The following is a 57,671-nucleotide window of genomic DNA, read 5'->3' as shown; positions in this document are numbered from 1 at the left end:
GATTGGGGTGGGTTGTGCGGCATATGCTCACCGCGACAAGTGCACGAGTGCGTAACCGCACGAGCGCACGACCGCACACATACTTCGGCCCCCGGCCGGGACTGGCATCCCGAACGAGGGCCTGACCAACAAGGAAGACGGAACCTTCCCGATGGCTACCACCTAGGAACAAGGCCTTCCCGATGGCTCTAGAGAACCGTAGCGCGCCCTTACGCCCCACGTCCCGCGTTCCCGCGCCCTCTCCCCCGTCCGGGGTCATTCACGTCAACTCCCGTCACACCAACCGCTACACGGTGGTCGGCAACCACCTCGCCCAGCACCGCGGGCTGACCCTCGTGGCGATCGGGCTCGCCGTGCACATCCAGTCGCTGCCCGCCGGGGCACGCATCGGCATCAAGTGCCTGACCGCCCGCTTCCCGGAGAGCGAGGCCCGGATCGCCTCCGCGCTGCGGGAGTTGGAGGCCGCCGGGTACTTGGAGCGCACGCGGGAGCGGCTGCCCAGCGGCCGGGTGGTGACGCGCACGGTGTCGTACAACCAGCCGGGGGCGGCGCCCCACCGTCCCGTAAGCCGCCCCGCAAGCCGTCCGGCGCCCCGCCCCGCCGACCGCGCCCCGAGGCCGACGCCGCCGCGGAAACCCACACGAGCGCCCCGGCCACTGCCCGCACCGCACCGCCCCGACCCGGTGGCCGCGCGCACGGCCCACCGCATCCTCGCGGAGCTGCGGCGCGACGATCCCCGCCTGCTGCTCTCCGAGGTGGACGTGGCGCGGCTCGCCCCGGCCGTGCACGCCTGGCTCGAACGCGAGGCACCCCCCGACGCCGTGCGCCGCACCCTGACGGCCGACCTGCCGCCCGGCCTCCGCAATCCGGCGGCCCTCCTCGCCCACCGCCTCACGGCGTCACTGCCCCCGCCCCTCCCGGCCGCCGCCCCGGAGCCCGCCGCCCGCGCGGACCCCCTTCAGACCTGCGACGGCTGCGAGCGCGCCTTCCGCGCCCAAGAGCCGGGGCTGTGTCGCGACTGCCGGCCCGATCTCAAGGAGGCCGCCTAGCATGAACGTGACGACCCTTGCCCCTGAGCACAGACGAGGAGCGCGCGCCATGACCATCGCCCCTGACGACGCCCAGCGGGTTTCCCCCCTGTATCAGGCGATGCGCGACATCGTCGAGCAAATGCAGGACCACGTTCCAGGCAAGCTGGAGATCACCATCGAAGGGATCGTTCACGACATGATGTCTCCGAGGCAGCCGCACGAGCTGACCGCGGCCCAGGTCAGCCGCCGCCTGGAGAGGGTGATGCCGGACGGGCTCTTGGCGCACACGGGGACTCCGGACGTGGAAGAAGAGCCCGAAGGCATCATGCGCCATCCCGACGTCATGGTGATTGCCTGGGATGACATGGAGGGGCAGGGGTCTTTCGACCCCCGCACGATCGTCGCCGCCATCGAGGTCGTCTCCCGCTCCAACCCGGACAACGACTGGGTGGGCAAGACCCGCGACTACCCCCTCCTGGGCATCCCCGTCTACGCGATCTTCGACCCCCGCACGGGAACGGGCGCGGTCTTCTCCGACATCCACTCCACCCCGGACGGCCCCCGCTACGCCATCCGCAAGGACTTCGTCTACGGCGAGGACGTCACCGTCGCCGAGTGGACGATCTCGACGGACGGCCTGCCGCGCTACGCGTGACGACGCCCCGCCCGCCCCTCAGTCCACGTACTCCATCGTGATCGGTGCGGAGTTGTTCGTCAGGTCCGGGTCCGGGTGTTCCGGATCGGGTTTCACGGAGATCGTGCCCCGGGCGCCCTCGACCCGCTTGTCGATGCGGACGCGCAGTACGGGGAGGGGGTTGTTGGGTGCCGGGCACACGACCTTCCGGTTCTTCTCTTCGGTGTACGCGCAGAAAAGCATTTCGCTCGCCTCACCCTCGCGGTGCCCGATCAGGCTGACGCCCTCGGGCAGGGTCACGTACGAGTCACCGTTGAAGTAGCCGGCCGCGTCCATCACGCCGATCTCCCTCGTCTGGCCCACCTTGCCCTTGATGGCGAACCCGTTGACCTGCCGGTCGTATCTGCGGGTGGTGCGGAACTGCATGTCGCCGAAGGCCAACTCCCTGCCGAACTGGTCGAAATGGCTGCCGTCGGTCGGGCGGAAACCGAGCGGAGCGCCGCTTCCCCGTGGGGCGGAGTCCGGCAACAGGTCGCGGGTCGGCGTGTTGGGGGCGGGATAGAGGGTGGCGGTGATCTTGCCCTGGCTCCCGGTCTCGTCGATGGCGGCCGTGAACGGCCGGTCGGTCTCGTACGCCGCTCCGACCGGCAGCGGCCCGGGGATCGTGCACAGCGCCTTCTTCGGTGCGTCGGCCTTGTCGTAACGGCAGTTGCTGTACTGCCGGCGCAGCGTCGCCTGGCCCGACACCTCCAACGCGACGCTGAGGTCACCGTCGACGTCGACGTCACCCTCGTTACCGAACGCGGGCCGCACCTTCAGCTCGGAGCCGGGCTCTATCGGATCGGACGCCGGGTGCAGGTCCCGGCGCGCGCTCAGGCCGGGCGAACCGATGACCAGTTGGGAGGTGAAGTGGATGGTGGGGGCGTTGTCGCTGGTCACGGTGACCTTCATGGACCCGGCCTGGCCCTTCTTCGCGTCCTGTCTCACCACCATGTGGAACAGTCGGAGGTTCTCCTGCTCGCCCGACTCGATGTCCTTCGGGGTGCAGGTGACGAGACCGCGGACGCCCTTGCAGCCCTGCTCCCTGTTCATGGTGTTGAACGTCACCGACTTCGTGGCGGTCGTGTCGACGGTCACCTTGATGTTCCTGGCGCTCACGTGCCCCGTGCCCGGGGAAACCGCGCTCGCCGCCAGGTTGACGGAGAACGGGTCGTAGGCCCCGGCCGCCGACCACTCCCGTTCCGACTTCTCGATGTACCGGAGGTAGCTCGTGCCCACCGGGTCCCGGAACGCCAACTCGGCCCGTTGCGGAGCCTGCTCCCCCTCGGACTTTCCCGCACCGCAGGACGTCACCGCCCCGCCGAACACGACCAACAGGGCGGCCGCCCCGGCCGTGGTCGCGCGCCGTCGTCGTGGGCCCGTTCTCGAAACCGTCATGCAGGTCCAGACTCGAACGACGGGTCGAACGGTTGCCGTCGGACGGGCACGGTACGGCCACGGATCGGTCACGGACCGTAGCGCCCGACGCCGTACGGCACACTCCCTAGCCCTGGGGCAGGACCGTCGCTCCGGGGGCCGGCCCGGCCGTGGTGCGGGCCGTGCGGCAGGTGCCCGAGGCGCGCAGGGCCGCGGCGACCCGGTCGGCCTGGTCCGCGTCGGCCACCAGGAACGCCGTGGTCGGGCCGGAGCCGGAGACCAGGGCGGCCAGCGCCCCGGCGTCGGTGCCGGCGGCGAGGGTGGCGGCCAGCGACGGGCGCAGCGAGAGCGCCGCCGCCTGGAGGTCGTTGCTCAGGGCGGCGGCGAGGGCGGCCGGGTCGCCGGTGCGCAGCGCGTCCAGGAGGGCCGGGGTCGGCTCGGGGTCGGGGACGTCGGCGGTGGTCGCGCCGGTGCCGGAGGCGTCGCGCAGGCGGTCGCACTCCTTGTAGACGGCGGGGGTGGACAGGCCGCCGTCGGCGACCGCGAAGACCCAGTGGAAGGTACCGCCGACGGGCAGCGGCTCCAGCAGTTCGCCCCGACCGCGGCCCAGGGCCGCGCCGCCGACCAGGCTGAAGGGGACATCGCTGCCCAACTCCGCGCAGATGTCGAGCAGTTCGCCCCGGGTGGCGCCGGTCCCCCACAGCGCGTCGCAGGCCAGCAGGGCGCCGGCGGCGTCCGCGCTGCCGCCGGCCATGCCGCCGGCGACCGGGATGCCCTTGGCGATGTGCAGGTGCACGCGGGGGTCCAGGCCGTGCCGGGCGGCCAGCGCGCGGGCGGCACGGGCGGCGAGGTTGGACTCGTCCAGCGGCACCTGGTCGGCGTCCGGGCCGGTGCAGGTGAGCGTCAGGGCGTCGGCGGGGGTGGCGGTGACGTCGTCGTGCAGGCCGACGGCGAGGAAGACGTTGGCCAGGTCGTGGAAGCCGTCCGGTCGGCGGCCGCCGACCGCGAGTTGGACGTTGACCTTGGCGGGCACGCGGACGGTGACGCGGTCGGGGGCGTTGCGGGTCATCGGGCGGTCTCCTGGTCCGTGGCCGCAACCTTGTTCTCGGCGATGGCGATGAAGGACTCGATGCTCAACGATTCGCCACGGGCCTGCGGGGAGACGCCGGCCGCGACCAGGGCCGCCTCGGCGGCCTGCGCCGAGCCCGCCCAGCCGGCGAGGGCGGCCCGCAGGGTCTTGCGGCGCTGCGCGAAGGCGGCGTCGACGACCGCGAAGACCTCTTCCCGGGAGGCCCGCGAGGGCAGCGGTTCGGCCCGGCGGACGAGCGAGACCAGACCGGATTCGACGTTGGGCGCGGGCCAGAAGACGTTGCGGCCGATCGCCCCGGCCCGCTTGACCTCGGCGTACCAGTTGGCCTTGACCGACGGCACGCCGTAGACCTTGTTGCCCGGGCCGGCGGCGAGCCGGTCGGCGACCTCGGCCTGGACCATGACCAGGGTCCGTTCGATGGTCGGGAACCGTTCCAGCATGTGCAGCAGGACCGGCACCGCGACGTTGTAGGGGAGGTTGGCGACCAGGGCGGTGGGGGCCGGGCCGGGCAGCTCGGTGACGTGCAGGGCGTCGCGGTGGACGAGCGCAAAGCGGTCGGCGCGCTCGGGCAGCCGGGCCGCGACGGTGCCGGGCAGCGCCGCGGCGAGCACGTCGTCGATCTCGACGGCGGTGACCCGGTCGGCGGCCTCCAACAGCGCCAGGGTCAGCGAGCCCAGGCCCGGGCCGACCTCGACGACCACGTCGTCGGGGCGGACCTGCGCGGTCCGCACGATCCGGCGGACGGTGTTGGCGTCGATGACGAAGTTCTGGCCGCGCTGTTTGGTGGGGCGTACGCCCAGCGCGGTGGCCAGTTCCCGGACGTCGGCGGGGCCCAGCAGCGGGCCGGTTTCGTCAGTGGTCTTGCGGTCGCTCACCCGTGAAGCTTACGGCCGCAGACCGGCCACGGGCTCGCGCCCCGGGTGACGTAGAGCTTCTTGGCCCGGAAGGTCTGCTCGGCGGCGGGGGCGTCCTGGGGTCGGCCGGAGCCGCCGAGCCCGTGCCAGGTCCCGACGTCGAACTGGTAGAGCCCGCCGTAGGTGCCCGAGACGTCGACCGCGTCCGGGCGGCCGCCGGCCTCGCACTGGGCGAGCGCCTCCCAGGCCAGGCCGTCGGCGCCGCTGACGGAGGTGGGCAGCGCCTGGGTGCCGACGTGGATGATCTGCGGGCTGGGGCGGTGGACCGTTTCGACCGCCACCTTGTGGGGCTTGCGGCGCACCCCGTTGACGGTGTCGCGGCGGTAGGTGACGCGCCGCAGGCCGGGGACGCCGGGGCGGACCACCACTTCGGTGCCGCGGGGCAGCGCCGGGTCGGGCCGCTTGACGGTGCGGAACGGCACGGGCTGCTCGTGGACCTCGGTGGTGCCGGTGATGCGCAGCACCGAGACGGTCTGGCCGTCGCGGGGGAAGCTGTCCGGCGGCACCGAGGTGGTGTCCCGGTCGCGCAGGGCCAGGCCGGCCTGGGCGAGGGCCTCGCGGACGGTCGCGGCGTTGGTGCGGACGTGGTACTCGCGGCCGTCGGCGACGAAGACCAGGGCGCGTTCGGTGCGGACGTGCAGTTCCAGGCCGTGCCGGGCGATGCGCTGGGAACGCGCGGCGGAGAGGTAGGCGCCCTCGGCGCGCACCCCGAGCTGGTGCAGGGCCCCCTCGACGGTGTCGGCGGTGGTCCACACCTGGCGGCGCTGCCCGTCGAGGGTGAGCATGACCGGCCGGCCGTGCCGGACCACGATCTCGTCGCCGCTGGTGAGGTCGGTCCCGGGGGTGGGGGCGACGATGTCGTGGCGGCCGATGTCGAGCTTCTGGTCGGCGAGGAGTTCGTCGACGTCGTCGGCGAAGGTGTGCAGGGTGCGCGGGTCGCCGTCGATGCTGAGCTTGACGGCCTTGTCGTGCGCGACGAAGGCGGTGGTGCCGCCGGCGAGGAACGCGACGACCAGGGCGCGGGGCAGCAGCCGGCGCAGTTGTTCCGGGGTGTCGGCGGCGCGCCGGCGGCGGCCCCGGCCGCGCCCGACGCGTTGGCCGCTCTGCGATGGACTCACGCTGCACCTGCCACGGGTGTCGTCCGGTAACCGGTCAAGCGCGGAATGTAGCGGAGTGCGGGCGGCGGGCCCAACTCGCCGCGGTGGCGCGGGGTGGCCGAATCGACCCCGACCGCGTCAGTAGTCGAACGCGCGGGCGGTGTTGGCGGCTACGGCCGAGGCCAGCGCGTCCTCCGTCATGCCCTTCACCTCGGCCATGGCGCGCAGGGTGAACGGGATGAGGTAGGGGGCGTTGGCCCGTCCGCGGTACGGCGCGGGGGTGAGGAAGGGGGCGTCGGTCTCGACGAGCACCAGTTCGGGCGGGGCGACGGCGAGGGCGTCGCGCAGTGGCTGGGCGTTCTTGAAGGTGACGTTGCCGGCGAAGGACATGAAGTAGCCGGCGGCGGCGCAGGTCTCGGCCATCGCGGCGTCGCCGGAGTAGCAGTGGAAGACGACCCGGTCGGGCGCGCCCTCCTCGCGCAGGATGCGCAGCACGTCGTCGTGGGCCTCCCGGTCGTGGATGACCAGGGCCTTGCCGCGCCGCTTGGCGATCTCGATGTGGGCGCGGAAGGACCGCTGTTGGGCGGCGGTGCCCTCGGGGCCGGTGCGGAAGTAGTCCAGGCCGGTCTCGCCGACGCCGCGGACCTCGGGGCGGGCGGCGAGGGCGTCGATCTCGGCGAGCGCGTCGTCGAGGGCGGCGTCCCCGCCGGCGGTCCGGGCCCCCTGCCGGGACCATCCGTCGGGATCGCCGAGCACGATCCGGGGTGCTTCGTTGGGGTGCAGGGCGACGGCGGCGTGGACGGCGTCGTGGGCGGCGGCGGTGTCCGCGGCCCAGCGGGAGCCGGCCAGGTCGCAGCCCACCTGGACGAGGGTGGTCACACCGACGGAGGCGGCCTTGGCGAGCGCCGCCTCGACGGTGGTGTCCTGCATGTCCAGGTGGGTGTGCGAGTCCGCGACCGGCACCCGGAGGGGTTCCGGCAGCGGCGGCGGGGTGTCGTTGTCCTGCTTGGCCATGGCCGCGATCCTACGAGGGCCGCGGCCGGCGCCTCACCTGCGGTGGTGCTGGAAGGGGTGCAGCAGGTCGGAGAGGTGCCAGTGGTGCCGGTCGGGGTCGGCGGTGCTGCCGGTGCGGCCGGAGTCGTCGCGGGGGCCGGTGTCCTCGTGCCCGGCGGTGTCCTCGCGGTGGGCGGCCTTGCGGTGGTGCTGCGGGCGCTGGTGCAGGTGCGCGATCGCGTCGGAGACCATCGAGACCTGACCGGAGCGCATGATGCGGACGACGTGGCCGCCGCAGTTGGCGCACGTGGGGTGGGTCAGGGGGGACGGGACGCGCTCGCCGTCCGCGTAGTAGACGGCGTGCGTGACGCCCTTGGCATCCACCTGGTGCTCGATCTCGTACGCCTGTTCCCAGCCGTGGCCGCAGCCCATGCAGCAGAAGGCGTACGCCTCGTGGGCCGCGGGCTCGGACCGTCGGGGGTGGGGCGGAACGGGGTGTGCGGGCGCCGCACCGGGGGTACCGGCGGTGGTCTTCGTGGTGTCGCTCATGTGCGCTCCTCTTGTCCGCTGGACAAGCTCTCCGGGGACGGGAGGTCCCGGTTCCCAGGGAACGCCTTTCGCGGGCGGAACGCAGCCGAGCTGCTACCTATTGGCCCAGATTTGGCAGGTCGTAGGAAAAACGCACCGCTGGGCGGGTGATCGCTTTACCTTCGATGCCGGCCGTTTACCTTCCCGCAGGTCGGATCATGGCTCTGGTCTGGGCTTTTGTGCTCTCCCGAGCGGTTTGACGCTCAGCCGGGCGGGGTTGTCACACCGTCCCGGCCGCGCCCCGTCCGGCGTCCCGCTCGGCGTTCTTCGCCGCCACCACCGCGTCGAAGACCTCCCGCTTGGGCAGCCCGGCGTCCGCCGCCACCGCCGCGATCGCCTCCTTGCGGCGCTCCCCCGCCTCCTCGCGGACCCGCACCCGGCGCACCAGCTCCGCGGCGTCCAGCTCCCCCGGCCCGCTCTCCGGGGCGCCCTCGACGACGACGGTGATCTCCCCGCGGACGCCCTCGGCGGCCCACGCGGCCAGCTCACCCAGCCCGCCGCGCCGGACCTCCTCGTAGGTCTTGGTCAGCTCGCGGCAGACCGCCGCCCGCCGGTCCGCGCCGAAGACCTCGGCCATCGCGGCGAGGGTGTCGTCCAGGCGGTGCGGCGCCTCGAAGTAGACCAGGGTGCGCCGCTCCTCGGCGACCTCCCGCAGCCGGGACAGCCGCTCCCCCGCCTTGCGCGGCAGGAACCCCTCGAAGCAGAACCGGTCCACCGGCAGCCCGGACACCGCGAGGGCGGTGAGCACCGCGCTCGGCCCGGGCACCGCGGTGACCTTGATGTCGCGCTCGACGGCCGCCGCGACCAGCCGGTAGCCCGGGTCGGAGACCGACGGCATGCCGGCGTCGGTGACCAGCAGCACCCGCGCCCCTCCGGCGAGCGCGTCCGCCAGCTCGGGCGTGCGGGCCGCCTCGTTGCCCTCGAAGTACGACACGATCCGGCCAACCGGCTGGACCTCCAACGCCTGGGTCAGTCGGCGCAGCCGCCGGGTGTCCTCGGCCGCGATCACGTCGGCGGCGGCCAACTCGGCGGCGAGCCGCGGCGGGGCGTCCGCGACGTCACCGATGGGCGTCCCTGCAAGTACCAGCGTTCCAGTCACGCCCCCATCCTCCCAGCCCCGCGCCGGTGCCCGGCCGGGCCCGGGCCGGTGACGCGCGGCACCGCCCCGGCGCCGCGGGCCCCCGCCGCACAGACCGCTTCCCTACGATGGGCCGGGTGACGAGTGACACCAGTGCGACGCACCCGGCCGCCCTGCGCACCCCGGAGCCGACCGACCGGCCCCCGGCGTGGCAGCGGCGGCTGCGCCGGTTCGGGTACGCCGGCCGGCCCGAGGCCGACGTCCACACACGGCTGGTGGCGCCGTTCCCCGAGCCGGACGGGCGGGTGTGGGCGCTCTTCGGCACCGGCCCCGACCTGGCCCGGCGGCTCGCGCGCTGGTCGGGCTGGATCGGGCCGCTGCTGGTGACGCTGTTCGCGGGCGTGCTGACGTTCTGGAACCTCGGCAGCCCGCGCAAGGTGATATTCGACGAGACGTACTACCCCAAGGACGCCTGGTCGCTGCTCCAGTACGGCTACGAGGGCACCTGGGCGAAGAACGCCAACGACGCCCTGCTGGCCCATCCCCCGCAGATCCTGCTCTCGCCGGAGCACTCGTACGTCGTCCATCCGCCGATGGGCAAGTGGCTGATCGCGCTGGGCGAGTGGGCGTTCGGGATGAACCCCTTCGGCTGGCGGTTCATGACCGCGCTGCTCGGCACCCTGTCGGTGCTGCTGGTCTGCCGCATCGGGCGGCGGCTGCTGCGCTCGACGGCACTGGGCTGCCTGGCCGGCGGGCTGCTGGCGGTGGACGGGCTGCACTTCGTGATGAGCCGCACCGCGCTGCTCGACCTGATCGTGATGTTCTGGGTACTGGCCGGCTTCGGCTGCCTGCTGGTGGACCGGGACCGCACCCGGGCCCGGCTGGCGGCGGCGCTGCCCCTCGGCCCGGCCGGGGTGGCCCGACCGGACGACGAGGTCGGCGACCGACTGCGGCTGGGCTGGCGGCCCTGGCGGATCGCGGCCGGCCTGTGCCTGGGCCTGTCGGCGGCGACGAAGTGGAACGGCCTGTACTTCCTGGCCGCGTTCGCGCTGATGTCGGTGCTGTGGGACATGGGCGCGCGGCGCACCGCCGGCGCCCGCCGCCCGTTCCGGTCGGTGCTGCGGCGCGACGCGCTGCCCGCGTTCGGCGCGACGGTCGTGGTGGCGCTCGCCACCTACCTGGCGTCCTGGAGCGGCTGGATCGCCACCAAGAGCGGCTACTACCGCGACTGGGCCACCTCCCCCGAGGGCCGGCAGGGCTCCTTCACCTGGCTGCCGGACTGGCTGCGCAGCCTGTGGCACTACCAGAGCGAGGTCTACGCCTTCCACACCGGCCTGACCACGCCGCACACCTACATGTCCAACCCGTGGAGCTGGTTGGTGCTGGGCCGCCCCGTCTCGTACTTCTACGAGGACCCCAAGGCCGGGCAGGACGGCTGCACCGCCGCCGAGGGCTGCGCCCGCGAGGTGCTGGCGCTGGGCACCCCGCTGCTGTGGTGGGCGGCCTGCTTCGCGCTGCTGTACGTGCTGTGGCGGTGGCTGTTCCGGCGGGACTGGCGGGCCGGGGCGATCGCCTGCGGCGTCGCGGCCGGCTACCTGCCGTGGTTCCTCTACCAGGAGCGGACCATCTTCCTCTTCTACGCCGTGGTCTTCGTGCCGTTCCTGTGCCTGGCGCTGGCGATGATGATCGGCGCGATCATCGGACCGCCGGGGGCCAGTGAACGGCGGCGCACCCTCGGCGCGGTCGGTGCCGGGGTGCTCGTTCTCCTGATCGTGTGGAATTTCATCTACTTCTACCCCCTCTACACGGGTATGCCGATCCCCAAGAGCGCCTGGCACAACCGGATGTGGTTCGACAGCTGGGTCTGAGCCCGCCGATGCGACGAACCCGTCACATCAGTTCGACGGAGCGTCACCGGACCGTGCCCGGATCGAGACTCACCACGCGCCCGTGTCCCTTAGAGTGCGATGGGCGTTCTTGGGTGCGTACTCAAGGATCAAGCTCCTGGGAGGGGATCGGTGGCATGCGCCGCGAGGTGAAGTACGGACTGATCGGCGGGTCGGTGGCCCTGGTGGCGGGCGTCGTCGGCGGGTTCACGCTGTTCGGCGGCTCGGACGACGGGGCTCCGCAGGCGGTCAGGTCGGCGGATGCCAAATCGGGTGACGGCGGCCCCACGGTGCCCTCCGGCCCGCTCACCGCCAAGGAAGTGAACACCACCGCCCAGACCTTCCTGACGGCCTGGCAGTCCGGTGACGTCGCCAAGGCCGCGGCGCTGACCGACGACCCGGACGCCGCCCGGACCGCCCTGACCGCCTTCGCCCCGCAGGCGAAGTTCTCGAAGGTGACGCTGAAGCCGGGCACCCCGGCCGGCGACAAGGTGCCGTACACGGTCAGCACCGAGATCGACTACAAGGCCGTGAAGACCCCGTTCTCGTACGGCAGCACGGTGGCCCTCAAGCGTGACAAGGCCACCGGGAAGCCGCAGGTCGCCTGGGAGCCCTCGACGCTCTACCCGGGGCTGGCCAAGGGCGACGAACTGCGCACCGGGGAGGCCGAGGCGCCGCCGATCAAGGCGGTGGACCGCAACGGCGTCGAGCTGACCGCCAAGGACCACCCCACGCTCGCCGGGGTGCTGGACAGCCTGCGCACCAAGTACGGCAGCAAGACCGACGGCAAGCCGGGCGTGGAGCTCTACGTCCACCGCGCCAAGTCCGCCGACAGCAACAAGCAGCAGCCCGACAAGACGCTGAAGGTGCTCTCCAAGGGCACCCCCGGCACCCTGCACACGACGCTCGACGCCAAGCTCCAGAGCGCCGCCGAGAACGCCGTCAAGGGCAAGAAGTCGGCGTCCGCGGCGGCCGTCAAGCCCAGCACCGGGGAGATCCTGGCGCTCGCCAACTCCCCCGCCGACGGCTTCAACGTCGCCACCCAGGGGTCGCTGGCGCCCGGTTCGACGATGAAGATCGTCACGTCCGCGATGCTGATGGACAAGGGGCTGACGGCGCCGGACAAGAAGAACCCGTGCCCGAAGTTCGTCACCGTCGGCGGCTGGAAGTTCCAGAACCTCAACCAGTCCGAGATCCCCGACGGCACCTTCGCGCAGAGCTTCGCGGCGTCCTGCAACAACGCCTTCATCGGGCACGCCAAGGACCTCAGCGACGACGACCTGACCAAGGAGGCCCGGGACGTCTTCGGCATCGGGCTGAACTGGGCGACCGGCATCCCCACCTTCGACGGCACCGTCCCGGTCCAGCACGACGCCCAGATGGCGGCCTCGCTGATCGGCCAGGGCGGGGTCCGGATGAACCCGCTGAACGTCGCGTCGGTCGCCGCCACCGCCCAGTCCGGCGGGTTCCGCCAGCCGTACATCGTCGCCCCGTCGCTCGACAACCGGGCCTTCGCCAAGGCCGCGCGCACCATGAAGCCGGACACCGCGTCCAACCTCAAGGCGCTGATGAAGCTGACCGCCACCGCCGGCACGGGCGCCGAGGCGATGCAGGGCATCAGCGGCGACATCGGCGCCAAGACCGGCTCCGCCGAGGTCGACAACCAGGACAAGCCCAACGCCTGGTTCGCCGCCTACCGCAACGACCTGGCGGCCGCCGCGGTCGTCCCGGCCAGTGGGCACGGCGGCACCAACGCCGGCCCGGTGGTCCGCGCCATCCTCACCGCCGGCTGAGACGCCCCGGACACCCCGCTTCCGGGGTGTCCGGCGTCCGGATCTCGTTCGCATGGCCCGTACAGCTTTCGCTAGCGTGCGGGCCATGAGCGATTCCGCGACCGACAACCCTCCGACCGCAACGACCGCCCAGGCCCACCCCCGCTTCGCCGAGGCCCTCACCGCCCTCGACCTCAGCGTGGAGGTGCGCGCGTTCCCCGAGGCCACCCGGACCGCCGCGGAGGCCGCCGCGGCGGTCGGCTGCGACCTCGCCCAGATCGTCAAGTCGTTGATCTTCGTCGCCGACGGCGAACCGGTGCTGGTCCTGATGGACGGCGCCTCCCGGGTGGACGTGGCACGGGTCCGCGACGAACTCGGCGCCGCCAAGGTCAGCCGCGCCGACGCCGCGCTCGTCCGCGAGACCACCGGATACGCCATCGGCGGCGTCCCACCGTTCGGCCACCGCACCCGCACCACCGTCCTCGCCGACCGCCGCATCCTCGACCAGGACACCGTCTGGGCCGCCGCCGGCACCCCGCACACCGTGTTCCCGCTCGCCCCGCGGACCCTGCTCACCCACGCCGGGGCCCGGCTGGTGGACGTGCGCGAGCAGTCCTCGTGACGCCGCTGGTCGTGGCGGCCGTGCTGCTGGCCGCCGTCACCCACGCCAGTTGGAACGCCATCGCCCACGGGATACGCGACCAGCTCCTGGCCTTCACCCTGGTCGGTGGCGGCGGGGCGCTGTGCGGCGCGCTCCTGGCCTGCCTCACCCCGCTGCCGGCGGCCGCCGCCTGGCCGTACCTCCTGGGCTCCGCGGTGCTGCACATCCTCTACCAGGCCCTGCTGATGCAGTCGTTCCGCATGGGCGACTTCGGCCAGATGTACCCGATCGCCCGAGGCACCGCGCCGCTGGTCGTCACGGTCCTCGCCGCGCTGTTCGTGCACGAGATCCCCAGCGGCTGGGCGCTGGCCGGCGTCGCCCTGGCCTCCGCGGGCCTGGTGGGACTGGCGGTCTGGGGCATCCGCGGCTCCGGCGCCCGCCCACACTGGCCGGCGATAGCGGCCGCGGTCGCCACCGGCCTGTCCATCGCCTCGTACACCACCGTCGACGGCCTGGGCGTCCGCGCCTCCGAGACCTCGCTGGGCTACATCGGCTGGCTGATGCTCCTCGAAGGGCTGGCCATCCCGGTCTACGCGCTGGTCACCCGCCGCGGCCGCCTCGTCGCCGAACTCCGGCCCTTCGCCCTGCGCGGGCTGGCCGGCGGGGTGCTCTCGGTGTTCGCCTACGGGCTGGTGCTGTGGGCGCAGACCCGCGCGCCGTTGGCGCCCATCGCGGCGCTGCGCGAATCGTCGATCATCGTCGGGGCCGCCATCGGCACGGTGTTCTTCAAGGAACGCTTCGGACTGCCGCGGTTGGCGGCGGCCGGGTTGATGGTGGCGGGCATCGGCCTGATGCTGGCCGGCTAGTCCGTGCCCTCCGGGGGGCTTCCCACGTTGTCGGGTTTCCCGCCGTGGGCGTTCCGTTTTCGCCTTCGGCGGGTGGGGTGTTGTGGGGCGGTGGCCCCCTTGTTGTGGGTGGTGCCGGGTCCGGGGGGGGGGGGGGGGGGGGGGGGGGGGGGGGGGGGGGGGGTGGCGCCCCCCCCCCCCCCCCCCCCCCCCCCCCCCCCCCCCCCCCCCCCCCCAACCCGGCACCGCACCCCACAAGCCCCGCGCAGCGGACAACGCCCGCGCCGCAGGCGCAAACAACAACCCCCACGGCGGGACGGCCGACAACGCCCGCGCCGCCAGGCGCAACGGCAAAGCCCCCACGGCGGGAAAGCCGGCAACGTGGGAAGTAAAACCCTAGGCGGAGGGTCGCCCCAGCGCCCGGTAGGTCCAGCCGGCCTTGCGCCACAGGGTTGGGTCGAGGGCGTTGCGGCCGTCGAGGATGCGGCGTTCGCCGGCTACTTCGGCGAGTGCGGCGGGGTCGAGTTCCCGGAACTCGCGCCATTCGGTGAGGTGCAGGACGACGTGTGCGCCGCGCACCGCTTCCAGGGCGCTCTCCGCGTAGCCGAGGGTGGGGAACAGTCGCTGGGCGTTGGCCATGCCCTTGGGGTCGTAGACGGTGACCTGGCCGCCTTGGAGGTGGATCTGGCCGGCGACGTTGAGGGCGGGGGAGTCGCGGACGTCGTCGGAGTCGGGCTTGAAGGTCGCGCCGAGGACGGCGACGCGCTTGCCGAGGAAGCCGCCGCCGCCGACGGCGTCCCGGGCCAGTTCGACCATGTGGCCGCGGCGGCGCATGTTGATCGAGTCGACCTCGCGCAGGAACGTCAGGGCCTGGTCGGCGCCGAGTTCGCCGGCGCGGGCCATGAAGGCCCGGATGTCCTTGGGCAGGCAGCCGCCGCCGAAGCCGATGCCGGCGCGGAGGAACTTCTTGCCGATCCGTTCGTCGTGGCCGATCGCCTCGGCCAGCTTCACCACGTCGCCGTCGGCGGCCTCGCACACCTCGGCCATGGCGTTGATGAACGAGATCTTGGTGGCCAGGAAGGAGTTGGCGGCGGTCTTCACCAACTCGGCGGTGGGGTAGTCCATGACGACGAACGGCGAGCCCTCGGCGATCGGGGTGGCGTAGACCTCGCGGAGCAGCGCCTCGGCCCGTTCGCTGGTGACGCCGGCCACCAGGCGGTCGGGGTGCAGGGTGTCCCGGACGGCGAAGCCCTCGCGCAGGAACTCGGGGTTCCAGGCGAGTTCGGCGTCGGTGCCGGCGGGTGCGGCGGCGGTCAGGCGCCGGGCGAGCCGGGCCGCGCTGCCGACCGGCACCGTCGACTTGCCGACGACCAGCGTGGGCCGCGTCAGGTGCGGCGCCAGCGCGTCGAAGGCGGCTTCGACGTAGGACATGTCACAGGCGTACTCGCCGTGCTTCTGCGGGGTGTTCACGCAGACGAAGTGGACGTCGCCGAAGGCGCCGACCTCCTCGTAGGAGGTGGTGAAGCGGAGCCGGCCGGTGGAGCCCTCGATGCCGGCGACGTGGCGGCGCAGCAGCTCTTCGAGTCCCGGTTCGTACATCGGGACCTCGCCCCGGCGGAGCATCTCGATCTTCTCCGGCTGCACGTCCAGGCCCAGCACCTCGAAACCCAGCTCGGCCATCGCGGCGGCGTGGGTGGCACCGAGGTAGCCGGTGCCGATCACGGTGATCTTGAGGGCCATTGAGGGGCTCCAGACGTCTGGCGGAATGTGGTGCTGACCGAGCATATCCGCGCACGGAACGCCCCTTCCCGGCCGTGGTGCGCACCATGGGGGGACTGTCGGGAAGCTCACCTACCCGCGGCCCCGGGATCCGCCCTAGAATCCCTTCTCAGTAAGGGTTACTTAACGGTAGTTAGCGCTGCCGGCACCTCTTGGGGAGTGAGAGACCTTGGCGGGAACCGCTGATTTCGATCTGTACCGGCCGTCCGAGGAGCACGACATGCTCCGCGAGTCGGTGCGCTCGCTCGCCGAGGCGAAGATCGCGCCGTTCGCCGCCGCGGTGGACGAGGAGGCCCGCTTCCCGCAGGAGGCGCTGGACGCCCTGGTCGCCAACGACCTGCACGCCGTGCACGTGCCGGAGTCCTACGGCGGTGCGGGCGCCGACGCGCTGGCGACCGTGATCGTCATCGAGGAGGTCGCCCGGGTCTGCGCCTCGTCGTCCCTGATCCCGGCGGTCAACAAGCTCGGTTCGCTCCCGGTGATCCTCTCCGGTGGCGAGGAGCTGAAGAAGAAGTACCTGGCTCCGCTGGCCAAGGGCGACGCGATGTTCTCGTACTGCCTGAGCGAGCCGGACGCCGGTTCGGACGCGGCGGGGATGAAGACCAAGGCGGTGCGGGACGGGGACTTCTACGTCCTCAACGGCGTGAAGCGGTGGATCACCAACGCCGGGGTGTCGGAGTACTACACGGTCATGGCCGTCACCGACCCGGAGAAGCGGTCCAAGGGCATATCGGCGTTCGTCGTCGAGAAGGGCGACGAGGGCGTCTCCTTCGGTGCCCCGGAGAAGAAGCTCGGTATCAAGGGCTCCCCGACCCGGGAGGTCTACCTCGACAATGTCCGCATCCCCGCCGACCGCATGATCGGCGCGGAGGGCACCGGCTTCGCCACCGCCATGAAGACCCTGGACCACACCCGCATCACCATCGCGGCCCAGGCGCTCGGCATCGCCCAGGGCGCGCTGGACTACGCCAAGGGCTACGTCCAGGAGCGCAAGCAGTTCGGCAAGCCGATCGGCGACTTCCAGGGCGTGCAGTTCATGCTCGCCGACATGGCGATGAAGCTGGAGGCGGCCCGGCAGCTCACCTACGCCGCCGCGGCCCGTTCCGAGCGCGTCTCGGCCGGCAGCAAGGGCGAGGACCTGACCTTCTTCGGCGCCGCCGCGAAGTGCTACGCCTCCGACGCCGCCATGGAGATCACCACCGACGCCGTCCAACTGCTCGGCGGCTACGGCTACACCCGTGACTACCCGCTGGAGCGGATGATGCGGGACGCCAAGATCACCCAGATCTACGAGGGCACCAACCAGGTCCAGCGGATCGTGATGGCCCGGAACCTGCCGTAACAGGGTTTTCGCAGGTCAGCGGCCATTTCTGATGGCTCGCGGGCCGCGATCGGCTTTTGGCCCGTTCGGGTCCTCTTAGGGCCGACCGTGGGCGTCATGCTGGGGAAACCCTGGGCTGACGCAGGGCAGGAAACCGCCTTCCACCTGCACAAACACTACGACCCCCGGCGCTGTGCCGGGGGTCGTTCGCATGGGCTTGCCCAGGTACAGCGACCAGTGAAGCGGTCGGCCGCTCCCGCTCCCTCGTTGGCCGACTCAGACGAGGGCGATTCCAGCCTGAGTCTTGATGGTGTCCACGGCCTCTTCGGTGAGCCACCGAAGGGGCACCACGGTCCACCTGCCACCCTTCCGCATGACCACGGCCTTACCGTCCCTGGTGCGTCCGACGTGGATGAAGCCGTGATCACGCCGTAGATCTTTGGCCAGGTCCTCACCGTGGATCACGGGCGTTACTTCCCTTCGCGGTCCTCGTCGTCCGCCATGCTGCTGTGGACGTCACCGTTCTGGGAGACCCGGGCATCGGGGTCAGTGGCCTGCCCTTGGTTGGCCTGCGGGTCCCATTCGTCTTCGTTCTTCTTGCCCATTCTCGGCTACTCCTTCCTGTTGAACGCTGATTCGGTACAGGGCACCGTCCCTGCGCCGTTGTCGAAGCCGCCCTAACCGCCAGCCCATCCTGTTGCTGAACGGTCGGGGCGAGCCGCTTACCGCCCGGCGTCGCCGCCGTCACGGAAGGAACGGGAGCCTCATAGGTCGGGTTCGGCACCGGAGCATGGGAAGGGGCACAACGGCACCGTGTTCCCCTGGGGGATGAACACGACTCCAGAGGACACGTCCAGTCGTCCGCCGTACTCCGTCCACCACCCTTCGGACTCAGGATTCTCGGTGTGTGGTTTGTTCGCCGGTACGGCCGGGACGGTCATCGGTCGTTGCCCGCATGGGGGTGGTTCCGGATCTCCCGTGCAGCAGCACAAGCGGCCGTCCAGTCATTCCGTTTCCGCGCCTCAGCGCGCTGGAGAACCAAGGCGGAGCACACGCCGCAGCCGGGTTCGGGCTCGCCTTCCAGTAGCCAGCCGTCCACGGACAACTCGACGGGCGGTTGGCTGTACCGGATCGGGCTTGTCATTGCTCCGCTGCCTCCCGGCTGGATCGGACTGTGCCAAGACCGTAGGAAGTGGCGAGCGCAGGGCACTAGGAACTTGCACGGGCTTGCACGCCAATTGCCGTGGCCAGCAGCGCTATTGACGCTGTCTCTGCTGTTCAACAAAGCTGATGCAAGCCCGAGCAAGCGCCTGAACCAGGGAGCCAGCCATGGCCGTAGAGTTCGTCGGAATCGACCCCAACACCGACCGGGACCACTGCCCCACCGTATGGGCGGACGCGGAAGCTCAGGAGATCTTGTTGCAGGGTGGAAGCCGAACCCCGAGACTCAAGCGGAGTGCGAGGGAACCAGCCCCGCGAACGGCTCCGTGCCCGACACCGTGGCCAGGGGTGTGGTGATCCGCAGGGCTCGGGTGATCTCCGAGCCGGTATCGGACTACATCCGGTGGGAGCAAGACGTCACGCATGCCAACGTCACGGCCGGCGAGGAAGTCCGGTGGCTGCCACGGCGGCGGGCCACGGCGGTTGCCCTGCCGGGGAATGACTTCTGGCTGTTCGATGACGATCTGCTCCGGGTGCACCACTTCTCAGGTGATGGCGCGGTAGTGGAGGACGAGATCACGGCGGACCCGGAAGCCGTGAAGCTGTGCTCTGCTGCCTTCGAAGCGGTTTGGGAGCGAGCGATCCCGCACCACCGATACGAAGCCTGACGGAAGCCAGCTCCATGCCCCCACACCCCTCTTCACGCGTCCAGAAGGCCCGCGTGGATCTTGCAGGGCGTCTGCGTGAGATCCGGAAGGACGCGGGGATCAGTGGACGGGAGCTGGCCGTCAGGTGCGGTTGGTCGGAGTCGAAGTCATCCCGGATCGAGAACGCCAAGACGCCGCCCTCCGACGCGGACATCCGAGCGTGGTGCCGCGCCTGCACCGCTGGCGACCAGACCCCCGACTTGATTGCGGCGAACCGGCAGTCCGCCGATGCGCATGTGCAGTGGAAACGACTCCAGCGGAGCGGTCTCCGGCGCCTGCAAGAGTCCACTGGGGATCTGTACCAACAAACCAAGACCTTTCGGGTCTACGTCTCCGACGTGATCCCCGGCTTCCTCCAGACGCCCGGATACGCCGCTGCTCTGCTGTCCTTCATCGCGGATTTCCGGGGAACTCCGGATGATGTGAGCGATGCCGTGACGGCCCGTATGAGGCGTAACGCGGTGCTGGGTAACGGCGCACACCGTTTCTCGTTCGTGTTGGAGGAGTCGGTGTTGCGCTACCGGCTGTGCAGTGCCGAGAGCATGGCGGCACAGCTTGGTCACTTGCTCGGGGCCATGGACCTCCAGAACGTCGCCGTGGGCATCGTCCCGTTCTCGACACAACGGACCGTGTGGCCCATGCCAACCTTCACGATCTTCGATGACGGTCGGGTGCACGCGGACACGTTGGACGCTGCTTCCACGCTCACGCAGCCCAGTCAGGTCGAGCTGTATGCCCGAGCGTTTGAGCGGCTCTCCCAAGGGGCCGCGCGCGGAGCGGCAGCGCGTTCTCTGATCGCGGATGCGGTGGCGTCCCTGGAGTGACCTAGGACGGGGCCCCGGCCGCAGTTGCGGTCGGGGCCCCGTCCCTTAGGCGGGCGGTTCGGTCAGCTGTCGCCGCCGGAGACGGTGACCGGCTCGTCGTTGTTGAGCTGTTGGACGAGCTGCTTGAGCTTGGCCTGGTCCCAGACCAGGTTGCCGCCGACGGTGCCGGAGATCGGCATGTTCATGGACTTGCCGTTGCCGCTGCTGACGTCCTTCATCGCGAAGAACATCTGGCCCAGGTCCCACAGGCCCATGTCCTTGTCCACCTTCAGTGTGTCCAGGCCGGCGCCCAGCGTCGGGTAGAGCTTGAAGGGGTTGAGGATGGTGCTCGGGGTGGCCGCCTGCTTGGCCACGGCGGCCAGGAACTTCTGCTGGTTCTTGGTGCGCTGGAGGTCCTGCGAGGCGAAGGCGTGCCGGGTCCGGACGAAGGCGAGCGCCTGTGCGCCGGTGAGGGTCTGGGTGCCGGCCTTGAAGTCGGCGCCGGAGTCCTTGTCCTTGAACGCCTGGGGGATGTTCATCTCGACGCCGCCGAGCGCGTCGACGATGTTGGCGAAGCCGGCGAACCCGATCTCGACGTAGTGGTCGATGTGCAGGTGGGTGTTGTACTCGACGGTGCGCACCAGCAGGTCCGGGCCGTCCTCGGCGTAGGTCGCGTTCAGCTTGGTGTGCCGCCCGGTCGCCGGGTACTTCTTGCCGGAGGTCGAGCCGACGTACGAGGGGATCTCGACGTTGGAGTCACGGGGCAGGGATATCAGCGTGGGGCCGTTGCTGCCGTCGTGCAGGATCAGCATCGAGTCGGTGCGCCCGCCGTCGGTGGGGCCGCCGGTGTGCAGCTGCTTCTTCATCTCGTCGGTCATGCCCTCGCGGCTGTCCGTGCCGACGATGAGGTAGTTGGTGCCGTCACCGGTCGCGGGGCGGTCGATGACCTTGCTCAGGTCGACCTCGCGGCGCAGCTTGCCGTCGGCCCAGAAGTAGGTGCCGATGGAGGCGGCCAGCACCACCACGACCAGGGTGATCAGGGCCCACTTGATGCGGCGGCCCCACCGCGGGCGGGGCCGGGCGTCGTAGCCGTCGCCGCCTCCGCCGTAGCCGTCGCCGCCCCGGCCGCGGCCGCCGCCCCCGCCGTAGACCTGGCCGGTGTTGTAGCCGTCGTCGTGGCTCCGGGACTGCTGCGGCGGCACGCTGCCGCCGCGCGGCGAGAGCGAGGGCGGGAGCGGGGGCTCGTTGCGCTGGTAGCCGGGGCCTGCGTCGCGCCGTACGTGCGGCATGGCGCGTGCGCCCTCCGGCTCGGCGCCGCTGCCGCGCCCGTACCGGTTGCCGCTCTGGTCGCCGGACCGTCCTTGGGGCCACTCATTCATAGGGGGAAGTGTGCACGCCGCGGGGGTCCGCTCCATAGGGCGGGTACCGGATCGGGCCGCGGCTGTTGCAGAGCTGATGCAAAGCGACGCAGCCCTAACGGGCCATACCCCGAAGGGCCCGACGATTCCGGCGCGACCATTCGGAAGCGTCAATTCCGGATGGTTCCAGGCGTCGGCGAGGAGAGGCATCTCACGCCCGCACCGAGACCTGCGTCACGCCGGGCCGGGGCGTTCCCCGGCCCGCGCCGTACGGTCCCGTACGGCACCGGCTTACGCTGTTCTGCATGACCGACCTCGCCACCAACAGCCCGGAGGACGGCCCTGCGGGCAAGCCCACCTCCGTCTCCCGCACCACGCTGTCGCACATCATGACCGCGGCCGACACCAACCTCCTCGGCACGGTGCACGGCGGCGTGATCATGAAACTGGTCGACGACGCCGCGGGCGCGGTCGCGGGCCGGCACTCCGGCGGCCCCGCGGTGACCGCGTCCATGGACGAGATGGCCTTCCTGGAGCCGGTCCGGGTCGGCGACCTCGTCCACGTCAAGGCACAGGTCAACTGGACCGGCCGGTCCTCCATGGAGGTCGGCGTCCGGGTGCTGGCCGAGCGCTGGAACGAATCCACCCCCGCCCAGCAGGTCGGCTCCGCCTACCTCGTCTTCGCCGCCGTCGACGAGCACGGCAAGCCCCGCACGGTGCCGCCCGTGGTCCCCGAGACCGAGCGGGACAGGCGGCGCTACCAGGAGGCCCAGATCCGCCGGACGCACCGGTTGGCCCGCCGCCGCGCCATCAAGGAGCTGCGCGAGCGGCGCGCCGCCGAGGGCCTCGACGACGCCTGACCGCGCCGCCCGGCCGGACGGCGGCGCTCACGCCTCCTCGGGCGCGGGCGCGGGCGCCGCGGCGGCGACCGTCCGGTCGGGCAGCGCCCGGTGGTGCAGCACCGCCGCGGCCGCCTTCGCCAGCAGCGCCAGCGCCGCCCCGAGGACCGTCCCGGCCGCCGCGCACAGCACGTCGTCGATGTCGGCGACCCGGCCCGCCCGCATCAGCAACTGCGCCACCTCGATGGCGACGCTCAGCCCCACCCCCAGCAGGAACGCCCCGGCCGCCGACCACCGGGGCGCGGCGCACCGCAGCAGCAGCGGCAACGGCACGAAGAGCGCCGTGCCGGCGATCAGGCGCCGCACCAGCAGCGCCACCTGGTTCGGCTCCAGTTGGGCGCCCAGTTCGAACAGTCCCTCCCCGGGGCGCCACCAGAACGTGGCGTCCCCGGAGCCGATCGGCTGGGTGGGGGCGAGGGTGACCACCAGCGTCAGCAGCAGCCAGGCCGCCAGCAGCACCCGGGCCGTGGTGCGCGGGGCCCGCCGGTGCGGGACCCGCAGCGCCCACAGCGCCAGACCCAGGGCCAGCGCCAGCGCCCCGAGCAGGAAGAGGACCACCGTCGTCGGTGTGATGGCCAGGACGACCTGCCACATGCTCCGCACCCACCTTTCCGGACCCCGGACGCCGCAGGCCCGGTGTCAGCCGCAGCTCCACTTGGTGACGAAGACCGTCGCGGTGTGCTCCATGACGCCCCGGATGCACTCGTCCGGCAGCATCTCCACCCGTCCGCTCAGCCGGAGCGTGCCGCCCTGGGTCCGTCCGGTGCCGAACCAGCCGGGGAACGCGGTGATCCGGGAGTTCTTGCGCTGGTAGCCGAGCCGGACGGTGAGCTCGCCGGGCATCGGCTCGTCGCGCCGGTAGACGGCGGTGTAGCGGCCCGGGGCGCCGGCCGGCCCGCGCAGGCACAGCCGGCCGCGGACCAGGACGCCGCAGCCGGTCGGCGCGTCCGGGGCCGCCGGGGCCGCCGCCGCGGTGGCCGCGAGGAGTCCCAGCACGGCGACGGCGGCCGCGGTCCGGCCCGCGCGGTGCCGCCGGCCCGGCCCGGCCGGCTGCGGCCCCGGCGCGGTCCGTCGGGGCGCGGGAACGGTCATCGGCACACCGCTTGGTCACCGGTGATCGCCGCCAGCGACCCGGGGGCCGCCGTCGGCTCCTCGGCCCGCACCGGCCGCACCGCCCGGAAGCCCGTCCCGACGGTGAGTCGCATCACCGGCCCCTGCCCGGCCGTCGGCCGCAGCCGGGCGCCGGGCAGCGCCGCGGCCAGCGAGCGCGCCGAGCGGTCCCAGTGGGGGTCGTAGGAGAGCACCGTCTCGGTCGCGGTGCCGTGCGTGGAGTCGCCGGCCACCTCGGTGGCGAAGCCGATGGCGTGCAGCTGCCGGGTGACCTGGGCGGCCTGCCCGGGCCGCCCGGTGCCGTTCTCGACCTGCACCCGGACGTGCTCGGGCGGGACGTCCACGACCGGCGCGGCCGGCGCCTTCGGGTCCGGGCGGGCCGCGAACGGACGGTCCTCGCGCAGCGCCCGGAACAGCTGCGGCGCCCGGACCGGGTCCCAGCGCACCGTCGAGCCCAGCCCCGGCACGTTCTCGGCCTCGCCGCGCAGCGGCACCGAGGCGAACTCCGACGAGGCCGGGCCGAAGCCGCGCATCGCCTGCGCCAGGTCGGCCAGGTCGCCCGCCCCGAAGCCGTCGTCGGCCCGCACCGAGCGGAGCATGGCGTCCGCCACCTCCTTGAAGCGGACCGGGTTCATCAGCACGCCGGACGAGGTGATCCGGTCCAGCAGCGCGGCCAGGAACCGCTGCTGGCGCTGCATCCGCCCCAGGTCGGCGGAGGCGTCGACGTGGCGCGAGCGGACGTACTGGAGCGCCCGGCCGCCGTTGAGCCGCGAGGTGCCGGCCGGCAGGTCCAGCCCCGAGAAGCGGTCCCGCAGCGGCCGCACGGTGCACACCTCCACCCCGCCGACCGCGTCCACGGTCCGCATGAAGCTGGTGAAGTCGACCTCCAGGTAGTGGTCGATGTGCACCCCCGTCATGTGCTCGACGGTGCGCACGGTCAGGTTGGGGCCGCCCTCGGCGTAGGCGGCGTTCAGCTTCAGGGCGTGCCGCGGGTGGCGCCGGCCGTCGGCGTCCTGGTGCTCGGGCACCTCGGCGTACGAGTCGCGGGGCAGGCTGACGACGCTGGCGCGGCTGCGGTCGGCGGAGAGGTGGACCAGCATCAGGGTGTCGGTGCAGTGACAGGGGTCACCGCCCAGGTGGTACTTCTGCTTCTCCTCGTCGGTGAGCTTGTCCCGGCCGTCGGTGCCGACGACCAGGAAGGTCAGGCCGGCGCCGCCGCCGGGCCGGTCGCTGATGCCCTGGAAGGCGTCCACCCGGCTGATCCCGGTCTCCACGCCGGTGACCATGGCGTGGCCCACTCCGCTCGCGGACAGCAGCAGGGCGGTCGCCGCGGCACTGATCCGCACCCCCCAGCGGGCCGGCTGCGGCCGGCGTCGCAGGCGGCGGGACCGTCGGGGGCGTCGGCCCGGGACGGTGCGGGAGGAGGGGGACGGCACGGTCACGGGCCACCTCCGCGGTGGACGGGGACAGGGGCGGCGGGCCGCGCGGGCGGGTCCGGCCGGTGCGCGGACGGGTGCGGTACGGAGCCCGTCACGGAACGGACCGGGTCACCGTAAACCCGTACGATCTGCATCAAAACGCCACACACCGGGCGGTCGTCGTCCGGCCACCCGGTTGCCGTCCGACGGCGTCCCCCGTTCGCGGTACCGTGAGGCGGAATACCGCAGTCTCCCGGCGGGCGCTGCCGCCCCGATGGCGGCTCGCCGCGGGCCGTACCCCCGAGGAACCATGCCCCAGCAGCAGCTCCCGGCCGTCTCCGTGATCATGCCGGTGCTCAACGAGGAACGTCACCTGCGCAACGCGGTCCGGCACATCCTGGCGCAGGAGTACGCCGGCGAGATGGAGGTGGTGATCGCCCTCGGCCCCTCCACGGACCGCACCGACGAGATCGCCGCGGGACTGGTCCGCGAGGACCCCCGGGTGCACACCGTCGCCAACCCCACGGGCCGCACCCCGGCCGCCCTGAACGCCGCGATCAAGGCATCCCGGCACCCCGTCGTCGTCCGCGTCGACGGTCACGGCATGCTCTCGCCGAACTACATCGCCACCGCCGTGCGCCTCCTGGAGGAGACCGGCGCGGCCAACGTCGGCGGCATCATGCACGCCGAGGGCGAGAACGCCTGGGAGGAGGCGGTGGCCGCCGCCATGACCTCCAAGATCGGCGTCGGCAACGCCGCCTTCCACACCGGCGGCGCGGCCGGCCCCGCCGAAACGGTCTACCTCGGCGTCTTCCGGCGCGAGGTGCTGGAGCAGCAGGGCGGCTACAACGAGGAGTTCATCCGCGCCCAGGACTGGGAGCTGAACTTCCGCATCCGCGAGGCCGGCGGGCAGGTCTGGTTCTCGCCGGAGCTGAAGGTCCAGTACCGGCCGCGGCCCAGCGTCAAGGCGCTGGCCAAGCAGTACAAGGACTACGGCAAGTGGCGGCACGTCGTCGCCCGCTACCACTCCGGATCGATCAACCTGCGCTACCTCGCCCCGCCGACCGCGGTCTGCGCCATCGCAGCGGGCCTGGTCGTCGGCGCGGCCGTCACGCCCTGGGGCCTGGTCGTCCCGGCCGGCTACCTGGCCGCGATCACCGCGGGTTCGCTGCCGGCCGGCAAGGGCCTGTCGCTGAAGGCCCGCGCCCAGATCCCGCTGGCCCTGGCGACCATGCACATGTCGTGGGGCACCGGCTTCCTCACCAGCCCGCGCGCGCTCGCGCAGAAGGTCATCGCCAGCCGGCGGCCCGCGGTGGTGCCGGCCCCGGCCGCGGAGTAACCGCCCCGGTGCGCGCCTTTCGGGGCGCGCACCGCACGGCGCGGGTGTCGGCCCGTCAGAACGAGTACTGCGGGTTGACCTTCATGCAGGCCGAGGAGTCCTTCTCCGCGTTCAGCGGGTCCGCGCTCTTGGGGGCCTGGTGCGCCGACCCGCCGTCGCCGCCGGCCGCCGGGTACGCCGTGCCGGTCCGCCAGTCGTTCCCGACCACCAGTCGCACGGTGCTGACCGCGGACGACTCCCGCACCGCACCGCTCGGCAGCCCCAGGGCCTTGGCGAGCGCCAGGGCGTCGCCGCGCTGCGCGGCGTCCCGGTAGACCAGGGCGGTGTCGGCCCGGCTGGTGAGCTGGGAGTCGGTGTGCGCGCCGGTGTAGCCGAGCGCCAGCAGTCGGGCGTGCAGCTCGTTGGCGCGACCGCCGGCCGGGCCGCGCGCGCCGTCGGTGCCGTTCTGCACGACGACGTCCAGCTTCGCCTTGGGCGTCGACGGCCCGGGCTCCGGCTTCTTCTTGGCGCCGGCGCCGGCACCGGTGTCGGCGCCGCCCTTGCCGTCCAGCGCGACGTCGTTGCGCAGCATCGCGAAGGTCGCCTCCGCCTCACCGGGCTTGGGGAGCACGTACTCCTCCCCGGGACCGTACTGCCACGGCATGGTGGCCATCGTGATGCGCTTGGTCGGCACCCGCTGGAGGTCGCCGCCCAGGTCGTAGAGCTTCTTGACCGAGCCCAGCCCGTCGTCGACGGTGAGCGCGCTGGTCGCGGCCTCCGCGAGGTCCCGCAGCTGCACCGGATCGGTGAGCTTGGTGCCCTGCTTGAGCTGCCGGATCATCGAATTCATGTACATGTGCTGGGCCTTGGCCCGGCCGATGTCGGTGTTGTCCTCGAAGCCGTAACGGGTGCGCAGCCACTGGAGCGCCTGGACGCCCTGGACGGAGTGGGTGCCCTTGGTGAGCTTCAGCCCGCTGCCGTGGCCCTTTCTGTCGTGCGAGTAGACGTTGCGGTCGACGCAGACCGGCACCCCGCCGACCGCGTCGGCCATGTCCACCACCCCGGCGAAGTCGACCATCATGAAGTGGTCGATGTAGACGCCGGTCAGCTCCTTCCAGGTGGCGACGGTGCACCCCGGACCGCCGTGCTGGAGCGACTCGTTGATGGCGGCGGTGGTCCGCGGGTAGACGCGGCCGTCCTTGGGGTCGGTGCACTGCGGGATGTCCACCCGGGTGTCGCGCGGTATGGAGATCACCGACATGTTGCTGCGGTCGGCGCTGACGTGCAGCAGCATCTGGACGTCCGCCAGCGGTTTGCGGTCCGCGTCCTGGCGGGCCCCGCCCAGTTCGATGTTCTTCTCGCTGTTCCGGCCGTCCGAACCCACCAGCAGGATGTTCATCGGCGTCTGCCCGAACGCGTTGGGCTCGGGCTTCGCCAGCCCGCCCGGACCGAGGTCCAGCGCCTCCTTGCGGAGGTTGGAGTTCAGGTGCTGGTAGTAGAGGTAGCCGCCGGTCGCCCCGGCCACCAGGAGCACGCCCAGGCCCAACGCGGTCCAGCGCAGCACCCGGCGGCCCCTGCGGCGGCGCGGCGGCCGCCCCTCGCGGTGCGCGCCCGGCCCGTCCTCGGGCGGACCGCCGCCCCCGTCGGGAGCCGGGCTGCCGGAACCCCCCTCGGGGGCCCAGCCCGGCGCGTCCGGGGGCAGCCCCTTGTCCTCGAAGCCCTTCTCGGCCGTCCAGCCGAGCCGCTTCGGCTCGGGCTCCGGCTCCGCTTCCCGTCGCCCCCGACGCTGCCCCTCACCGCGCACACCGCTCTGCGGCATTCGGCCCACTCCCCGTCGTCCGTTCCGGTGCGTGCGGCGGCCCGGCACGAGGGCCGGTGCCGCCGCGGCGCCCGGCGCGAGCTCCGGCTCCGTCGGACGCGGCGGACGCCGGGTCCGCTACGGGGCGCCCGTGCCGGGGCCCGCCGGATTACTTCGCGCAGATGTTCTTGTCATCTGCATTGACGTGCTGAACCCCCTCCGGGGTTTCGGTCGGGGCCTCGATCGGTGAACCCGGGGCGGTGAAGTCCTTGCCGAGCACCAGCTTCATCGGGACCCGCGCACCGGCGTCCGCGGTCGTCTGCTTCAACGCGCTCTTGGGCAGCCCCATCCATTCGGCCAGCGTGGCGGCCTGGTCCGCCTGGTTGGGCGCGTACTCCAGCCGGGTCGCGGACAGCTTCTCCGGGGCGTTGCCGGCGTTGGTCGAGAGCCGCGCGCCCTTGTTGTTCTGGAGCCAGTCGACGGTCTCCTGGGCCGCGCCGAACGGCCCGCCCCCGTTGGTGACGTCGACTCGGACCAGCTCCGGCGGGGCCTTCTTGACCGGTGCGGACTTCTTGCCGCCCTTGTCCTTGCCGGCGTCCTTGGACAGCGTGTGGTCCTGCTGCACCATCTTGAACAGCGGGTCGGCCTTGGCCTCGTCCAGTATCACGGTGGCCTTGTCCTGGGGGTTGTCCAGCACCGGGACGGTGGCGAAGGTGATCTTGTTGAGGTCGACCTTCTTCAGGTCGTTGCCGAAGTCCATCAGCTTCGAGGCGCTGCCGATGCCGGTGTCCACGGTCAACGCCTTGGTCGCGGCCTGCGCCACGTCGAGCAGCTTGCTCGGGCTGCTGAACGCGCTGGACTTCAGCTTGCGGATCAGCGATCCGACGAACTGCTGCTGAAGCTGAATCCGACTCAGGTCGCTGCCGGTGCCCACCGCGTGCCGGGTCCGCACGAACGCCAGCGCCTGCTCGCCCTTGACGACGTGCCGACCGGCCGTCAGCTTCAGGTGCGACTTGGGGTCGTCGATGTCCTTGCCCGCGCACACCTCGACGCCGTCGACCGCGTTGGACAGGTCCTTGACGGCGTTGAAGTCGGCCATCATGAAGTGGTTGACCTTCACGCCGGTGAGCTTCTCGACGGTCCGCCAGGTGCACCCCGGGTCCCGACCCTCCTGGCCCAGGCTGGTGTTGAACCGCACGTGCTGCTGGCCCGGGATGACCTTCGTCGAGCCGTCCGGCTGCTTGGTCGGGCAGTCCGGGATGTCGGTGATCAGGTCGCGCGGGATGCTCAACGCGGTGGCGTTGGTGCGGTCCTTGGACACGTGCATCAGGATCGTGGTGTCCGCGTGGCCGACGCTGCCCGAGTCGCCGTAGCCGGCGTCGCCCTTGCCGGTGCGCGCGTCGGTGCCGATGACCAGCAGGTTCACCGGGCCGTCGGTGACCGCGGAGTTCTCCTCGCCGACGTCGACCTTCTTGATGTTGCCGTCGAGCTGTTCGTAGATGACGTACGCCGTGCCGCAGCCGGCGACGAGCACGAAGCCCACCACACCGGCCGTCCAGTACACGAACTTCCGCTTGCCCGACTTCTTCGGCTTGGGCCTGCGGCGACCCGCCGCCGCGCCACCTGCCGCCGCCGCGGACCCGGCCCGTTCCGCGGCCCGGCGCGCCGCCCGGCCGCCCGCCGCGGGCTCGCCGGCGTCGTCCTTGCGCCGGCCCCGCTGCACCGGCAGCGGACGGGTGTCGGTGTCGCCGCCCCCCGCGCCCGGATTTCGCGCGGAACGTCTGCCGGGCGCCTTGCGGTCGGCGGGCCGAGCCGGGCCCTGACCCGTCGGGTCAAGCCGCAACTCGTAGTTGCCGGTGTTCGGATCGAACACCCACTGATCGGCGGGGTCGACGTTGTCGTCGCCCGCCTGCCCACGGCCTTGCGCGTCCACGGTGCCTTGAGTCCTCCGTCGGTACCCCGCGGCGCCATCCCCTCAAGGCGCTCGGTCGGTCGATCGCGTAGTAAATGGTTCAGTACTTGGTCGCCGGTCAACGGTCATCGGTCAGCTGGTCGAGCGGACCGGATCGCTCACACTATCCGCCCGGTTCAGCGTCGGGCGACGCCCGTGACACATTCCACTTCCCTACAACTGGGCAATCCGCCCATTCCCTTCACGGCGCCGCGGCGCACCGTGCGGCCTTTTTATTCGCAGGCGCCGTGTTCTGCGGTGGTTCCGGGAAAAGCCGGTGGTGAACTCGCGGCGGGTCCCGGCCGACCGGCCCGGCCGTTGCCGACCGCCGTGCCGACCGCTTTGTCGATCGCTTTGTCGATCTCTTTGCCGAGTGCCTTGTCGTCGGCCGCCGCGGACGGCCGCTGCGGCATCACCGTCACCGATTGATCCTTGCGCAGCCGCCCGAAGAGCCGGTCCGCATCGGGTTGCACCAACTCATCGCGATTCGGGTCGTAGCGGTAAGCGGTGCGCGGCACGGTCAGGAACTGCACGTGCGCGGTGGGAATGCCGCGCATGCTGCGGACCAATTCGTACAACCCCCGGAGGGAAGCCAGTCCGGCATCGGTCGTGAGGGAACTCGTCGCGGCGTCCATCACCGGATACAGCCGCATCGGATTGAGCAGCACACCATTGCTCTGCACTTTCTTCACCAAAGCGGCGAGGAACTGTTGCTGCCGCTCCATGCGTTGGGTGTCACTGCCGTCGCCCAAGCTCTTGCGGGCCCGCACGAAACCGAGCGCCGCCTCGCCGTCCAACGTCTGCCGACCGGCCGGCAACGCCACGTGCGCCTCGTCATCCTCGATGGGCCGGGCCAGACACACCTGCACCCCGTGCACCGCGTCCACCATGTTCTTGAAGCCCGTGAAGTCCACGATGACGTGGTGATCGATCCGGATCCGGGCCATCCGCTCCACCGTGCGGATCGCGCACGCCGCACCACCGAACGCGAACGCCCAGTTGAACTGCACCGTCTGCGGCGCCGACTCCGTCCCGTCCGCGCGCTTGCAGTGCGGCACCGCCACCATCACGTCGCGCGGCACGCTGACCGCGGTGGCGCTCTTCCGGTCCGCCGCCAGGTGCAGCAGGATCGTGGTGTCCGAACGCTGGGTGCCGCTGTCCGCCCCGTACTCGCCGTTGTCGCCACCGCGGTTGTCCGAGCCGATCAGCAGGATGTTCTGCGCGTTCGGCGGGCCCGCCGGCGGCCGCTCCGACTCGTACTTCTCCAGCTCCCGCTCGGTGGCGCTGTCCGAGCGGATGTTGCCGTTGAGCCGGGTCCAGATGGCCCACCCCAACCCCGCCGACGCCACCACCGCGACGGTCAGCACCAGCGCGGCGGCCCGCAGCCAGTGGCGGTGCCGCGGCGCCGGGGTGCGCACCGGCCCGGGCCCGTCGGCCGCCAACCGCCCGACGGGCCGCGCCGGCCAGCCCCGGAACCGCGCCCCGCGCCCACCGCCCTCCGAAGGACGCCGGCGGCCGGGCGGGGTGTCGGGGCTCTCGGTCACGGGGGCGTCCCTCCCTCACGGAAGTCGGCGACACGCTCCCGCCGCCGGGCATCGCCGGGGAGGAGACCGCCGGACCCCGCACCGGGGAGCCCGTACGCGCCGGGCGTACGTACACCGAGCATGGCCCCGCGCGGCCGGCCCGGCCCGCCCGGCGGGACTCCCCTCGGCCGGACGGGGGAGCCGATGCCCCCGGCCGGGCCGCCCGTCCTACGGGTGCGGCACTGTGAAGGTGACCTTCTCGGTGGCCTCCCGCGCGGCCAGCGCCGCCTCGTCCAGCCGGTCCGCGTGGCGGCACAGCACCACCGAACCACCGGTCGCCAACGGCGCGTACAGCCCGAGCGACAGGCCCCGCCAGGTGTCGTACGCCAGCCCCGACAGCACCCGCGGCGCCGCCGGCAGCCCGGCGTCCGCGGCGTCCGCCGCCGCCCGCTGCCCGATGCCGGCACCGGTCAGCTCCACCCCGTCGACGGCCAGCGCCGGCGCCCCCGGATCCACCGGGACGAACGGCGCGAACCGGTCGCCCTGGCCGGGCACCTCCACGGCGTAGTCCGCGAACCCGGCCGGCGGCTGCGGGAACCGGCCGCCCAACGGGCGCAGCGCCAGCGCCACCCGCTCCCCGGAACACGCCCGCGCCGCGTCGAGGGTGTCCGGGCCGCTGACGACGAGGTCCGCCGCGGCCGGATCACCGCCCACGTCGGCGACCACGCCCACCGACGCACACGCCACCAACCAGACGGCGGTCTGCCAGTGCGCGGGCAACAACAGCGCGAGCCGGTCGCCGGGCTCGGCGGCCAGGTCGCCCTGGAGGTAGTTGGCGGTCTTCGCCACCCAATTGGCGAAGGTCGCGACGGAGAGTTCGACCCGCTCGCCGGTGGCGTCGTCGTAGAAGGTCACCAGCGGGCGGGCCGGGTCCGCGGCGAGCGCGGAACCCAGCAGGTCGGCGGGGGTGCGATCGGTGGCGTTCATCGCGGCCAGGGTACGCGCGCGGGCCGTTGACGGTCAGTCGGGTGCGGCCCGCGGGCCACCGGTTCGGCCGATGCTCCCGTCGACCAGCGTTGGCGGGCCGCACCCGGCCGTGTCCAGGATTTCCCATGCGCCCCTTCCTCGCGTCCTGCCTCGGCGCCGCGTGCACGGCCGCCCTCGCCCTGCCCCCGGCCCCGGCCGCCGCACGCCCCGCGGACCCCGCCCACCCCGCGGGCCCGGTCGCCGGGCCCGAGGCATCGCGCGCCAGCGACCTGCCGGGCGGCACCCAGTCCCTGCCGCTGGAGCACCTCGTCCCGGCCGCCCCGGGCGCCCCCGCCCAGGACATGGCCGCGCCCCAAGGAGGCGCCGTCCACGAACTGGCCCCCCGCACCGTCCGTCCCTTCTCCCTCGTCGGCATCGTCTGGGACGACGTCGCGGTGGCCCTGCGCGGCCGGGTCCAGATCCGCACCCGGGCCCGGGACGACGGCCGGTGGTCCGGCTGGCAGGACCTCCAGAACGAGAAGAGCGACGACGCCCCCGACCCCGGCGCCCCGGAGGGCCTCGGCAGCGCCGCCCGCGGCAGCACGGCCCCCTTGTGGGTCGGCGCCAGCGACGCCGTCCAGGTCCGCCTCACGCTCACCGACCCGCACCGCGCCGCCCTCGCCGTGCCGCACGGCCTCCGCCTCGAACTCGTCGACCCCGGCCCCGACACCCCCGCCGCCCGCACCGTCCCGGCCGCCACCCCCGAGGCCACCGCCAGTTCCGCCGCCAACGCGCCCCTCGCGCCGCTCGGCGCCACCGAGATCCCGGCCGCCGACCAGGCCGCCGCGCAAGCCGACGTCACCGCCGCCGGCGGCGCCGCCCCGGCCGCACCGGTGCACATCGGCGCCCGCCCCCGCATCGTCACCCGCGCCGGCTGGGGCGCCGACGAGAAGCTGCGCGAGGCGCGCTTCGTCTACACCCGCAACGTCCGCGCCGTCTTCGTCCACCACAGCGCCACCGGCAACAACTACACCTGCGCCGAGGCCCCTTCGGTCATCCGCGGCCTGTACCGCTACCACGTCAAGAGCAGCCACTGGCGGGACATCGGCTACAACTTCCTGATCGACAAGTGCGGCACCATCTACGAGGGCCGCGCCGGCGGCGTCGCCAAACCGGTGCTCGGCGCCCACACCCTCGGCTTCAACAACGACAGCACCGGCATCGCCCTGCTCGGCTCGTTCGTCAAGACCGTCCCGTCCCGCGCGGCCCTCGAAGCCCTGGGCAGGCTGACGGCCTGGAAGCTCGGCCTGCACGGCGCCGACCCGCGCGGCCGCACCGCGATGACGTCCACCGGCGGCAACCTCTACCGCAAGGGGAAAATCGTCGAACAACACGTCATTTCCGGCCACCGCGACGGCTTCAAGACGGAATGCCCCGGCACCCTCCTCTACGCCGACCTCCCCGCCGTCCGCCAGACCGCGGCCCGCCTCCAGGGCCGCTGACCTCGAACGGAGCCCCGGCGGCGGCGCAGCCGTGAAACTCGTCACCCCGCTCCCGCGGACTCGACGGCCCGGACACTGAACCGATCACCGACGCCACGCGTCCTAGGGGCCGCGAGACCACCCGTCACCCCGTCACCTCCCCGGCCGCGTCCCGGCGTCCCGCCGGCCGGGCCCGATGTCCCATCTGCCTACACTGGTCCGCCGACCAGCCGACCCCCAGGAAGCAGAGAAGACCACGTGAGCGTCGCCCCCGCAGCCGCCGGGCCGCGGTCGACGAGACGATCCCCGCGCCGTTGCGCCGCGGGGGCGGAGAAGCGAACAAGAGGACACAAGTGACCGAAGCGATCCTCCTGGTCGGCGGCAAGGGCACCCGGTTGCGCCCGCTGACGGTGCACACGCCCAAGCCCATGGTCCCGGCCGCCGGCGTGCCCTTCCTCACCCACCAACTGGCCCGCGCCCGCGCCGCCGGCGTCGAGCACGTCGTCCTGGCCACGTCCTACCTCGCCGAGGTCTTCGAGCCGTACTTCGGCGACGGGTCCGCGCTCGGCCTGCACCTGGAATACGTGACCGAAGTGGAGCCGCTGGGCACCGGCGGCGCCATCCGCAACGTCGCCTCCCGCCTCCACTCGGCCCCCGGCGACCCGGTGCTGATCTTCAACGGCGACATCCTCACCGGCCTGGACATCCGCGCCCTGGTCGACACCCACCGCTCCAGCGGCGCCGACGTCTCCCTGCACCTCTCCCGGGTCGAGGACCCGCGCGCCTTCGGACTGGTCCCCACCGACGACACCGGCCGGGTCACCGCCTTCCTGGAGAAGCCGCAGACCCCCGAGGAGATCGTCACCGACCAGATCAACGCCGGCGCCTACGTCTTCAACCGCTCGGTCATCGACACCATCCCCACCGGCCGCCCGGTCTCCGTCGAACGCGAGACCTTCCCCGGCCTGCTCGCCGACGGAGCCCACCTCCAGGGCATGGTCGACTCCACCTACTGGCTCGACCTGGGCACCCCGCAGGCGTTCGTCCGCGGCTCCGCCGACCTGGTCCTGGGCCGCGCCCCGTCCCCGGCCGTCCCCGGCCGCTGCGGCGACCGCCTGGTCCTGGAGGGCGCCGACGTCGCCCCGGACGCCAAGCTGACCGGCGGCACGGTCGTCGGCCCGACGGCCACCATCGGCGCCGGCGCCCGGGTGGACGGCAGCACCGTCCTCGACGGCGCCGTCATCGAGGCGGGCGCACAGGTCCGCGACTCGCTGATCGGCGCCGGCGCCCGGATCGGGGCCCGCACCGTCCTGGACGGCGCGGTGATCGGCGACGGCGCGGTGGTCGGGCCCGACAACGAGTTGCGCGACGGCATCCGCATCTGGTGCGGCGCCGACATCCCCGCCGGCTCGGTGCGCTTCTCCTCCGACCAGTAGCGCCACCGCCCGTCCCCCTCCGTCACCCGTCGGCCACCCAGGAGCGACGTCACCCCGATCGCCTAACCTGGCGGCATGCCCGCCCGCACCTGGGTCCCGCCCGGCCCGTATGACCTGCACCGCACCCTCGGGGTGCTGCGCCGCGGTCCCGGCGACCCGGCGTTCGCGGTCCGCGGCGACGAGGTCTGGCGCGCCTGCCGCACGCCCGACGGCCCCGGCACCCTGCGCCTGGCCGCCCGCCCGGCCGACGGCCACGTCACGGCGACGGCCTGGGGCCCGGGCGCGCCATGGCTGCTGGAGCACCTGCCGGCGCTGCTGGGGGAGGGCGACGACCCGACGGCGCTCACCGCCCGGCACCGCGTCGTCCACGAGGCGCGCCGCCGCCACCCCGGTGTCCGGCTCGCCCGCACCGGCCTGGTCCTGGAGTCGCTGATCCCCTCGGTCCTGGAGCAGAAGGTCACCAGCGACGAGGCGTACCGCGCCTGGCGACTGCTGCTCCAGCGGCACGGCACGCCCGCGCCCGGACCGTGGGACCGGCTGCGGGTGATGCCCGAGCCGCGCGGCTGGGCGCTGATCCCGTCCTGGGAGTGGCACCGCGCCGGCGTCGACGCCAAGCGGTCGTCGACGATCGTGCGCGCGGTCCGGGTCGCGGCCCGCATGGAGGAGGCCGCGCGGATGGACCTCGCGGCCGCCACCCGCCGGCTGACGGCCGTCCCGGGCATCGGCCCCTGGACGGCCGCCGAGACCCTCCAGCGCGCCCTGGGCGCCCCCGACGCGATCACCGTCGGCGACCTGCACCTGCCGAACGTCATCGGCTACGCGCTCACCGGCCGCCGCGGCACGACCGACGAGGAGATGCTGGAGCTGCTGGCGCCCTACGAGGGTCAGCGGCACCGCGCGGCCCGGCTCGTCCTGCTCTCCGGCCTGGTCCCGCCGCGCCGCGCCCCGCGCTTCCCGGTGGGCGACATCGCCCGGCTGTGACCGGGGCGGTGCCGCCCACCGGAGGAACGGACGCGGTCCTCAGCGGACGCTGACGAAGTCGTCCACCGGCCGCGCCGGCCGTTCCCGCGGCGGTGCGGCCGGCCGTCCGATGGCCACCGCGCCCATCGGCTCCCAGTCCGCCGGCAGTTCCAGCGCCTCCCGGACCACGTCCCGGCAGAACATCGTCGAGGAGATCCACGCCGACCCCAGCCGTTCGGCGGCCAGCGTCACCAGGAAGTTCTGGATGCCGGCGCCGTGCGCGACGACGAACATCTCGCGCTCGGCGGCGGCGCGCCGCGCGTCGGGGTAGGCGTGCGCACCGTCGAGCACCATGCACGGCACCGCCAGGTAGGGCGCGTTGCGCAGCACGTCGCCGCGGCGCACCCGCTTGGCGATGGACTCCTCCGATCTCCCGTCCGCGCGCAGATCGGCCACCCAGGCGTCCCGCATCGCGTCCAGCAGACGGGTCCGGGACTCCGCCGACTCCAGGAGCACGAACCGCCACGGCGCGGTGTGGTGCGGTGCCGGCGCGGTCAGTGCGGCGGCGACCGCGCGCCGCACCGCACCCGGGTCCACCGGGTCGTCGGTGAACTCCCGGACGGTGCGCCGCAGCGTCACCGCCTCCCGCACGGCCTCGGAGGTGCCCAGCCGGAACATGTCGTCCGCGGCGTTGCGCACCAGCGCCCGCGCCCCCGGGTCCGCGCCGGCCGCGTCCGCGTCGGAGTCCGCCCCGGGATCCGCCGCCGGCTCCGCGTCCGCCGGCAGGACGACGTGCGGCAGGCCCCGCACCACCGCCACCGGCCGCCCGGTCGCCTTGCCCTTCACCAGGTCGCCCGCGGCGGCGAGTTCGTCCGCGGTGGCCACGACGGTGGCGACCAGCGGATTGCCGTACGCGTCGGTGCCGCCGCGCAGGTCGTCCAGGACCCGCACCCCGGCCGCCCCGATGGCGACGTCGGTCAGCCCGCTGCGCCAGGGCCGCCCGAAGGTGTCGGTGACGACCACGCCGACGTCCACGCCGAGCGTCTCGCGCAGTCCGGCCCGCAGCGCGCGGGCCGAGGCGTCCGGGTCCTCGGGCAGCAGCAGGATCGTGCCGGAGGGCGTGTTGGAGGCGTCCACGCCGGCCGCGGCCATCACCAGGCCCCGGTGGTCCTGAACGATGCGCAGGGTGCCGCGGCGGGCCACCACGCGCGCCGTCTCGGCGTCGATCGCGGCCTCGCGGTCGGTGGCCTCGATGATCCGGCCCTCGGCCTTGCTGACGATCTTCGAGGTGACCAACACCACGTCACCGTCGGCCAGTTGGGGCGTTCCCGGGCCGGTCGCCGCGGACGCGACCAGCTTGACGAGGTCGTCGCCGGGCCGCACCTCGGGGATGCCCGGCAGCGCCCACACCCGGTAGCCGGGCGCCTGCGCGGCCCCCGTCACTTCCGCACCTCCGCGGCGAGCGCCAGCGCCGTGCGGGCCATCGCGGCGGTGGCGTCCAGGTCCGTCATCATCAGCGGCACCGCCCGGCAGCGGATGCCCGCGGCCTCGACGTCGGCCACCGCGTCCGCGTCCACCTCGTCCACCAGCCAGCCGTCCAGCAGTCCCGCCCCGCCCTCCGCAGGACGTCGCTCCGCTCCGCCGTAGTACGTGGCCACCGCCGCCGCGGTGGACTCCACGCCGACCGCCTCCAGCACCTTGTCGGCCATGCCGCGCACCGGGGCGTTCCCGACGATCGGCGACAGCCCGACCACCGGCGCCGCGGCCTCGGCGACGGCCTCCCGGATGCCGGGCACGGCCAGGATCGTGCCGATGCTGACGACCGGGTTGGACGGCGGGAAGAGGATCACGTCGGCCGCGGCGAGGGCCTCCAGCACGCCGGGGGCCGGCTTGGCCTGTTCGGCGCCGACCGGCACGACGGCCAGCGCGGGCACCGAGGCCCGCAGCCGCACCCAGTACTCCTGGAAGTGCACGGCCTTGCGCTCGCCGGTCTCGTCCTCGATGGCCACGTGCGTCTCGACGCGGTCGTCGGACATCGGCAGCAGCCGCACGCCGGGCTGCCAGCGGTCGCACAGCGCCTCGGTGACGGCGCTCAACGGGTAGCCGGCGCCCAGCATCTGGGTCCGGACGATGTGGGTGGCGAAGTCCCGGTCGCCCAGCCCGAACCACTCCGGCCCGACGCCGTACGCGGCCAGTTCCTCCTTCACCCGGAACGTCTCGCCCGTCCGGCCCCAGCCCTGGTCCTCGTTGATCCCGCCGCCGAGCGTGTACATCACGGTGTCGAGGTCGGGACACACCTTCAGCCCGAACAGGTGGATGTCATCACCGGTGTTGCCGATGACGGTGATGTCCGCGTCCGGAGCCGCTGCCTTCAGTCCCCGCAGGAAGCGGGCGCCGCCGATACCGCCGGCCAGAACCACAATGCGCATGCCCATAAGTCTGTCAGCCGCCGGCTGAATCCATGAGGGGCGGTGGCCGGGCTACGGGCGGGCCGGCAGCAGCAGGCCGAATCCATGCGGGGCGGTGGCCGATGAGGGGCGGGTGCTCAGGAGGCCGGGGTCCCCTGGACCGGCGCCGCGCACCGCGCACTGTGCTGCGCGACGGCGTCCCGCCCGCCCGCCCGCGGGAGCATCGGCATCTCGGTCAGACCGGGGAAGTACACGTGCAGGCTGACGGCCGGCACCAGCGCGTCGTTGACGACCTCGTGGGCGTAGCCGGGCGCGAAGACCCGCTGCGCACCGGCCGCCAGGGTTCGCGGCCCGTCCGCCGCGTGTTCGGTCAACTCCCCTTCCAGGACGGTCAGTACGCCGGAGGACGGCCCGTGGTCGTGCCGTCCGCTGCCCTGTCCCGGCACCCAGCTCAGCAGCCACACCTCGTATCCGGGAGCGGTGCGCAGTCGGTGGTACCAGCGGGTGGTGGCGTCGTAGCGGACCAGCGGGGACCAGGCGGCGCGGTCGGCGGCGATCGAGCGGGCCAGGCCGGCGAAGCCGGCGACGGTGCTGGGGTGGGCGGGGACGGGCGGCAGCAGGTGGGGGATGGCGAGCGGGTCGCCGGCGATCTGGACGTCGCTGTTCATGGCGGGGTTCCTCGGCGGAAGTGCTGGGTGGCGCGCGACAGGGGTGCGGCACGGCGCCGGGCCGTTCCTTGTGGGGACGCGGCGCGGTGATCGCGGCGGAGCGGTGCGCCGGCGGGATGGTGCGGGCGCGGGAGGCTGGAGCTCAGTGGCTGCGACAGCTGGAACAGCGACAGCGAGCCTGCACGGCGCAGAGTGACCCGTAGGAACGGGTCAGTCGGTGCGCGGGGGTCGCTGGCATGCGGTCAAGGAGACACGGGGCGGACGTGCGCTGTCAAACGCGCAGCGGTGCATGAGACGGCGTTCACCTCATCCGGTTACTCCGTCCGGAGAAAGGTTTGTGCAGTCCGTGGCGGGGAGAAGCGGTCAACGATCGCGCTCCGGTTGCCGTTGCGGTCCTGTGATCTGGCTGTGATCTTGCCCGCTCCGGGGCGCGCGGTGCAACGCGCAGGCCGTTCGTTGGCGTCTCACTCGTTGAGAAGGGAGCCGCGGGTCACCCGCCCGGGGAAGTGTCCTGTTTTTGGATGATTTGAACACTTTCCGCATACGCTTGGTTCCGCAGAGTGAATAAGAGGCCCAATAGCAGATCTCGGCTTGACTGGCCCGGATCAGCACACTTGTAATTTCACTCGTGTCGTTCAGCCGAATTCGATCACGGCTTGATCACGGGGACGTAAAGACAGACGAGGGGCGCACATGACCGAGCTGTTCCAGGAATTGCTGGTCGAGGAGGCGGACGAGGAGCTCGGCTGGCAGGAGCGCGCACTGTGCGCCCAGACCGACCCCGAGTCCTTCTTCCCGGAGAAGGGTGGCTCCACCCGCGAGGCCAAGAAGGTCTGCCTCGCCTGCGAAGTCCGGTCCGAGTGCCTCGAATATGCCCTCGCCAACGACGAACGCTTCGGCATCTGGGGCGGTCTGTCCGAGCGCGAGCGCCGCCGGCTCAAGAAGGCCGCCGTCTGACCGTGACAGGCCAGCCCCCCGCACCAGCACCCCGCGGTTGCGCCGACCACGCCACCGCACCACCCCAACTCCCCATATCCCCCTATAGCGAACGCACCGCCTCCAGCGCTCTGTCCGCCGGAGGCGGTCTGCTGTGTACGGAGCCGATCGGGGTCCCGGCGCGAACCATTAGTGTGGGGCCCCGTCCGAGACACGCCAGCACCGCCGGCGCGGGGTGCGCGTGTCCCTCGTAGTCCGTCGCAGTGTCTTCCGGGGGCGGGGGCCTTTCAGCGACTTCGCCGTGGGCCCCGGACTCCCGGGTCCGGAGGGCCCGTACCTCGATGTCCGTGCACAGCCAGTCGGCGGCCCAGGCCGCCCCGTACGCAGCTGCCACCCCTGAGTTCCCGCGACACGTCGTCACCGCCGTGATCGTTTCGCACGACGGCGGCCGCTGGCTGCCCGACGCGTTGGCCGGGCTGCTCGGCCAGGAGCGCCCGGTCCAGAACGTCATCGGTGCCGACACCGGCAGCGCGGACGACTCCGCCCGCCTGCTCGCCGAGGCGATCGGCGACGATCGCGTGCTCCACCTCGCCCGCCGCTCCGGGTTCGGCACCGCCGTCGACGAGGCCGTCCGCACCGCCCCCGTCCTCGGCCCCGACGACCTGCCCCACCTGCGTCGCCCCAGCGGCTGGGACCCGGTCAGCCGCACCTGGCACGACGAGGCGTACGACATGCCGGAACTCCCGCACGGGGAACCGGTCCAGTGGCTGTGGCTGCTGCACGACGACTGCGCGCCGGCCCCCGACGCGCTCGCCGAACTCCTGCGGGTCGCCGACGCCAGCCCGTCCACCGCCATCGTCGGCCCCAAGCTGCGCAGCTGGTACGACCGCCGGCAGCTCCTCGAAGTCGGCGTCAGCATCGCCCGCAGCGGACGCCGTTGGACCGGCCTGGACCGCCGCGAACAGGACCAGGGCCAGCACGACCAGGTCCGCCCGGTGCTGTCCGTCTCCACCGCCGGCATGCTCATCCGCCGCGACGTCTACGAGCAACTGGGCGGCTTCGACCGCCGGCTGCCGCTGATGCGCGACGACGTCGACCTGTGCTGGCGCGCCCAGGCCGCCGGCCACCAGGTCCTCGTCGCCCCGGACGCCGTCCTGCGGCACGCCGAGGCCGCCGCCCGCGAACGCCGCCCCATCGACTGCGTCGGCCGCTCGGTGGCCCGCCCGTCGCCCGACCGCCACCCCTCATCGAAGCGCTTCGCGCTCCGCGGTTCCACCCCACACCGCGTCGACAAGGCCGGCGCCGTCTACACCCTGCTCGCCAACACCCGCGGCGCGCTGCTCCCGTACACCCTGCTGCGGTTGCTGATCGGCACCCTGCTGCGGGTCGTCGCCTACCTCGTCGGCAAGGTCCCCGGCCAGGCGCTGGACGAACTCGCCGGGCTCTTCGGGACCCTGCTGCGCCCCGGCAAGATCCTCGCCGCCCGCGCCCGCCGGGGGAAGCCGACGGTCGAGGCGAGCGAACTGCGAGCGTTGTTCCCGCCGCCCGGCGCCACCGTCCGGGCCACCGTCGAACAGGTCGCCGGCAACCTGGCCGGCCGAGCCGCCCCCGACGTGGCCTCCGCCGGCCGGCACGGCGCCGTGGAATCCGGTCCCGGCGGCGACGACGCCGACTACCTGGAGATCGAGCAGTTCGCGCGGCTCAAGCGGATCGCCCGCCGGCCCGCGCCGGTGCTCTTCCTCGTGCTGCTGCTCGTCTCGCTGATCGCCTGCCGGGGACTCCTCGGCGGCGGCTCACTGGTCGGTGGCGCCCTGCTGCCCGCCCCCGACGGCCTGGGCGCCCTGTGGTCGTCCTACGTCGACAGCTGGCATCCGGTCGGCGTCGGGGACACCGCCTCCGCACCGCCCTACCTCGCCGTGCTGGCCTCGTTCTCCACGATCTTCCTCGGCAGCACCAGCTTCACCCTGACCCTGCTGCTGGTCTGCTCGGTCCCGCTGGCCGGCCTCACCGCCTACTTCGCGTCCCGCCCGCTGGTCGCCTCCCGACTGCTGCGGGCCTGGGGCAGCATCGCCTACGCCTTCCTGCCCGCCGCCACCGGCGCGCTCGCCGGCGGCCGCCTGGGCACCGCCGTGCTGGCCGTCCTGCTGCCGCTGATGGCCCGCGCCGCGGTCGCCGCCGGCGGACTGCGGCTGGCGCCCGGCACCCGGCCCAGCTGGCGCGCCGCCTGGGCGTACGCCCTGCTCGTCACCGTCACCACCGCCTTCACCCCGATCGTCTGGCCGATCTCGGTACTGCTCGGCGTGGCCCTGCTGGTGCTGCGCCTCCTGGGCTCGGCGAAGGCCAACGGGGCGACCGACGGCCCGGCGAAGCAGGGCGGCCGCGGACCGCTCGTGCCGTACCTGCTGCGGTTCCTGGCCGTGGCGCTCGCCCCGCTGGTGGTCCTGGCGCCCTGGTCGCTGTCGCTGCTCGCCCACCCCTCGCAGTTCTTCCGCGAGGCCGGCCTCGACTACGGCGCCGGCTCCGCCTCCGTCCTCGACCTCATCGGGCTCAGCCCGGGCGGCCCCAAGGCCGTCGGCGGGCTGCTGCTCCTCGGCATCGTGCTCGCCGCGCTCGGCGCGACCCTGCGCGACGAGCGGCAGACCGCGATCCGCACCGCCTGGGCGGTGGCCCTGACCGGCCTGCTGTGCGCGGCGCTCGGCAACGGCTCCGGCTGGACCGGTCCGGCCATGCTCGTCTACGGCCTGGCGCTGCTGTGCGCGGCCGCGATCGGCGCCGAGGGCATCCGCACCCGGATGACCGCGCTCGGCTTCGGCTGGAAGCAGCCGGCCGCCGTGCTGATCGCGCTGGCCTGCCTGATCGCCCCGCTGTACGCCGCGGTCGGCTGGATGGTCACCGGTGCGGCCGGCCCCGTCCAGCGGCGCGACGCCACCCAGGTCCCGGCGTTCGTCGCGGAGGAGTCCACCACCACCGACCGCGCCCGCACGCTCGTCCTCGACGGCACCCCCGGGCACGTCTCGTACTCCCTCGTCCGCGGCTCCGGGGCTCAGCTCGGCGACGCCGACCTGGCCGCCGAGGCCGGCCCGGACGGGCGCCTGGACGGCGTCGTCGCCCACCTCGTCGCCGGCTCCGGCGCCGACCAGACCGACCGGCTCGGCGCCTACGCGGTCCGCTACGTCCTGGTCCGCAAGGGCGCCCCGCGCGAGATGGGCCGCGTCCTGGACGCCACCCCGGGCCTGACCCGGCTCAGCCAGGAGGACGGCAGCGCCCTGTGGCGCGTCGACCAGCGCGTCTCCCGGATCGCGATCGTCCCCGGCCAGACCAAGGAGGGCACCGGCAACGGCGACGCCGCCGTCCCCGTCCCGGTGCCGGCCGGACCGGTCGACGCGCACACCACCAAGGTGCCCGCCGGCCCCGCCGGCCGGATCCTGCGGATCGCCGACGCCGCCGACGACGGCTGGCACGCCACCCTCGACGGCACCGCCCTCAAGCCCGTCACCGTCGACGGCTGGGCCCAGGGCTTCCAACTGCCGTCCAACGGCGGCCGGCTCGACCTCACCCACGACAACCCCCTGGGCCACACCCTGTGGCTCTGGGCCCAGGGCCTGCTCGCCCTCGTCCTGGTCGTGATGGCGCTGCCCGGCCGGCGCCGGGAGGTCGACGACGACCTGCCCGAGGAGACCGCCGCGGTCGCCGCCGCACCGACCTCGGGGGAGGGCCGCCGGGCCCGCCGGCTGCGCGCCCAGGCCGAGGCGGCCGGTACCGCACCGGGCGCCGCGGCCAACGGCCCCGTCGACGGCGTGCCGGTCGACGGCCCCGGCGAGGAGCCCCCGGGCACCGAGCCGGCCCCGGAACCGGTCCCGTCCGCCGACCCGTACGCCGCGGTCCCCCCGCAGCCCTCCTACGAGGACTGGACGGCCGCCCCGGACCCGGCCGCCGCCGACCAGCAGCCCTACGTCCCGACCGCCGACCCGTACCAGGCCGCCCAGTACGGCGGTCAGTACGAGGGCCAGTACGAGGGCCAGTACGACGGTCAGCAGCAGCCCTACCCGCCGGCCGACCCGTACCAGTCCGGCGCCTACCAGCCCGGCGACTACGCGGCCGACCCCTACCAGGCGGGCGCCTACGACCCGTACGGCTACGGCGCTCAGCAGCAGCCGTACCCGGACGCCGGGACGGAGCAGCACCCCCAGCACCCGCAGCCCTACGACGGCACGACGTACCCCGGCGCCTTCCCCGAGTCGCGCCGTGACGGGAGCGAGCAGCAGTGAAGCGCACCATCATCTCCCTGACCGCCGCGGCCGCCGCGCTGGCCGCCGTCACCGGCGTCGCCGCGCTCGCGGCCCCCGGCGACGGCGGTGCGGCGGCGGCCGCCGCCCCCGCGAGCGGCACCCGGCTACCCGTCCAGCGGTCCACGCTGGTGTGCCCGGCGCCCAGTTCGTCGGAGGTCGCCGACACCACCTACACCGCCTTCGCGCCCCCCGGGGCCGCGACCGGCGCGGACACCAAGAAGGGCACCGCCCAGCTCCAGCCCGCCGGCACGGTCGCCGACAGCCACGGCAACCCCGCGGGCAAGGGCGGCAAGGACGCCAAGGACGGCAAGGGCAAGGGCACCGCCGCGGACGCCGGCGCGCCGCAGACCGTGCCGCCGGCCGACACCAAGCCCGTGGTGCCCCTGCAGCAGGCCGGCAAGCCGGTGACCGTGGCCACCGACAGCCCCGACGCACCGGCCCTGACCGGTTCCGCCGACGGTCTGCTGGCCCCCGGTTGGACCGTCCAGCAGACCACCGCCGTCGCCGCCGGATCCGGCCGCGGCCTCCAGGGGCTGACCTGCACCGCCCCCGACACCCAGTTCTGGTTCCCCGGCGTCAGCACCGCCGCCGGCCGCACCGACTACGTGCACCTGACCAACCCCGACGCGATCCCGGCCGTCGTCGACCTCGAACTGCGCGGCAAGGACGGTGCGTTGACCGAGAGCGGCGGCGGCGAGGACATCACCGTGCCGCCGCACACCACCGTCCCGGTGCTGCTGTCCACCCTCACCACCACCGCCGTCGACGGTGCCGCGCTGCACGTCACCGTCCGCTCCGGCCGGATCGGCGCGGCCGTCCAGGCCGCCGACGCCAAGACCGGCGGCGACTGGCTCCCGCCGGCCGCCGACCCGGCCCCGAGTGCCGTCCTGCCCGGCATCCCGGCCGACGCCACCGACGTCCAGCTGGTCGCCGTCGCCCCGGGCGACGCGGACGCCGACGTCACGGTCCAACTGGCCACCCCGACCGGCCTGATCACCCCCGCCGGCCTCGACACCCTGCACGTCAAGAGCGGGATGACGACCACCGTCGACCTCAAGGACATCACCAAGGGCGAGGCCGGCTCGCTGGTCCTCACGCCGAGCGGCGACGGGTCCACCGCCCCGATCACCGCGGCGCTGCGGGTCCTCCGCGGCAAGGGCGACAGCCAGGAGATGGCGTTCATCCCGGCGACCCGGCCCGTGGAGGCCCGCGGCACCGTCGCCGACAACCGGGCCAAGGGCAGCATCCTGACCCTGGTCGCCCCGGAGAAGGGCAAGGACGCCACGGTGAAGGTCACCGCCTCGGCCGGCAGCGGCGGCGGCTCCCCGGTCACCAAGACGTTCACGGTCAAGGGCGGCACCAACCTCGCCGTCCAGCCGCCGCAGCCGTCCGGTCTGAAGGGCTCCTACGCGCTGACCGTCGAGCCGCAGTCCGGCAGCGGTCCGGTCTACGCCGCCCGCATGCTGGCCCTGCCGCAGGGCGGGCTGCCGGCCTTCACCATCCAGCCGGTGCCCGACGACCGCGGTTCGGTGCTGGTGCCCACCGCCGGCCAGGACCTGTCCCTGCTCACCCGCTGATCGGCGGCGGCGCCGCGGCGCCGCCCGGACCCGCGCCGCCGGCTCACTCCTGGCCGTAGCGCGGGTCCACCGACTCCGGCGCCAGCCCGAGCAGCTCGGCGACCTGCTCGACGACGACCTCGTGCACCAGCAGCGCCCGCTCGTCGCGGCTCTTCGTCCGGATCTCCACCGGCCTGCGGTAGATCACGATCCGGTCGCGATGTCCGTCGCCGGCCGACAGCACCCGACCCAGCGGCACGCCCTCGTCCTCCGCGAGCGGATCGAGCGGGCCGTCCGGACCGAAGCCCGGCACCTCCAGCACCAGGAAATCGACCTGCGCCAGCTGCGACCAGCGCCGCTCCAGCCGGTCCCGGGAGTCGTAGACGAGATCCGCGAACGCGTCGGCGCGGGACACCGACAGCGGCACCTGGGGAGGCGCGATCGGGCCGCGCATGCCACGGCCGTGGCGGTCACGGCGGCGGGGCCGCGGCTCCGCAGGACGGGGAGGTACGGGGCTGTCCATCAGATCGAGCGTAGCCCTCCGGGGACGAGCCGTACGGCGTTGTGCGACAACTCGCCACTTGTCGTCGGGTGACCGGACCGAACCCGGTTCGGTTCGTTTGTGGCTCCCTCTTATGTCCTCTCTTTCCCGCGCGACGGCGCAGAATGACACGAATTGCACCACCTGGGGACGGCCCGCCGCCCACCATGCGCCCCCTCCGCCCTCACGGCCGAGGGGCCCCGGCCGACGGGTGCAGGTCAGACGCATCGGACGAAGCGGGACGACACGGTTGGGTGAGCCGAGGGAGAGTCGTCGCGGCCCGCTCAAGAGTGCGGTACCGTCCAACGTCGTGAGCCCTGTACGTCGCTGTTCGCGCACTGCGTGCGGCCGCCCCGCCGTCGCAACGCTGACGTACGTCTATGCGGATTCGACCGCCGTGCTCGGACCGCTCGCCACCTACGCCGAGCCGCACTGCTACGACCTGTGCGCCGAACACTCCGAGCGCCTGACCGCACCCCGCGGCTGGGAAGTCGTCCGCCTCGCCATCGACCCCGGACCCGCCCGCCCCAGCGGCGACGACCTCGAAGCGCTGGCCAACGCCGTCCGCGAGGCGGCCCGCCCCCAGGAGCGCGCCGCCGGCGGCACGGACACCCCCACCCCCACCGGCCGCGACGGCCACCCCATGGAGGTCGCCCGCCGCGGCCACCTCCGGATCCTGCGCTCGCCCGACTCCTGACCCGCCACCACCTGCTCCGCTGCCGTTCACGGCTGGTTCACGGCCCCCGCACGCAACGTACGGGTAGGTTTGTCAGCCCGTAGCGACTCCAGGAGGGCTGGCTGTGACTGATCTGTCGCAGATCGTGAAGGCGTACGACGTGCGCGGCGTGGTCCCCGACCAATGGGACGAGAGCCTGGCCGAACTCTTCGGCGCGGCCTTCGTCGAGGTCACCGGCGCCGAAGCGATCGTCATCGGGCACGACATGCGGCCCTCCTCACCGGGCCTGTCCGGGGCCTTCGGCCGCGGCGCCACCGCCCGCGGCGCCGACGTCACCGAGATCGGCCTGTGCTCGACCGACGAGCTCTACTACGCCAGCGGCGCCCTGGACCTGCCCGGCGCGATGTTCACCGCCTCGCACAACCCGGCCCAGTACAACGGCATCAAGCTGTGCCGGGCCGGCGCCGCCCCGGTCGGCCAGGACACCGGCCTCGCCGACATCCGCGCACTGGTCGAGCGCTGGACCGAGCAGGGCGCCCCCGAGTCGGCCGCCACCCCCGGCACCCGCACCCGACGCGACGTCCTGAAGGACTACTCCGCCCACCTGCGCTCCCTGGTGGACCTCTCGCAGATCCGCCCCCTGAAGGTCGTCGTCGACGCCGGCAACGGCATGGGCGGCCACACCGTCCCCACCGTCTTCGAGGGCCTGCCCCTCGACCTCGACGCCCTCTACTTCGAGCTGGACGGCTCCTTCCCCAACCACGAGGCCAACCCGCTCGACCCGAAGAACATCACCGACCTGCAAGCCCGGGTCCGCGCCGTCGGCGCCGACCTCGGCCTCGCCTTCGACGGCGACGCCGACCGCTGCTTCGTCGTCGACGAGAACGGCGACCCGGTCTCCCCGTCCGCGATCACCGCCCTGGTCGCCGCCCGCGAACTGGCCAAGCACCCCGGCGGCACGGTCATCCACAACTGCATCACCTCCTGGTCCGTCCCGGAGGTCGTCAAGGAGCACGGCGGCGCCCCCGTCCGCACCCGCGTCGGCCACTCCTTCATCAAGGCCGAGATGGCCCGCACCGGCGCCATCTTCGGCGGCGAGCACTCCGCCCACTACTACTTCCGCGACTTCTGGAACGCCGACACCGGCATGCTCGCCGCGATGCACGTCCTGGCCGCCCTCGGCAGCCAGGACGGCCCGCTGTCCCAGCTGGTCGCCCAGTACGACCGCTACGCCGCCTCCGGCGAGATCAACAGCACCGTCGACGACCAGGCCGACCGGCTCGCCGCCATCAAGGCCGCCTACGAAGGCCGCGCCGGCATCACCCTCGACCACCTCGACGGCCTGACCGTCACCGCCGCCGACTGGTGGTTCAACGTCCGCCCCTCCAACACCGAGCCGCTGCTTCGCCTCAACGCCGAGGCCCGCGACCGGGCCACCGTCGACCGCATCCGCGACGAGGCCCTGGGCATCATCCGCGGCTGACCCGCCGCCCCCGGTGGGAGGGCCGCCCACAACGGTTCTCCCACCTGCCGAAACCCCCTCCGGGCAGGCCCCGCCCCCCACACCGGCGGTACGCTGGCCACGCCGTAACCACGCCGAAGGAGCACCTCGATGCCGGTCGAAGCCAGCCTGATCCAGATCCTCGCCTGCCCGGCCTGCCACGCCCCGCTGGAGGACCGCACCGCGGCCGACCCGGCCGAGCTGATCTGCACCTCCGCCGACTGCGGCCTCGCCTACCCCGTCCAGGACGGCATTCCGGTCCTCCTCGTCGACGAAGCCCGCCGCCCGGCCTGACCCGGCAGCACCCCGCCCACCGGCGATCGGAGGCCGTGCCACCATGCTCGACGAGTCACTGCTCGACGCACCCGAGGCGCTGGCCGGCGCCGATCGCTTCGGCCTGCTGCGCGGCGTCGCCGAATCCGGCGCCCGGGTCCGCACCGCCGCCCGCAGCGCCGCCGAATCCGGCATCCCCGAGCTGACCCCCGACGGGCGGCCGCGCGCCATCCTGGTCGCCGGACCCGCCCCGGCCGCCGCCGGCGTCGCCGACCTGCTGCGCGCCCTCAGCGGCGGCAGCTGCCCGGTCAGCCTCATCCAGCCCACCGGCGTGGCCCCCGTGCCCGGCGCCCTGCGCTGGATCCTGCCTGGCTGGGCCGGTCCCCTCGACCTCCTCCTCGTCGCCGGCCCCGACGCCGCCGACCCCGGCCTCGCCGAACTCGTCGAGCAGTCCTACCGCCGCGGCTGCGCGGTCGTCGCCGTCACCCCCGCCGGCGGCCCGCTCGCCGACGCCGTCGTCCAGGCCCGCGGCCTCGCCGTCCCCCTGGCCACCACCGCCTACGACGCCGAGTTCGACGTCGAGGGCGCCCCGCCCGCGGCCCCCGGCACCCTGTGGTCCGTCCTCATCCCGCTGCTCGTGCTCGCCGACCGGATCGGCCTGATCAGCGCCCCCGCGGACGCCGTCAGCAAGCTCGCCGACCGCCTCGACCAGGTCGCCGAACGCTGCGGTCCGGCCATCCCCACCTACACCAACCCCGGCAAGACCCTCGCCGCCGACCTCGCCGACGCGCTCCCGCTGATCTGGACCGAGGGACTGGTCGCCGGCGCCGTCGGCCGCCACTTCGCCACCGAGCTCGCCGGACTCGCCGGCCGCCCCGCGCTGACCGCCGACCTCCCCGAGGCGCTCACCACCCACCGCGCCCTGCTCGCCGGCGCCCTCGCCGCCGGCGCCGACCCGGACGACTTCTTCCGCGACCGCGTCGACCAGCCGGCCGCCCTGCACGCCCGGATCGTCCTGTTCCGCGAAGCCGAGGCCGGCCCGCTCTCCGCGACCCGCGCCGCCCAGCAGCTCGCCGACGAACGCGACACCCCCCTCAGCGAACTGGAACCGACCGCCGGCAGCGAGCTGGAACGCGCCGCGGAACTCCTCGCCATCGCCGATTTCGGTGCCGTTTACCTGGCGCTCGCCGGCACCGAGTGATCATGGCTCCGGGGGAGCCCACCGCCCCGTGCCCCACCGGACCACCCACGTCACGTCAGGAAGCAGCCGTCCCATGGACCGCCTCGTCAACACCGTGCGCCCCTACGCCTGGGGCTCCACCACCGCCCTCCCCGACCTCCTCGGCGTCCCGCCCACCGGCCAACCGCAGGCCGAGATGTGGCTCGGCGCCCACCCCGGCGCCCCCTCCCGCCTCGACCGCGGCGCCGGCCCGGTCTCCCTCGCCGACGTGATAGCCGCCGACCCCGAGGGCGAACTGGGCGCCGACGCCGTCCGCGCCTTCGGCCCCCGACTGCCCTTCCTCTTCAAGATCCTCGCCGCCGGTGCCCCGCTCTCCCTCCAGGTCCACCCCGACCGCACCCAGGCCGCCGCCGGCTTCGCCGACGAGGAGGCCCGTGGCATCCCCCTCGACGCCCCGCACCGCAACTACAAGGACGCCAACCACAAGCCCGAACTCCTCTGCGCCCTCACCCCCTTCGACGGTCTCTGCGGATTCCGCCACCCCGACCAGGCCGCCGACCTCCTGGCCGGCCTCGATGTCGACGACCTCAAGCCGTACGTCGACGTCCTGCGCGCCAGCCCCGAGGAATCCGCCCTGCGCGAGGTGCTCACCGCCGTCCTCGGCGCCGAACCCCAGGCCCTCGCCGAAACCGTCGAACGCACCGCCACCGCCGCCGCCCAACTCGCCCCCAAGGGCGGCCCGCACGCCGACGCCTACGCGGCCCTCGCCGCCATCGCCCACCACTACCCGGGCGACCGCGGCGTCCTCGCCGCCGCACTCCTCAACCACGTCCGGCTCCAACCCGGCGAAGCACTCTTCCTCGGCGCCGGCATCCCGCACGCCTACCTCAGCGGCCTCGGCGTCGAACTCATGGCCAACTCCGACAACGTGCTCCGCTGCGGCCTCACCCCCAAGCACGTCGACGTCCCCGAACTCCTGCGCGTGGTCCGCTTCACCCCCCGCGACGCCGGCGTACTGCGCCCCGAGGACGTCGACGGCGAAGAGGTCTACGACACCCCCATCGACGAGTTCCGCCTCTCCCGCTTCGTCCTGGCCCCGGGCGCCACCCCCCGCCCGCTCGCCGCCCGCACCCCGCAGATCCTCCTGTGCACCGCCGGCGCCGTCCGCCTGACCAGCGACCGCGGCACCACCCGCGACCTCACCCTCACCCCCGGCACCGCCGTCTTCGCGCCCGCCGGCGAACGCCTCACCCTCGCCGGCGACGGCACCGTCTTCCGCGCCACCGTCGTCGCCTGACGCCCGTCCGGCATCCGGCCTCCCCGCACCGCCCGCAGACCGGGCTGCAACAATGACCGCCGCACTGCATTAAAGGGGCGGTAAAGCCCGGTCTACGGAAGGGACATGGCGCACTCATGAGCGCATCCGGCGGTACCAAGGCGATCGTGGCGGCGCTGGGCGCCAACCTGGCGATCGCCGTGGCCAAGTTCGTCGCCTTCGCCTTCAGCGGCTCGTCCTCGATGCTGGCCGAAGGCGTCCACTCCCTCGCGGACTCCGGCAACCAGGGCCTGTTGCTGCTCGGCGGGAAGCGGGCCAAGCGCGCCGCCACCGCCGAACACCCCTTCGGCTACGGTCGCGAGCGCTACATCTACGGCTTCCTCGTCTCCATCGTCCTGTTCACCATCGGCGGCGTCTTCGCGCTCTACGAGGGCTACGAGAAGATCCAGCACCCGCACCCCCTGGACAACTGGTACTGGCCGGTCGGCGTCCTGCTCTTCGCCGTCATCGCCGAGGGCTTCTCCTTCCGCACCGCGATCAAGGAGTCCAACGAACTGCGCGGCCAGCAGAGCTGGGCCCAGTTCATCCGCCGCGCCAAGGCCCCCGAACTCCCCGTCGTCCTGCTGGAGGACTTCGGCGCACTGATCGGCCTCGTCCTCGCCCTCTGCGGCGTCGGCCTCACCCTCGCCACCGACAACAGCGTCTGGGACGGCATCGGCACCATGTGCATCGGCACGCTGCTCGTGCTGATCGCGCTGGTCCTCGCCGCCGAGACCAAGTCCCTGCTGCTCGGCGAGGCGGCCGGCCCCGACCAGGTCGCCAAGATCCGCGCCGCCCTCGTCGACGGCGACGTCGTCACCCGCGTCATCCACATGCGCACCCTCCACCTCGGCCCCGAGGAACTCCTCGTCGCCGCCAAGATCGCCGTCCAGCACGACGACACCGCCGCCGAGGTCGCCCGCGCCATCGACGCCGCCGAGGCCCGCATCCGCGAAGCCGTCCCGATCGCCCGCGTCATCTACCTCGAACCCGACATCTACGACGAGAAGGCCGCCACGGCCCAGACCCCCAGCAGCACCTGACGCCCCACGCGCCACGAGGCCCCGCCACCCCCGGGAGACGGGGCCTCACGCGTGCCACCGCACCCGACCAACCCACCCCCACACCCCCGCACCGCACGGAACAAGCCAACGATCGAACCGATGCGGTCTGGGGCAGCGGAGCCGATCGGTGTAAATTCGAGGGCAGTGCCAGACGTCGCTGCTGATGGCGGTCGGTCGGCCCGCACCGCGGGACCGGCCGAGGGAGAGAGGGCCTCCGACGGACTGCGCTGCGGCAAGGGGAGAGGTGTACCCGCCTCCACGTAGGCTCACGTGCACCCCGTCACCACTGGGGACCCCAGCCCGCGCCGCAGACTGCCCGAATGCCCGACCGACCTCGACATCCGAGGAGCAGCCCGAATGACGACAGCAGCCACCGGCCAGGACTTCAAGGTCGCTGACCTTTCCCTCGCCGCCTTCGGCCGCAAGGAGATCACCCTCGCCGAGCACGAGATGCCCGGTCTGATGGCGATCCGCAAGGAGTACGCCGAGCAGCAGCCCCTGAAGGGCGCGCGGATCACCGGTTCGCTGCACATGACCGTGCAGACCGCCGTGCTGATCGAGACGCTGGTCGCCCTGGGTGCGCAGGTGCGCTGGGCGTCCTGCAACATCTTCTCGACCCAGGACCATGCGGCCGCGGCGATCGCGGTGGGTCCGAACGGTACGCCCGAGGCGCCGCAGGGTGTGCCGGTGTTCGCCTGGAAGGGCGAGAGCCTGGAGGAGTACTGGTGGTGCACGGAGCAGGCGCTGACCTGGCCGGGCACGTCCACCGGTGGTCCGAACATGATTCTCGACGACGGTGGTGACGCCACTCTGCTGGTGCACAAGGGCGTCGAGTACGAGAAGGCCGGTAAGGCTCCGGCGGTGGAGACCGCGGAGAACGAGGAGCACCACGCGATCCTGGAGCTTCTCAACCGGACCCTCGCGGACAGTCCGCAGAAGTGGACCCGGCTGGCGTCGGAGATCCGTGGGGTGACGGAGGAGACCACGACCGGTGTCCACCGTCTGTACGAGATGCAGCGTGACGGCGTGCTGCTCTTCCCCGCGATCAACGTCAATGACGCGGTGACCAAGTCGAAGTTCGACAACAAGTACGGCTGCCGGCACTCCCTCATCGACGGCATCAACCGCGCCACCGATGTGCTGATCGGTGGTAAGACGGCCGTGGTCTGCGGTTACGGTGACGTCGGCAAGGGCTGTGCGGAGTCGCTGCGCGGCCAGGGCGCCCGCGTGATCATCACCGAGATCGACCCGATCTGCGCGCTGCAGGCGGCGATGGACGGCTACCAGGTCGCGACGCTGGAGGAGGTCGTCGAGACCGCAGACATCTTCGTGACCACGACCGGTAACAAGGACATCATCCTTGCCTCGGACATGGCGCGGATGAAGCACCAGGCGATCGTCGGCAACATCGGTCACTTCGACAACGAGATCGACATGGCGGGTCTGGCGAAGCTGCCGGGTATCGTCAAGGACGAGGTCAAGCCGCAGGTCCACACCTGGACCCACCCGGACGGCAAGGTGTTGATCGTGCTGTCCGAGGGCCGTCTGCTGAACCTGGGCAACGCCACCGGTCACCCGTCGTTCGTGATGTCGAACTCGTTCGCGGACCAGACGCTGGCGCAGCTGGAGCTGTTCACCAAGCCCGAGCAGTACCCGACCGACGTCTACGTGCTGCCCAAGCACCTGGACGAGAAGGTCGCCCGGCTCCACCTGGACGCGCTGGGCGTCAAGCTCACCACCCTGCGCAAGGAGCAGGCCGACTACATCGGCGTCAAGGTCGAGGGCCCGTACAAGCCCGACCACTACCGCTACTGACCGCCACCGCCGACCCACCCACGGGCCGGCGACCGGCACCCCTCCAGCAGACGCTGGCACCAGGCCCCCGCCCTCCCGGCGGGGGCCTGGCCCGCAGAACCCCCGGAACCACCCGCCCCTCGCAAGGACTGCACCCCCATGCCCCGCGGCCACTACTCGCTGTACGACCCGCACGACCACACCCCCCTCGGCGAGGAGCACTTCCACTGCGCCACCGGCCCCTCCGGCTGGCGCTACGTCTCCCAGACCCTCAACACCGCCGGCGAGCACACCGGATCCGTCGACCTCACCCTCGACGAACTCGGCCGCCCGATCCGCCTCGAACTGCACGCCTCCGCCTGGCAGGTCCGCGGCGCCGCCCTGGAGGGCGTCACCTGGGTGCGCACCGACCCGACCGGCGCCCACGCCACCGAAGGCAACGTCCCCGCCCACGCCTTCACCGGCGCCTCCCCGGCCTTCCTCGTCGCCACCGCCCGGCTGCTGCGCCCCGCCCAGGGCGCCGGCGCCACCCGCGTGCGCCTCGTCGCCTTCACGCCCCCTGTCCTCGCCCCCCGCACTCTCGACCAGTCCTGGGCACTGCTGTCCAGCACACCACACGCCACTGACATCGCCCCGCTCATCGCCGACGCGTACCAGGTCACCGACCTCGAAACCGGCGAACAGCACGCCGTCCACCTCGCCGGCGACGTCGTCCTGGCCGCCCCCGGCATCGAACTCGAATCCCTCGACACACCGCCCTCGACCTTCAGCTGACGCCGCCCCGGTACGCCGCCCCCGGAGCCCCTCTCACACGGGCGGCGCGAACCCGGTGCCACTCCGCGGCGCCCGACCGCCCCCGCCGTCACCCAACGCCCCCGGCACCTCCGCCGCCGGCCACTCCACCCCGCCGTCCGGCGCACCACCGCCGCCTTCCGACCCGGCCGTCACCGCACCCCCGGGTGCCACCCACGCCCCACCGGCACGCTCCGCCGGCGCCCCCGCGGGAACGTCCCCCACACCAACACCGCCCACAGCAAGCCCGGTTGACGAAACGGCCCCCAGCCCGCCCCCCGGGGCCGTCGCCACATCCGCCCCAGGACGCACTCCCGGCACAGCGTTCGCCCCGAACGCACGCCGCGACTCCCGCTCCTGCCGCTCCCGCACCACCGCGTCCAGATACACCACCGGATCCATCCCCGCCGGCACCACGGCCCCCGCGAACCCCCGCAGATCCCCGGCGAGCCGCCCGGCGATCGTCGCGGCCGCCTGCGGGTCCAACTCGCCCAACCGCACCAGGTACTGCCGCACGGCCAACCACCACCCGTCCGGCACCCGCGACAGATCGAGCCCGGCGACCTCCCCGGCCAGCCACGGCGGCGGCGCCGGCAGCACCACGCCCCCGCCCTCCGCCTCGGGCACCCGCTCCCGCACCACCAGCGTCCCGGCGAACACGTCACCCAGCCGCCGCCCCCGCGCCGACACCATCGACGCGATCGACGCCAGCACCCCCATCGTCATCACGATCTCGACGGCCCCCATGGCCCCCCGCACCAGCGCGTGCCGGAACCGGATCGGCCCGCCGTCCTCCCGCACCACCCGCAACCCGCAGATCAACTTCCCCAACGACCGCCCGTGGCTCAGCGTCTCGACCGCGATCGGTATCCCCACCTGCACCAGCACGAACGTGGCCACCTGTATGGCCGCCAGCACCGCACCGTCCAACGAGGACGCCGTGCCCACCATCACCAGCGTCACCACGAGGTAGGTCCCCCAGGCCACCGCCAGGTCCACGACCACCGCCAGGCCCCGGCTCGCCAGCCTGGCCGGCCGCAGCCCCAGCACCACCGCTTCCCCCGTCACCAGCTGGCTCACCCGTCCACTCCCTCTCGACCCAGTTCCCTCGTGGTCCTGCTCCCGAGCCCGCCACCGCGCGGCCACGTCGCACGATGCCCCCTGCCCCTGAGGCCCGGGACTCCGTGCCCGGCCAGTCTGCCAAGCTGGCCCGACACCCACCCACCGCGCTGCGAGGAGCGACCCCGTAATGGACCTGGATGTCTTCGTCACGGCCCACGGCGCCGAATGGGACCGCCTGGAAACCCTGCTGCGTCGCAAGCGCCGCCTCACCGGCGCCGAAGCCGACGAACTGGTCGTCCTCTACCAACGCACCACCACCCACCTCTCCCTCCTCCTGTCCAGCGCCCCCGACCCCGCCCTGACGGGCCGTCTCACCTCACTCGTGGCCCGAGCCCGCAGCAAGGTCACCGGCGCCCGCCCGTCCTCCTGGCGCGACGCCGCCCGCTTCTTCACCGCCTCCTTCCCCGCCGCCGTCTACCGCCTGCGCCGCTGGTGGATCCCCACGGCAGTGCTCTCCCTGACCGTCGCCGCCCTCATGGCCTGGTGGATAGCCGCCCATCCCGAGGTGCAGTCCACCCTCGGCGCCCCCCAGCAACTCCGCGAGATGACCCGCCCTGGTGGCGAGTACGAGGCGTACTACTCCAACCACCCCGCCGCGGCCTTCGCCGCCCAGGTATGGACGAACAACGCCCAGGCCGTCGCCCTCTGCCTGGTCCTCGGCGCCTTCCTCGGCCTCCCCGTCCTCTGGGTCCTCTTCCAGAACATGCTGAACCTGGCCGCCGGCCTGGGCCTGATGTCCTCCGCAGGCCGGCTGGACACCTTCCTCGGCCTGCTCATCCCGCACGGCCTCCTCGAACTGACCGCCGTCTTCGTTGCCGCCGGCATCGGCCTGCGCCTGGGCTGGACCGTCATAGACCCGGGCCCCCGCACCCGTCGCACGGCACTGGCCGAAGAGGGCCGCACCGCCCTCGGCGTCGCCGTCGGCCTGGCTGCCGTCCTCTTCGTCTCCGGCATCCTCGAAGGCTTCGTCACGCCGTCCGGCCTCCCGACCTGGGCCCGCATCACCATCGGTGTCCTCGCCGAGCTGGCGTTCCTCACCTACGTCTACGTCCTGGGCGGCCGCGCCGTGCGCGCCGGTGAGACCGGCGACGTCGACACCACCGACCGCGCCGCTCTGCTCCCCACCGCCGCGTGATGTGCGGACGACCCTCCTGACCTGCTAATCTCCTCTCCGTCCCAAAAACCCGTTGACACGGGTCAGAGGGGGAGGTAGATTCAAACGGTTGCAGCGAACTGGACAGGTTCGATCGCGACAGTTAGTCTCTCCTCCGCTCCGGCCGCACTTCACATCGGCCGAGCGCGCCGATCATTTACCAGAAGCGCCACCCGATCATTTCGATCGAATGCCTTCTGATAAAGTCGGAAAAGTCGAAAGACAAGCCCCCCCTGACGGGTAATTCAGAACGAAATTCGCACCAACCGCCTCGCGGTCTGGAACGGAAAGAAGATCTGATAAAGTCGGAAAGGTCGAGAAGCGAAAGCGAATCGGCCGGACCCCGCTCCAGCAGGGGGCCAGAGACGGAAACGGATCTGGTAAGGTTGGAACCGCGAGAAAGCCGAAAGGCCGGATCGCACCGGCGAAAATCAGGGCCGAAAGGATCTGATAGAGTCGGAGACGCAAG

The 57,671-nt window shown here is 73.0% G+C and carries 49 protein-coding genes; 26 read left to right on the top strand and 23 right to left on the bottom strand.

All coding sequences use genetic code 11. The features are described 5' to 3' along the window. Positions 1-182: 182 nt before the first annotated feature. Entirely contained in the window at positions 183-1,049 is an 867-nt protein-coding gene (locus tag ACLJT4_RS27105) for a helix-turn-helix domain-containing protein (RefSeq protein WP_411126029.1), read from the top strand. 49 nt (positions 1,050-1,098) lie between these two features. After that, positions 1,099-1,686: a Uma2 family endonuclease gene (locus tag ACLJT4_RS27100; RefSeq protein ID WP_411126027.1), complete on the top strand. Its 588-nt coding sequence runs from the start codon at positions 1,099-1,101 to the stop codon at positions 1,684-1,686. A gap of 18 nt (positions 1,687-1,704) precedes the next feature. Here ACLJT4_RS27100 and ACLJT4_RS27095 read toward each other — a convergent pair whose 3' ends face one another. The 7 genes from ACLJT4_RS27095 to rsmI form a co-directional block, all read right to left on the bottom strand. After that, on the bottom strand, positions 1,705-3,102 hold the full coding sequence (locus tag ACLJT4_RS27095) for a hypothetical protein (RefSeq protein WP_411126025.1): 1,398 nt from the start codon (positions 3,100-3,102) through the stop codon (positions 1,705-1,707). Positions 3,103-3,208: 106 nt separating this feature from the next. Beyond that, positions 3,209-4,150, bottom strand: a complete 942-nt coding sequence (locus ACLJT4_RS27090; protein WP_411126023.1) for a 4-(cytidine 5'-diphospho)-2-C-methyl-D-erythritol kinase — start codon at positions 4,148-4,150, stop codon at positions 3,209-3,211. Next, entirely contained in the window at positions 4,147-5,046 is a 900-nt protein-coding gene (gene rsmA, locus ACLJT4_RS27085) for a 16S rRNA (adenine(1518)-N(6)/adenine(1519)-N(6))-dimethyltransferase RsmA (RefSeq protein ID WP_016577893.1), read from the bottom strand. The genes ACLJT4_RS27090 and rsmA overlap by 4 nt, the downstream gene beginning before the upstream one ends. Beyond that, a complete protein-coding gene (locus ACLJT4_RS27080) occupies positions 5,043-6,203 on the bottom strand; it encodes a ubiquitin-like domain-containing protein (protein WP_411126020.1) in 1,161 nt (386 codons plus the stop codon). The genes rsmA and ACLJT4_RS27080 overlap by 4 nt, the downstream gene beginning before the upstream one ends. Before the next feature lie 117 nt (positions 6,204-6,320). Then, positions 6,321-7,196 carry a TatD family hydrolase gene (locus tag ACLJT4_RS27075; protein ID WP_351479997.1) on the bottom strand — a complete coding sequence of 292 codons (876 nt, stop codon included), beginning with the start codon at positions 7,194-7,196 and terminating at the stop codon, positions 6,321-6,323. Between the two features lie 33 nt (positions 7,197-7,229). Then, entirely contained in the window at positions 7,230-7,724 is a 495-nt protein-coding gene (locus ACLJT4_RS27070) for a hypothetical protein (protein ID WP_411126018.1), read from the bottom strand. A 259-nt stretch (positions 7,725-7,983) separates the two neighbouring features. Beyond that, positions 7,984-8,862, bottom strand: coding sequence for a 16S rRNA (cytidine(1402)-2'-O)-methyltransferase (rsmI, locus tag ACLJT4_RS27065; protein WP_331249968.1), 879 nt, complete (start codon positions 8,860-8,862; stop codon positions 7,984-7,986). A 107-nt stretch (positions 8,863-8,969) separates the two neighbouring features. Between rsmI and ACLJT4_RS27060 the strand changes: the two genes are divergently transcribed. From ACLJT4_RS27060 to ACLJT4_RS27045, 4 genes are all read left to right on the top strand, one after another. Beyond that, positions 8,970-10,709 (top strand): dolichyl-phosphate-mannose--protein mannosyltransferase, encoded by a 1,740-nt coding sequence (locus ACLJT4_RS27060; RefSeq protein ID WP_411126016.1) that lies wholly within the window; start codon positions 8,970-8,972, stop codon positions 10,707-10,709. Positions 10,710-10,864: 155 nt separating this feature from the next. Continuing rightward, positions 10,865-12,520, top strand: a complete 1,656-nt coding sequence (locus ACLJT4_RS27055; RefSeq protein WP_411126014.1) for a penicillin-binding transpeptidase domain-containing protein — start codon at positions 10,865-10,867, stop codon at positions 12,518-12,520. Positions 12,521-12,605: 85 nt separating this feature from the next. Continuing rightward, positions 12,606-13,121: a YbaK/EbsC family protein gene (locus tag ACLJT4_RS27050; RefSeq protein WP_411126012.1), complete on the top strand. Its 516-nt coding sequence runs from the start codon at positions 12,606-12,608 to the stop codon at positions 13,119-13,121. Continuing rightward, complete coding sequence (locus ACLJT4_RS27045; protein ID WP_411126010.1) at positions 13,118-13,966, top strand: EamA family transporter; 849 nt, start codon at positions 13,118-13,120, stop codon at positions 13,964-13,966. The genes ACLJT4_RS27050 and ACLJT4_RS27045 overlap by 4 nt, the downstream gene beginning before the upstream one ends. 375 nt (positions 13,967-14,341) lie before the next feature. Here ACLJT4_RS27045 and ACLJT4_RS27040 read toward each other — a convergent pair whose 3' ends face one another. Then, the gene (locus tag ACLJT4_RS27040) at positions 14,342-15,685 is read right to left on the bottom strand and encodes a UDP-glucose dehydrogenase family protein (protein ID WP_016572644.1); all 1,344 of its coding nucleotides are present in this window, start codon (positions 15,683-15,685) and stop codon (positions 14,342-14,344) included. A gap of 208 nt (positions 15,686-15,893) precedes the next feature. On the opposite strand from ACLJT4_RS27040, the gene ACLJT4_RS27035 reads away from it, so the two are divergent. After that, entirely contained in the window at positions 15,894-17,066 is a 1,173-nt protein-coding gene (locus tag ACLJT4_RS27035; protein WP_275464397.1) for an acyl-CoA dehydrogenase family protein, read from the top strand. Positions 17,067-17,515: 449 nt separating this feature from the next. On the opposite strand, the gene ACLJT4_RS27030 is transcribed toward ACLJT4_RS27035, so the two are convergent. Further along, complete coding sequence (locus ACLJT4_RS27030; RefSeq protein ID WP_260692313.1) at positions 17,516-17,650, bottom strand: hypothetical protein; 135 nt, start codon at positions 17,648-17,650, stop codon at positions 17,516-17,518. 705 nt (positions 17,651-18,355) lie between these two features. Between ACLJT4_RS27030 and ACLJT4_RS27025 the strand changes: the two genes are divergently transcribed. Continuing rightward, entirely contained in the window at positions 18,356-18,874 is a 519-nt protein-coding gene (locus tag ACLJT4_RS27025; protein WP_411126264.1) for a DUF6879 family protein, read from the top strand. 14 nt (positions 18,875-18,888) lie between these two features. Then, on the top strand, positions 18,889-19,737 hold the full coding sequence (locus ACLJT4_RS27020; RefSeq protein ID WP_411126007.1) for a helix-turn-helix domain-containing protein: 849 nt from the start codon (positions 18,889-18,891) through the stop codon (positions 19,735-19,737). A 62-nt stretch (positions 19,738-19,799) separates the two neighbouring features. Here ACLJT4_RS27020 and ACLJT4_RS27015 read toward each other — a convergent pair whose 3' ends face one another. Beyond that, positions 19,800-21,095, bottom strand: a complete 1,296-nt coding sequence (locus ACLJT4_RS27015; RefSeq protein ID WP_411126005.1) for an LCP family protein — start codon at positions 21,093-21,095, stop codon at positions 19,800-19,802. Between the two features lie 284 nt (positions 21,096-21,379). On the opposite strand from ACLJT4_RS27015, the gene ACLJT4_RS27010 reads away from it, so the two are divergent. Next, the gene (locus ACLJT4_RS27010; RefSeq protein ID WP_016572658.1) at positions 21,380-21,934 is read left to right on the top strand and encodes an acyl-CoA thioesterase; all 555 of its coding nucleotides are present in this window, start codon (positions 21,380-21,382) and stop codon (positions 21,932-21,934) included. A gap of 27 nt (positions 21,935-21,961) precedes the next feature. Here the strand turns inward: ACLJT4_RS27010 and ACLJT4_RS27005 are convergent, their stop codons facing one another. The 3 genes from ACLJT4_RS27005 to ACLJT4_RS26995 are packed head-to-tail and all read right to left on the bottom strand — an operon-like array spanning position 21,962 to position 24,429. Then, a complete protein-coding gene (locus ACLJT4_RS27005) occupies positions 21,962-22,567 on the bottom strand; it encodes a VanZ family protein (RefSeq protein ID WP_411126003.1) in 606 nt (201 codons plus the stop codon). A gap of 45 nt (positions 22,568-22,612) precedes the next feature. Beyond that, positions 22,613-23,065 carry a hypothetical protein gene (locus ACLJT4_RS27000; RefSeq protein ID WP_411126001.1) on the bottom strand — a complete coding sequence of 151 codons (453 nt, stop codon included), beginning with the start codon at positions 23,063-23,065 and terminating at the stop codon, positions 22,613-22,615. Next, positions 23,062-24,429: an LCP family protein gene (locus tag ACLJT4_RS26995; protein WP_411126263.1), complete on the bottom strand. Its 1,368-nt coding sequence runs from the start codon at positions 24,427-24,429 to the stop codon at positions 23,062-23,064. The genes ACLJT4_RS27000 and ACLJT4_RS26995 overlap by 4 nt, the downstream gene beginning before the upstream one ends. 382 nt (positions 24,430-24,811) lie before the next feature. Between ACLJT4_RS26995 and ACLJT4_RS26990 the strand changes: the two genes are divergently transcribed. Beyond that, a complete protein-coding gene (locus ACLJT4_RS26990; protein ID WP_411125999.1) occupies positions 24,812-25,840 on the top strand; it encodes a glycosyltransferase family 2 protein in 1,029 nt (342 codons plus the stop codon). A gap of 55 nt (positions 25,841-25,895) precedes the next feature. Here ACLJT4_RS26990 and ACLJT4_RS26985 read toward each other — a convergent pair whose 3' ends face one another. The 4 genes from ACLJT4_RS26985 to ACLJT4_RS26970 all read right to left on the bottom strand — a co-directional run bounded on the left by ACLJT4_RS26985 (position 25,896) and on the right by ACLJT4_RS26970 (position 32,078). Next, a complete protein-coding gene (locus ACLJT4_RS26985) occupies positions 25,896-27,638 on the bottom strand; it encodes an LCP family protein (protein ID WP_411125997.1) in 1,743 nt (580 codons plus the stop codon). Positions 27,639-27,786: 148 nt separating this feature from the next. After that, entirely contained in the window at positions 27,787-29,550 is a 1,764-nt protein-coding gene (locus ACLJT4_RS26980; protein ID WP_411125995.1) for an LCP family protein, read from the bottom strand. Positions 29,551-29,801: 251 nt separating this feature from the next. Next, positions 29,802-30,935 carry an LCP family protein gene (locus ACLJT4_RS26975; RefSeq protein WP_411125993.1) on the bottom strand — a complete coding sequence of 378 codons (1,134 nt, stop codon included), beginning with the start codon at positions 30,933-30,935 and terminating at the stop codon, positions 29,802-29,804. A 384-nt stretch (positions 30,936-31,319) separates the two neighbouring features. Continuing rightward, positions 31,320-32,078: a TIGR03089 family protein gene (locus ACLJT4_RS26970; protein WP_411125991.1), complete on the bottom strand. Its 759-nt coding sequence runs from the start codon at positions 32,076-32,078 to the stop codon at positions 31,320-31,322. 125 nt (positions 32,079-32,203) lie between these two features. Between ACLJT4_RS26970 and ACLJT4_RS26965 the strand changes: the two genes are divergently transcribed. From ACLJT4_RS26965 to ACLJT4_RS26955, 3 genes are all read left to right on the top strand, one after another. After that, entirely contained in the window at positions 32,204-33,559 is a 1,356-nt protein-coding gene (locus ACLJT4_RS26965) for a peptidoglycan recognition protein (RefSeq protein WP_411125989.1), read from the top strand. 332 nt (positions 33,560-33,891) lie between these two features. Further along, positions 33,892-34,974 (top strand): sugar phosphate nucleotidyltransferase, encoded by a 1,083-nt coding sequence (locus ACLJT4_RS26960; RefSeq protein WP_411125987.1) that lies wholly within the window; start codon positions 33,892-33,894, stop codon positions 34,972-34,974. 75 nt (positions 34,975-35,049) lie between these two features. Further along, on the top strand, positions 35,050-35,955 hold the full coding sequence (locus ACLJT4_RS26955; protein WP_411125985.1) for a DNA-3-methyladenine glycosylase family protein: 906 nt from the start codon (positions 35,050-35,052) through the stop codon (positions 35,953-35,955). 39 nt (positions 35,956-35,994) lie between these two features. On the opposite strand, the gene ACLJT4_RS26950 is transcribed toward ACLJT4_RS26955, so the two are convergent. The 3 genes from ACLJT4_RS26950 to ACLJT4_RS26940 all read right to left on the bottom strand — a co-directional run bounded on the left by ACLJT4_RS26950 (position 35,995) and on the right by ACLJT4_RS26940 (position 39,010). Then, positions 35,995-37,377 carry a coenzyme F420-0:L-glutamate ligase gene (locus ACLJT4_RS26950; RefSeq protein ID WP_411125983.1) on the bottom strand — a complete coding sequence of 461 codons (1,383 nt, stop codon included), beginning with the start codon at positions 37,375-37,377 and terminating at the stop codon, positions 35,995-35,997. Then, positions 37,374-38,363, bottom strand: coding sequence for a 2-phospho-L-lactate transferase (gene cofD, locus ACLJT4_RS26945; RefSeq protein ID WP_411125981.1), 990 nt, complete (start codon positions 38,361-38,363; stop codon positions 37,374-37,376). The genes ACLJT4_RS26950 and cofD overlap by 4 nt, the downstream gene beginning before the upstream one ends. A 116-nt stretch (positions 38,364-38,479) precedes the next feature. Continuing rightward, complete coding sequence (locus ACLJT4_RS26940; RefSeq protein ID WP_411125979.1) at positions 38,480-39,010, bottom strand: cysteine dioxygenase; 531 nt, start codon at positions 39,008-39,010, stop codon at positions 38,480-38,482. A 693-nt stretch (positions 39,011-39,703) separates the two neighbouring features. On the opposite strand from ACLJT4_RS26940, the gene ACLJT4_RS26935 reads away from it, so the two are divergent. The 3 genes from ACLJT4_RS26935 (at position 39,704) to ACLJT4_RS26925 (ending at position 45,812) form a co-directional block, all read left to right on the top strand. Further along, complete coding sequence (locus ACLJT4_RS26935; RefSeq protein ID WP_003983763.1) at positions 39,704-39,967, top strand: WhiB family transcriptional regulator; 264 nt, start codon at positions 39,704-39,706, stop codon at positions 39,965-39,967. Between the two features lie 320 nt (positions 39,968-40,287). Continuing rightward, on the top strand, positions 40,288-44,214 hold the full coding sequence (locus ACLJT4_RS26930) for a glycosyltransferase (protein WP_411125977.1): 3,927 nt from the start codon (positions 40,288-40,290) through the stop codon (positions 44,212-44,214). Continuing rightward, a complete protein-coding gene (locus ACLJT4_RS26925) occupies positions 44,211-45,812 on the top strand; it encodes a DUF5719 family protein (RefSeq protein ID WP_411125975.1) in 1,602 nt (533 codons plus the stop codon). The genes ACLJT4_RS26930 and ACLJT4_RS26925 overlap by 4 nt, the downstream gene beginning before the upstream one ends. A gap of 43 nt (positions 45,813-45,855) precedes the next feature. Here ACLJT4_RS26925 and ACLJT4_RS26920 read toward each other — a convergent pair whose 3' ends face one another. After that, positions 45,856-46,314, bottom strand: coding sequence for a metallopeptidase family protein (locus ACLJT4_RS26920; RefSeq protein ID WP_174505009.1), 459 nt, complete (start codon positions 46,312-46,314; stop codon positions 45,856-45,858). A 268-nt stretch (positions 46,315-46,582) separates the two neighbouring features. Here ACLJT4_RS26920 and ACLJT4_RS26915 point away from each other — a divergent pair, with 268 nt between their 5' ends. From ACLJT4_RS26915 to ACLJT4_RS26880, 8 genes are all read left to right on the top strand, one after another. Next, positions 46,583-47,029: a DUF3499 domain-containing protein gene (locus ACLJT4_RS26915; protein ID WP_078486929.1), complete on the top strand. Its 447-nt coding sequence runs from the start codon at positions 46,583-46,585 to the stop codon at positions 47,027-47,029. 103 nt (positions 47,030-47,132) lie between these two features. Continuing rightward, a complete protein-coding gene (locus ACLJT4_RS26910) occupies positions 47,133-48,491 on the top strand; it encodes a phosphomannomutase/phosphoglucomutase (protein ID WP_411125972.1) in 1,359 nt (452 codons plus the stop codon). Between the two features lie 129 nt (positions 48,492-48,620). Then, the gene (locus ACLJT4_RS26905) at positions 48,621-48,803 is read left to right on the top strand and encodes a Trm112 family protein (RefSeq protein ID WP_016573075.1); all 183 of its coding nucleotides are present in this window, start codon (positions 48,621-48,623) and stop codon (positions 48,801-48,803) included. Between the two features lie 43 nt (positions 48,804-48,846). Beyond that, the gene (locus tag ACLJT4_RS26900) at positions 48,847-49,983 is read left to right on the top strand and encodes an SIS domain-containing protein (protein ID WP_411125970.1); all 1,137 of its coding nucleotides are present in this window, start codon (positions 48,847-48,849) and stop codon (positions 49,981-49,983) included. A gap of 73 nt (positions 49,984-50,056) precedes the next feature. Then, positions 50,057-51,259, top strand: a complete 1,203-nt coding sequence (manA, locus tag ACLJT4_RS26895; protein ID WP_411125968.1) for a mannose-6-phosphate isomerase, class I — start codon at positions 50,057-50,059, stop codon at positions 51,257-51,259. Positions 51,260-51,375: 116 nt separating this feature from the next. Then, entirely contained in the window at positions 51,376-52,320 is a 945-nt protein-coding gene (locus tag ACLJT4_RS26890; protein ID WP_411125966.1) for a cation diffusion facilitator family transporter, read from the top strand. Positions 52,321-52,698: 378 nt separating this feature from the next. Beyond that, positions 52,699-54,156, top strand: coding sequence for an adenosylhomocysteinase (gene ahcY / locus ACLJT4_RS26885; protein ID WP_411125964.1), 1,458 nt, complete (start codon positions 52,699-52,701; stop codon positions 54,154-54,156). Positions 54,157-54,294: 138 nt separating this feature from the next. Further along, positions 54,295-54,909 carry a hypothetical protein gene (locus ACLJT4_RS26880; protein WP_411125962.1) on the top strand — a complete coding sequence of 205 codons (615 nt, stop codon included), beginning with the start codon at positions 54,295-54,297 and terminating at the stop codon, positions 54,907-54,909. A 33-nt stretch (positions 54,910-54,942) separates the two neighbouring features. On the opposite strand, the gene ACLJT4_RS26875 is transcribed toward ACLJT4_RS26880, so the two are convergent. Then, entirely contained in the window at positions 54,943-56,007 is a 1,065-nt protein-coding gene (locus tag ACLJT4_RS26875) for an RDD family protein (RefSeq protein WP_411125960.1), read from the bottom strand. A gap of 169 nt (positions 56,008-56,176) precedes the next feature. Here ACLJT4_RS26875 and ACLJT4_RS26870 point away from each other — a divergent pair, with 169 nt between their 5' ends. Further along, on the top strand, positions 56,177-57,184 hold the full coding sequence (locus tag ACLJT4_RS26870; RefSeq protein ID WP_411125958.1) for a stage II sporulation protein M: 1,008 nt from the start codon (positions 56,177-56,179) through the stop codon (positions 57,182-57,184). A 195-nt stretch (positions 57,185-57,379) separates the two neighbouring features. Here the strand turns inward: ACLJT4_RS26870 and ACLJT4_RS26865 are convergent. Further along, positions 57,380-57,671: hypothetical protein (locus tag ACLJT4_RS26865; RefSeq protein ID WP_411125956.1), on the bottom strand; the 292-nt coding region annotated here is incomplete at its 5' end.

Origin of the sequence: Streptomyces sp. x-19 (assembly GCF_046549115.1) — a bacterium.
GTDB classification, from domain to species: domain Bacteria; phylum Actinomycetota; class Actinomycetes; order Streptomycetales; family Streptomycetaceae; genus Streptomyces; species Streptomyces albulus_C.
This window is presented reverse-complemented; position numbering and strand designations above follow the sequence as displayed.

Coding starts and splice junctions, on each gene's coding strand:
- ACLJT4_RS26890 (WP_411125966.1), top strand. CDS start 51,376: ATGAGCGCATCCGGCGGTACCAAGGCGATCGTGGCGGCGCTGGGCGCC.
- ACLJT4_RS26870 (WP_411125958.1), top strand. CDS start 56,177: ATGGACCTGGATGTCTTCGTCACGGCCCACGGCGCCGAATGGGACCGC.
- ACLJT4_RS26905 (WP_016573075.1), top strand. CDS start 48,621: ATGCCGGTCGAAGCCAGCCTGATCCAGATCCTCGCCTGCCCGGCCTGC.
- ACLJT4_RS27005 (WP_411126003.1), bottom strand. CDS start 22,567: ATGTGGCAGGTCGTCCTGGCCATCACACCGACGACGGTGGTCCTCTTC.
- ahcY (WP_411125964.1), top strand. CDS start 52,699: ATGACGACAGCAGCCACCGGCCAGGACTTCAAGGTCGCTGACCTTTCC.
- ACLJT4_RS26940 (WP_411125979.1), bottom strand. CDS start 39,010: ATGAACAGCGACGTCCAGATCGCCGGCGACCCGCTCGCCATCCCCCAC.
- ACLJT4_RS27000 (WP_411126001.1), bottom strand. CDS start 23,065: ATGACCGTTCCCGCGCCCCGACGGACCGCGCCGGGGCCGCAGCCGGCC.
- manA (WP_411125968.1), top strand. CDS start 50,057: ATGGACCGCCTCGTCAACACCGTGCGCCCCTACGCCTGGGGCTCCACC.
- ACLJT4_RS26935 (WP_003983763.1), top strand. CDS start 39,704: ATGACCGAGCTGTTCCAGGAATTGCTGGTCGAGGAGGCGGACGAGGAG.
- ACLJT4_RS27060 (WP_411126016.1), top strand. CDS start 8,970: ATGGGCCGGGTGACGAGTGACACCAGTGCGACGCACCCGGCCGCCCTG.
- cofD (WP_411125981.1), bottom strand. CDS start 38,363: ATGCGCATTGTGGTTCTGGCCGGCGGTATCGGCGGCGCCCGCTTCCTG.
- ACLJT4_RS26930 (WP_411125977.1), top strand. CDS start 40,288: ATGTCCGTGCACAGCCAGTCGGCGGCCCAGGCCGCCCCGTACGCAGCT.
- ACLJT4_RS26985 (WP_411125997.1), bottom strand. CDS start 27,638: ATGCCGCAGAGCGGTGTGCGCGGTGAGGGGCAGCGTCGGGGGCGACGG.
- ACLJT4_RS27075 (WP_351479997.1), bottom strand. CDS start 7,196: ATGGCCAAGCAGGACAACGACACCCCGCCGCCGCTGCCGGAACCCCTC.
- ACLJT4_RS27105 (WP_411126029.1), top strand. CDS start 183: ATGGCTCTAGAGAACCGTAGCGCGCCCTTACGCCCCACGTCCCGCGTT.
- ACLJT4_RS26955 (WP_411125985.1), top strand. CDS start 35,050: ATGCCCGCCCGCACCTGGGTCCCGCCCGGCCCGTATGACCTGCACCGC.
- ACLJT4_RS27010 (WP_016572658.1), top strand. CDS start 21,380: ATGACCGACCTCGCCACCAACAGCCCGGAGGACGGCCCTGCGGGCAAG.
- ACLJT4_RS27015 (WP_411126005.1), bottom strand. CDS start 21,095: ATGAATGAGTGGCCCCAAGGACGGTCCGGCGACCAGAGCGGCAACCGG.
- ACLJT4_RS27095 (WP_411126025.1), bottom strand. CDS start 3,102: ATGACGGTTTCGAGAACGGGCCCACGACGACGGCGCGCGACCACGGCC.
- ACLJT4_RS26970 (WP_411125991.1), bottom strand. CDS start 32,078: ATGAACGCCACCGATCGCACCCCCGCCGACCTGCTGGGTTCCGCGCTC.
- ACLJT4_RS26965 (WP_411125989.1), top strand. CDS start 32,204: ATGCGCCCCTTCCTCGCGTCCTGCCTCGGCGCCGCGTGCACGGCCGCC.
- ACLJT4_RS27100 (WP_411126027.1), top strand. CDS start 1,099: ATGACCATCGCCCCTGACGACGCCCAGCGGGTTTCCCCCCTGTATCAG.
- ACLJT4_RS27020 (WP_411126007.1), top strand. CDS start 18,889: ATGCCCCCACACCCCTCTTCACGCGTCCAGAAGGCCCGCGTGGATCTT.
- ACLJT4_RS27050 (WP_411126012.1), top strand. CDS start 12,606: ATGAGCGATTCCGCGACCGACAACCCTCCGACCGCAACGACCGCCCAG.
- ACLJT4_RS26880 (WP_411125962.1), top strand. CDS start 54,295: ATGCCCCGCGGCCACTACTCGCTGTACGACCCGCACGACCACACCCCC.
- ACLJT4_RS27090 (WP_411126023.1), bottom strand. CDS start 4,150: ATGACCCGCAACGCCCCCGACCGCGTCACCGTCCGCGTGCCCGCCAAG.
- ACLJT4_RS27055 (WP_411126014.1), top strand. CDS start 10,865: ATGCGCCGCGAGGTGAAGTACGGACTGATCGGCGGGTCGGTGGCCCTG.
- ACLJT4_RS27030 (WP_260692313.1), bottom strand. CDS start 17,650: ATGGGCAAGAAGAACGAAGACGAATGGGACCCGCAGGCCAACCAAGGG.
- ACLJT4_RS26900 (WP_411125970.1), top strand. CDS start 48,847: ATGCTCGACGAGTCACTGCTCGACGCACCCGAGGCGCTGGCCGGCGCC.
- ACLJT4_RS26920 (WP_174505009.1), bottom strand. CDS start 46,314: ATGGACAGCCCCGTACCTCCCCGTCCTGCGGAGCCGCGGCCCCGCCGC.
- ACLJT4_RS26990 (WP_411125999.1), top strand. CDS start 24,812: ATGCCCCAGCAGCAGCTCCCGGCCGTCTCCGTGATCATGCCGGTGCTC.
- ACLJT4_RS27070 (WP_411126018.1), bottom strand. CDS start 7,724: ATGAGCGACACCACGAAGACCACCGCCGGTACCCCCGGTGCGGCGCCC.
- ACLJT4_RS27040 (WP_016572644.1), bottom strand. CDS start 15,685: ATGGCCCTCAAGATCACCGTGATCGGCACCGGCTACCTCGGTGCCACC.